Raw genomic sequence first — 55,249 nt, 5'->3', positions numbered from 1 at the left:
CCGGGTGGTCGGGTAGGGGTGAGGCACGGAGCCGGGGGTAAGCGCCGCGGGACCGGTCGGCGGCCCCGCGATTCCCTGTCCGTAACGTTCTTTGGCATCCGCAAACATCCGTACATGTCATCGCATATCGGCAGCACAGCATGGCGTCCGGGTGCGAGCGCTGTCGGTGCTCGCAGGTAGATTCGAAGTGGGTACCCCGGCCGACGGGGGGACGGGCGATGTGCCGGCAGTGCCGGTACGCACTCGCCATACCGACGACCAGCAGGAGTGATTCGTGTGGATCGTGTCGCGCTGCGCGGCCTGAAGGCCCGCGGGCACCACGGGGTTTTCCCCCGGGAACGCGAGGAGGGCCAGACCTTCATCGTGGACCTGGTGCTGAGCCTGGACACCCGGCCCGCCGCGGCCACCGATGACCTCGCGAAGACCGTGCACTACGGCGTGGTGGCGGAGGAGGTCGTCGACGTCGTCCAGGGCGAACCCGTCGATCTGATCGAGACCCTCGCCGAGCGGATCGCCCAGGTGTGTCTGAAGCACGAAGCGGTGCGGGAGGTGGAGGTCGTGGTGCACAAGCCCGACGCCCCCATCACCGTGCCTTTTGACGATGTGACGATCACTATTACGCGGAGCCGTGTATGAGCAGCAGCGACCCGACCGTGCAGCCGGTGCCCGCCTCCGTGGTGGAGCAGGTGGACGCCGCCGACGTGACCTTGAGCAACCCCAAGCGGGCCGTGATCTCGCTGGGCAGCAACCTCGGCAACCGCCTGGAGACCCTCCAGGGCGCGATCGACGCGCTGGAGGACACGCCCGGTCTGCGGGTCAAAGCGGTCTCCCCGGTCTACGAGACGGAGCCGTGGGGCGTCGAGCCGGGCACCCAGCCCGCGTATTTCAACGCCGTCGTCCTGGTGAAGACCACCCTCCCGCCGGGCTCCCTGCTGGAGCGCGGGCACGCGATCGAGGAAGCCTTCGAGCGGGTGCGGGACGAGCGCTGGGGCCCCCGGACCCTCGATGTCGACATCGTCAGCTATCAGGACGTCCTCTCCGACGACCCCGTCCTCACGCTGCCGCACCCGCGCGTCCACGAGCGCGCCTTCGTGCTGGCGCCGTGGCACGACGTGGACCCGGAGGCCGTGGTCCCGGGGCACGGCGCGGTCGTCGAGCTGCTGGCCCAGGTCGGGCTCGAGGGGGTCGCCCCCCGGGTCGACCTGGAACTCCGGCTGCCCGAGTAGGCGGTCGGCCGGGAAACGTACGAGATGAGGAGCGAGGGCGCGGAGCGGTCCGCTCCGCGATCTGCTCACGGAGGAGCTGACCGGTGAAGCAACTGCGGGTCAGAGTGCTGGCCGGGCTGTTCGTCGTGGCCGGGGTGGTGTCCTGGGCGGGCGCCCGGCTGTGGGACGCCTTCGGCACACTGCCGAGCGTGCCCGTGGCCGCCCCCATCGTGCTGGCGGTCATCGCCGTCGTGCTGGCCGCGACGGCGTTCTCGCTGCGCGGCCGGCTGCGGGCGCAGCGCGAGCGGCGCCCCGGCGCGAAGGGCGTCGACCCCCTGGTGGCCGCCCGCGCGGTGGTCTTCGGCCAGGCGAGCGCGCTGGTGGCGGCGCTGGTCGGGGGCATGTACGGCGGTGTGGGCGCGTTCCTGCTGCTGGCCGGGCTGGAGAACAACCCGGCCCGCCGGGACCAGACGATCTACGCCGGAGCGTCGGTGCTCGCCGCCGTCTGCGTCATAGTGGCGGCGTTCTTCCTGGAGCGGGTCTGCAAGCTGCCGGAGGACGACGACGAGGAGGGCGGCAAGGGCGCGGCACGCGCCTGAGCCGTCCGTATGCCCGCGCCGTTCGCGTCGGCGGAGTGCGCGCAGGGGTGCCCGGGTCCGCCCGGAGCACCCCTTTCAGCTGTCCGGAGGGCGTGCCCGGACCCGTCCTCTCCTGCTGTCCGGGGGCGTGCCGGTTCCGGCCCGGCCACGTCTCTTCCCGCTGTCCGGAGGGTGTGCCCGGATCCGTTACGGCCACGTCCTTCCGGTTGTCCGAAGAGCGTGCCGGGTCCGGCAGGACCGCCTTCCGGCTGCCCGAGCGGACGGCTACGCGTCGGCGACGGTCTCCACCGACACGTCCGCGCGTGCCGCGCCCGTCGCGTCCGCCGCCGTGGACCGCCGCAGGGCCTCGTGCAGGCGGGCCGGCGTCAGGACGCCCACGAAGCGGTCCGCCTGCTCGCCGTCGAGGACGGCGATCCAGCCCGCGTCGTGCTGGAGCATCGTGCTGAACGCCTGCTTGAGCGACGCCCCCACCGGCAGCCAGGCGTCCATGCGCCGGGAGTGGCCGCGGACCTTGCCGCCGTCGGCCGCGCCGCCCAGCGCCTCCGCCGAGACCCAGCCGTGCAGCCCGTCCGCGCGATCCAGGACCACCGCCCAGCGCGCCCCCTCGGCCGCCAGCCGGGCCGCGGCCTCGCCCACCGGGTCGTCGAGGTGGACGACCGGCGGCTGTTCGAGGTCGCCGGGCTCGATGGGGGTGACGGACAGCCGCTTCAGGCCCCGGTCGGCGCCGACGAAGTCGGCCACGTACGGCGTGGCGGGCGCGCCGAGCACGGCCGCCGGCGGGTCGAACTGTTCGATGCGCCCGTTGCCGTAGACCGCGATGCGGTCGCCGAGCCGGACGGCCTCCTCCATGTCGTGGGTGACGAAGAGGACCGTCTTGCGCACCTGCGACTGGAGCCGCAGGAACTCGCTCTGCAGGTGCTCGCGGACCACCGGGTCGACCGCGCCGAACGGCTCGTCCATCAGCAGCACGGGCGGGTCGGCGGCCAGGGCGCGGGCCACGCCGACGCGCTGGCGCTGCCCGCCGGAGAGCTGCTCGGGATAGCGGTCGCCGTAGACGGACGGGTCGAGCCCGACCAGGTCGAGCAGCTCGGCGGCGCGGGCGCGGGCCTTCTTGCGCTGCCAGCCGAGCAGGTGCGGGACCGTCGCGGTGTTGTCGAGCACGGTCTTGTGCGGGAAGAGGCCGACCTGCTGGATGACGTAGCCGATCCGGCGGCGCAGTTCGACGGGGTCGGCCTTGGCGATGTCCTCCCCGTCGAGGAGGATCCGGCCGCCGGTCGGCTCGATCAGCCGGTTGACCATCTTCATCGTGGTGGTCTTGCCGCAGCCGGACGGTCCGACGAGCGTGACCAGCTCGCCCTCCGCCACCTCGAAGGACAGGTCGTCCACGGCGGTGGTGCCATCGGCGTAGCGCTTGGTGACATGCTCGAAGCGGATCATGGTTCCCCATTCTGGCCGTACTCGCTCCCGACATTGTTGCCGTTGTGTGGCGCCGGACTCGAATGTCAGTGCCCGGGGTTAGGGTCGCCAGTAACCGACGGTCAAGGCCCAGGGGGAGGTGAGAGCGTATGGCGGGGCAGAACTGCCTGGTCTCCAACGACTGGATCTGCGGCGAGTATCTGCGGACCCGCGGCCACGAGCTGACGGATGCCACGCTCCAGCACATCGGGATCACACTGGCTTCGGTCGCCATCGGCGTGCTCGTCGCCTTTCCGCTGGCGTTGCTGGCCCGCAGATGGCGGGCGGCGGCGGGCCCGGTGCTCGGCCTGACCACCGTGCTCTACACGGTGCCCTCGCTGGCCATGTTCTCGCTGCTGGTGCCCGTCTTCGGGCTGTCGGTGTCGGTCGTGGTCACCGGGCTGGTGCTCTATTCGCTGACGGTGCTCGTGCGGAACATCCTGACGGGGCTCGCCTCGGTGCCCGAGGAGGCCCGCGAGGCGGCGCGCGGCATGGGCTACGGCCCGCTGCGCCTGCTCTTCGCGGTGGAGCTCCCGCTGGCGCTGCCCGCCCTGATGGCGGGCCTGCGGATCGCCACGGTCTCCACCGTCTCGCTCACCACGGTCGGCGCCATCATCGGCTACGGCGGCCTGGGCAACCTCATCTATGAGGGCATGCACAGCTACTTCAAGGCACAGGTGCTCACCGCCTCGGTGCTGTGCGTGGCGCTCGCGATCGTGGCGGACGTCCTGCTGCTGCTCGTGCAGCGGCTGCTGACGCCGTGGACGCGGGCAGGCGGGAAGACGAAGCGCCGTGGCAGGGGCGCGCGCGAGCGGCTGAGCGCCGAGGGGGCTGTGTGATGGGCGTCATCGACCGCACCTGGACGTGGCTGACGACCGGCTCGCACTGGTCCGGCACCGACGGCGTATGGCACCGGCTGGGCGAGCACCTGTTCCTGACGTTCGCCTGCCTGGCGATCTCGTGCGCCATCGCGCTGCCCGTCGCCGTGCTGCTCGGCCACGTGGGCCGCGGCGGCGCCCTCGCGGTGAACATCTCCAACGCGGGGCGCGCCGTGCCGACGTTCGCGGTGCTGGTGCTGTTGCTGCTCAGCCCGCTGGGTACGCATGGCTCATGGCCGACCGTCATCGCGCTGGTGCTGTTCGCGATCCCGCCGCTGCTCACCAACGCGTACGTCGGGATGCGCGAGGTCGACCGGGACGTGGTCGAGGCCGCGCGGGGCATGGGCATGACCGGCCGTCAGCTGATCGGCCGGGTGGAGCTGCCGCTGGCCTTCCCGCTGATAGCGACCGGAGTGCGGACCGCCGCGGTGCAGGTGGTGGCCACGACCACGCTCGCGGCGCTGCCGGGCGGCGGTGGCCTCGGCCGGATCATCACGGCGGGCTTCCGGCTCACCGACACCGCGCAAGTGGTGTCCGGGGCGGTGCTGGTGGCCGTGCTCGCGCTGCTGGTCGAGGGGGTGCTGGTGGTCCTGGAGCGGCTGCTGGACCCGGTGCGTCGGCGTGTGAAGCGCACGGCGGGCCGGGCGCCGGGCGGCGAGGGGCCGGCGGCGCCCGCCGACGCCGTCCCGGTGGGCGGCGCTGTGTGACATCCGAGCTCCGTCCGTCCACGCGCGGCCGCGGAGACTGACGACTGATCAAGGGGTGTCCGGGTGCACCGGGCCCCCGACCGAATGGATGGAGTTCCCCATGAGCAGGACCCCGCGTCGAGCGCGGACCACGCGCGCGCTGCTGGCGATGGCGGGCGTCGCCACCCTGACGGCGGGCCTCGCCGCGTGCGGTGGGGACAGCCTGGAGAAGTCCGGTGGCGGTGACGCGTCCGGGCGGCCCGGCGAGGGTTCGCTGGTCATCGGATCGGCGTCCTTCACCGAGTCCAAGGTGCTCGCCGAGATATACGCGGGCCTGCTGAAGGACGCCGGCTATTCGACGTCGATCAAGACCGTCGACGCCCGCGAGCTCTATGAACCGGAGCTGGAGAACGGCAAGATCGACATCGTCCCGGAGTATGCCGCGACGCTCGCCGAATTCCTCAACAAGAAGCAGAACGGCAAGGACGCTCCGACGGTCGCCTCGGCCGATGCCGGCACCACGGTGAAGGCGCTCCGTAAACTCGCCGAGCCGCGCGGCCTCAAGGTGCTGGACCCCGGCCGGGCCGTCGACCAGAACGCCTTCGCGGTGACCGCGGAGTTCGCCGCGAAACACCAGCTCAAGACGCTTTCCGACCTCGGCGCGGCAAAGGAGAAGGTCAAGCTCGCGGCGGGCGACGAATGCCCCCAGCGGCCCTTCTGCCAGCCCGGTCTGGAGAAGACGTACGGCATCGACGTCACCGGCATCGACCCGCTGGAGGTCGGCAGTACGCAGGCCAAGCAGGCGGTCAAGTCCGGCAAGGACCAGATGGTGCTGACCACCACCACGGACGCCACACTCGAACAGTTCGGTCTCGTTCTGCTGGAGGACGACAAGAAGCTCCAGAACTCCGACAACGTGTTGCCCGTCGTGAATGCGAAGAAGGCCGGTTCGCAGAAGATCGCCGACGCTCTCGGCAAGCTCAACAGGGTGCTGACCACGGCCGATCTCACCGAACTCAACAAGAAGGTCGACGCGCAGCGGCTCAAGCCCGCGGATGTGGCCGCGCGGTACCTCAAGGACAAGGGCTTGCTGACGAAGGAGAAGCAGTAGGAGAGAAGTAAGATCAAGGGAAGAGTTTGGTGGTGGAGTCACACTCCCGAGGCGACGCACGGTAAGTTTCAGGCCATGCCACGAGGACGCCATCGCCATTCACCGCCCCTGCACAGGCTTCTTCCCCCGTCGGCGGTCGCAGCGACATCGGTCGCCGCTGCCGCCGGTGCTTGGGTGGTAGGTGAAACGGTCGTCATCCGGGGCCTCGCCGCGGCCGCTGCCGCCGCCGCGGTGGTCGGTGCCGTGCTGATGCGCCGTTGGGACCACGCCGCCGGGAAGCGGGTCGCCCAGCTCAACGCCGCCCGGGTGCGCGATGAGTGGAAGACCGACGAGCGCATCGCCGAGCTGGAGACGGAGCTGGAGGAAGCCCGCGCCGGCCGCGCCAGGGCGGAGACCAAGCTGCGCGGCAAACGCGCCGAGCTCGCCCGTCTCCGCAGTGAACACGCCGACCTGCTGCGCCGCTACGCCGCGGCCGAGACCGGGCGCGCCAGCGCGCTGGAGGGCCGCCGCCAGGCCCAGGGCACCGCGCCCCGCGGCGCGAAGGCGCTGGAGTCCGCCGCGGCTTCGGCCGGTGCCGACGGGGCCGCCGTCGCCGCGTCCGCGTACCGCAAGGCCGCCGAGGCCCTGCGCGACCTGGAGCGGAACGCGGCGATCCAGCGGGACGCGGAAGCCGCCACGGAGCCCGGCCAGGACGCGAACCCGGCGCTGACGGACGTCGTACCTCCGAGCGGGCTGCCGGCCACCGGCGAGACCCTGAGCGCCGCGGACGCGGCGAGGGCCGCCAAGCGGCGTACGGGCGTGAAGGCCGCCGAGGAGACGGAGACCACCGCTCCCCAGGACCTCCAGGCCGCGAAGGCTCCCGAGGACCTGAAGGCCGCAGGGGCTCCCGAGGCTCCGGAGGCTCTGGCGGTCCCGAAGGCCGCGGAGGAAGCCGGGGACCGCGCCGTCGACGAGACCGGTGAGGCCCCCGTCGCGAAGAGCACGCCGCCCGCGCCCCGGCCCGCCTCCGCCGTCGTGCCGCAGCAGCACCCAGCCCGGCGCCCCGCGTCGCGCACACAGGGCGGCTTCGACTTCTTCGGCACCCAGCGGACGCCCTCCGCCGCGCGGCCCGTCGAGGAGACGGACCTCGCGGACGTCGTCGGCGAGGAGGTGCTCGCCGAGGCCGAAGCCGCGGAGCAGCAGGGCGACGACTCCCAAGGAGACGTCATCGACCTGACCGCGCACGACGAGACCGAGCAGATAGATGTCGTGGAGCTGCGCAGCGCCATCTCTTGACGGTCGTTGCGAAAACGCGTGACCTCCGGTGGCAGGTCCACCGGGGGTCACGCGTTTTCGCGTTCCTACTTGTCGATGTCGCCGACGACGAAGAACAGCGAACCGAGAATCGCCACCATGTCGGCCACCAGCGTGCCCGGCAGCAGCTCGGTCAGCGCCTGGATGTTGTTGAACGACGCCGACCGCAGCTTGAGCCGGTACGGCGTCTTCTCGCCCTTGGACACCAGGTAGTAGCCGTTGAGGCCGAGCGGGTTCTCCGTCCAGGCGTACGTCGCGCCCTCCGGTGCCTTGAGGACCTTCGGCAGCCGCTGGTTGATCGGGCCGGGCGCCAGCCGCGCGATCCGGTCCAGGCATGCCTCCGCCAGCTCGAGCGAGTTGTGCGTCTGCTCCAGCAGGCACTCGAAGCGGGCCAGGCAGTCGCCGTCCTCGCGCGTGACCACCTTCAGGGTGTCCCGCAGCTCGCCGTAGGCGAGATACGGCTCGTCGCGGCGCAGGTCGAAGTCCACACCGGAGGCGCGGGCGATCGGCCCGCTGACGCCGTACGCGTGCACGGCCTCGCGGGAGAGCACGCCGACGCCGCGTGTGCGGCCGCGGAAGATCTCGTTGCCGAGCACGAGCCGGTCGTAGACGTCCATCCGCGAGCGGACGTCTGCCACCGCGTGCCGGGCGCGGGCGAGCCAGCCCGCGGGCAGGTCCTCCTTGAGGCCGCCGACGCGGTTGAACATGTAGTGCATCCGGCCGCCGGAGACCTCCTCCATCACCGTCTGGAGCTGCTCGCGCTCGTGGAAGGCGTGGAAGACGGGCGTGATCCCGCCCAGTTCGAGGGGGTACGAGCCGAGGAACATCAGGTGGTTGAGCACCCGGTTCAGCTCGGCGAGCAGCGTGCGCGTCCACACGGCGCGCTCGGGGACCTCCATACCCAGCATCCGCTCCACCGCGAGCACGACCCCGAGCTCGTTGGAGAAGGCCGACAGCCAGTCGTGGCGGTTGGCGAGCATGATGATCTGCCGGTAGTCGCGCGCCTCGAACAGCTTCTCCGCGCCCCGGTGCATATAGCCGACGACCGGCTCGGCGTGCTGGATCCGCTCCCCGTCCAGGACGAGCCGCAGCCGCAGCACACCATGGGTGGACGGGTGCTGCGGCCCGATGTTGAGCACCATGTCGGTGCTTTCCGCCGCGCCGCCGATGCCGACAGTCGTCTCAGTGGTAGGGGCCATGGGAGTAGTTTGTCAGCCTTCCCCGTCCGGGTGGCCTCCGGCGGCCGCCGGCAGCCCCGCGCAGGCGTCGCCGACCGGCTGCGTCAGCCAGCCGAAGCCGCCCAGCCCCGCCGGTGCCAGCAGCTCGGCCGCCTCGCCGGCCGCGCCGAGCGCCCGCACATAACCGGCGGGGTCGGACGACGCGAGCGACAGCGGGGGACGGCCGCCGTCGACGCCGAGGGCGCGCAGGGCCTCGCGCTGGGTCAGCAGCGCACTGCCCGGACCCGCGCACGCGTCCAGCGCGACGTGCGCGGTGATGTCGCACGAGCCGTCCGGCACCGGCCGCACCTCACGCCCCTCCCGGAAGCCGGCCAGCGTCCCGAACGGCGGCCGGGCGGCGCGCCGGTGCGCGTAGTCCACGGCGACCGCCAGCCCGGAGCGCAGGCCGGCCACCGCTCGCGCCCAGGCGGCGTCGCGCGGCAGGCCGATCTCGGCCCGGCTGCCGGGCGGCGCGCCGTCGAGCGGCCACCAGCGGGCCAGCCAGTCGGCGTCGGCGCCGGTCACCGGCTCGCCGAGGAGTTCCTCGCCGTCCTTCTGGACGAGCACCTGGCGCGCGATGCCCTCCGCGTCCGTCTCGGCGACGTCGACCGGCACATTGTCGAGCCATTCGTTGGCGAAAAGCAGTCCGTCCACGCCTTCGGGGAGCTCACTCAGCCAGGTGATGCGCGCGTCGATCCCCGGGGGGCGCTCGGCGCGCTCCACGGCGTACGGACGCAGCCGCGCGCCCAGCTCGGGCGCGGTGTGCGCGAGCACCGCGGTGAGCAGTTCGCCCCGGCCCGCGCCGACGTCCGTGAACGCCAGCTCGGCCGGGTGCCCCAGCGCCTCGTCGACGCGCCGCAGCAGCTCCGCCACCGCCCCGGCGAAGAGCGGGGAGGCGTGCACCGAAGTACGGAAGTGCCCGGCGGGGCCCTCGGGGCGCAGGTAGAAGCCGTTCGGGCCGTAGAGGGCGGCCTCGGTGGCGGCCCGCCACGTTGTTGTTCCGCTTGCCATACGCACACGCTATGCGCCCTTGGGCAGCACACCGCCTCCACCTTGGGGAGTAGGCGGGGCGTCGCCGGATCGATCGTCCGGTTGACCCCGGCACGTACGCGACATGCCTACGCTGGGTGACGTGCAGCGCCTCTACGACTTTCTCCGCAGGCACCCGACGGGTGTGGACAGCTTCTGGGCCGTCCTGCTGCTCGGCCTCAGCTTGATCACCATCGCCGAGGGGTCGACCGGGGCCGGCCACGCGTCGGGCCTCGTCAAGGGGGTCGTCGCGGTCGCGCTGTGCGCGGTGATCGCGCTGCGCAGGCGCTGGCCGGAGAAGATGCTGCTGCTGGCGACGGCGGTCGGGCTGGCCCAGCTCGTCTTCGACACCGGGCAGAACCTCGCCGACTTCGCGCTGCTCGTGATCATCTACACGGTGGCGTCCGGCAACACCCGCTGGGCGTCCCGCTACGCGCTGATCGGCGGCCTGATCGCGCCGACGCTCGCCAATCTGCGCTGGGCCGACCCCGACCAGACGATGACCACCAGCGTCATCGGGACGGTCTTCATCACCGTTCCGTTCGTCCTGGCCTGGGTGCTCGGTGATTCGATGCGCACCCGCCGGGCGTACTGGGCGCAGCTGGAGGAGCGGGCCACGCGGCTGGAGAAGGAGCGCGAGCAGCAGTCGCGGATGGCGGTGGTCGCGGAGCGGGCGCGGATCGCGCGGGAGCTGCACGACGTCGTCGCGCACAACGTCTCGGTGATGGTGGTTCAGGCCGACGGTGCCGCCTATGTCCTGGACGCCTCGCCCGAGCAGGCCAAGCAGGCCCTGGAGACCATCTCGGGCACCGGGCGCCAGGCGCTCGCCGAGATGCGCCGGCTGCTGGGTGTACTGCGCACGGAGGAGGGCAGCGGGGGCGGCGAGTACGTACCCCAGCCCGACGTGGAGCAGATCGGCGACCTCGTGGAGCAGGTGCGCGGCGCGGGGCTGCCGGTGGAGTTCCAGGTCGAGGGCGCGCCGCGGCCGCTGCCGAGCGGTGTGGAGCTGACCGCGTACCGCATCGTGCAGGAAGCCCTCACCAACACCCGCAAGCACGGCGGGCCGGACGCGGGCGCGAGCGTGCGCCTGACCTACTTCGACGACGGGCTCGGCCTGCTGGTCGAGGACGACGGCCGGGGCGCGCAGCAGGAGCTCTATGAGGCGGGGGGTGCCGACGGCATGGGGCACGGGCTGATCGGCATGCGCGAGCGGGTCGGGATGGTCGGCGGCACCCTGGACGCCGGGCCGCGGCCGGGCGGCGGCTTCCGGATCAGCGTGCTGCTGCCGATCAAGCCCGGCGGCCGCTGATCCGCCGGGTGCCGTTCGTGGGGCGTGCCGTTCGCGGGACGCCCGGCGATCACATACTGATCAGGACTGATCGAAAACCGTCCACGCTGGCAGACTTGTTGAACACCGAGGAAAGGGACCACGCATGTCGATCCGCGTGATGCTCGTCGACGACCAGGTGCTCCTGCGCACCGGCTTCCGCATGGTGCTGGCGGCCCAGCCCGACATGGACGTCGTCGCCGAGGCCGGGGACGGCGCGGAGGCCCTGGAGGTGCTGGCCGGGACCGAGGTGGACGTCGTCCTGATGGACGTGCGCATGCCGCGCCTGGACGGCGTGGAGGCGACCCGCCGCATCTGCGCGCAGGAGAACCCGCCGAAGGTGCTCATCCTGACCACCTTCGACCTGGACGAATACGCCTTCTCCGCGCTGAAGGTCGGCGCGAGCGGCTTCATGCTCAAGGACGTGCCCCCGGCCGAACTGCTGGGCGCCATCCGGGCCGTGCACAGCGGTGACGCGGTGGTCGCGCCCAGTACGACCCGCAGACTGCTGGACCGTTTCACCCCCATGCTGCCCAGCGCGGGCAACGAACCCACGAGTGCCGAGCTGAGCAGGCTCACCGAGCGGGAGCGCGAGGTGATGCTGCTGGTGGCGCAGGGGCTGTCCAACGGCGAGATCGCGGGGCGGCTGCTGCTCTCCGAGGCCACCGTGAAGACCCACGTGGGCCGGATCCTCACCAAGCTGGGGCTGCGCGACCGGGTCCAGGTCGTGGTGCTCGCGTACGAGAGCGGGCTCGTGCGGGCGGGCGGGGGAGCGGCGCAGTAGGGCCGTGCGGTCACTCAGGCATGAGGCATTCGTGCCTGAGGTCACTCAGGCGCAGACGACGGCACGCACCGCCTGGCGGAAGTCGTCCGTGCCCGGATGCGTCGGCTGGGCGGGCCGGGCGAGATAGACCGTGGCCGCCGGGGCGTCGGTGACGGGGACGTAGCGCACCCCGGGGTGCGCGTGGCTCTCCCGCGTGCCCGCCGCCGCGAGGCCGACCGCCTGCCCCGCGGCGACGGCGGTCAGCCATTCGTCGACATTGCGCACCTCCGTCGTACGGCGCGGGCGCAGCGCGGCCGGCCAGAGCTCGGCGCCCGCGGTGCCGGTCTCCGGGCAGACCACGAGCGTGTCGACGCGGAGCTCGGCCAGGGTGACGGCGGCTTCGCCGGCGAGCGGGTGGTCGTCGGGCAGTGCGGCGACGCGCTTCTCCAGATAGAGCGCCTCGGCGTGGATGCGGGGGTCCGTGGGCAGGACCCGCAGGATCGCCACGTCGACCTCGCGGGTGGCGAGCCCGGCCGTGCGGTTGTCCATCCGGCGCAGCTCCAGCGGGATGTGCGGACGGTCCCGGCGCCAGGAACGCAGCAGCGGCACGGTGAGCTCACCGAGGACGGCGCAGTTGTACCCCAGCCGCAGGGGACGGGAGACGGCCGCCGCGTCGGCGAGCGCGGCGTCCATGTGGGCGAGGATCGCCCGGCCGTGCTCCAGCAGGGTCCGGCCGGACGGCGTGAGGGCCAGGTGGCGGGACGAGCGGTCCACGAGCCGGACCCCCACCCGCTGTTCGAGCTGGGCGAGCGTGCGGGACAGGGCGGGCTGGGTCAGGTGCAGACGCGCCGCCGCCGCGGTGACGGTGCCCTCGTCGGCGATGGCGACCAGGGCCTTGAGGTGACGCAGTTCCACATCCATGCGTGCGGAGCATAGTCGCTGCGCAGAAGGCATTTCCGGGCGAGGGAAGGGCTGATTAGCGTCGGAGCCGTTCCTGTTGCTTCTCGCGAATTCCTGGACGGTCAGCATGAAGATTCTCCTTGTCGGAGCCTCCGGCACCCTGGGCGGCGCGGTGCGCACGGCACTGGCCGGGCGCGGCCATGAGGTGATCACCGTCGGCCGCACGGGCGGCGACGTGGTCTGCGACATCACCGACCCCGAAGCTGTCGGCCGGCTCTACGAGCAGGTGGCGGGCGGGAGCGGGCTGGACGCGGTCGTGTGCGCGGCGGGCGACGCCGTCTTCAAGCCGCTGGGCGAGCTGACCGCCGACGACTTCGCCGCCTCCTTCCGGGGCAAGGCGCTGAGCCAGATCGAGCTCGTCCGGCAGGGCTCCCGGCATCTGTCCCCGACCGGGTCCTTCACCCTGATCAGCGGCGTCCTGACGCACGAGCCGATCCTCGCGGGGGCGGCAGCCTCCGCGGCGAACGGCGCGGTGGAGGCGTTCGTCCGCGCGGCCGCGATCGAGCTCCCGCCGCAGCGGATCAACGCTGTCAGCCCGACCGTGGTCACCGAGTCCCTCGACGCGTACGGAGCGTTCTTCCCCGGCATGGAGTCCGTACCGCTCAGCCGCGTCGCGAACGCGTACGTCCGCTCGGTCGAAGGCCGCCAGACGGGGCAGGTCTACGAGGTGGTCTAGGTACTCCGGCGGGATGGCGGCTTTCAGCGGGTGCGGGTTCGGGCGATCTCGCCAGAGGCCGTCCCGCCGTCACCGGAGCACCGTCTCCAGGAAGTCGCTCCCCAAGCGCGCCACCGTCGTCAGGTCCAGCTGGTGCAGGACGTACCTGCCGCGCCGCCGCGTGCTCAGCAGACCTGCCTTCTTCATCACGGCTATGTGCCGCGACACCTCGGGCGGCGTCAGGTCGTACGCGGCGGAAAGCTCGCCCGTGGTGTGGGGGCCGCGCGCGAGGGTGCGGCACAGCCGCATCCGTACGGGGTGGGCGAGGGCCTCCAGCCGCTGCTGCACCAGGTGCGGGGCCGTGGGCTGGGGAAGCTCGGTGGCGGTCACCGGGTACTGGATGACCGGCTGCCAGCCGGCCCGGTGGACGGCGAAGAGGTGCGGCCAGCCGAAGGCGGTCGGCAGGAACGTCACCCCCTGCCCGTACGCGGCGGTCGTCCGCCCGCTCGCCAGCTTGTCGACGACGATGCGCGACCCGTCCTCGCTGAGCGAGACGACGGGGGAGACCGCGGTGAGGGCTTCCCCGAGGCCCTTGCGCCGGAGGAGGTCCGCCTTGTGCCGGGCGTCGGTGGCGAGCTGCACCCGGACCCGCTGCCAGTTGTCACCGAAGAACGCCTGCTCGCAGTCCTCGAAGAGGCGCCGCAGCCAGGCGCGCAGCACACCGGGGGTCTCCAGCATCCGCTGCGCGAAGGCCGCCTGCCGCGGTCCGCGGGCCGCCGAGAGCTCAAGGACCCGTGCCCGCTGTCCGGAGTCCACCAGCGGTGAGGGCCAGCCCTTCTCGTAGCCGGAGGTGCAGGTGACCTCGAAGGCCGCGGAGGTGAACGTCTCGTCGTCCATCCGGTCGAGGTCGTCGAGCTCCTCGGCGAGCGTGGCCCGGGGGACGGCGGGGAGCAGGATGTCCGAACGCGTGGAACGCCACAGGAAGTCCGCCTCGGTCAGCCGGTCCGCGAGGTCGGGCTTGAGCGACGAGGCGGTCGTGGTGGCCCAGGCGTGCAGCCCCGGGTGGTGACCGGGCTCGGCCAGCGCGTGCAGCATCGCGCCCAGCTCGGCCAGGGGCGACGGGCAGAACTGGATGCGCTCGAGCGGCAGTCCGGTGATGTCGATGTCCACGCTCATGTGCTCATCGTGCCTTTCTTTTCCCAGGTCGGGCCGTCGATTGACGGTCCTCGTCAATCGACGCGCCAGTCGCTTCGCAACCGGCGCAGGGTGGGGTCATGAACGCCACTCAGCAGCACATGCTCGACCTCTACCGCACTGCTCAGCATCAGGAGCCCGCCCCGCCCACCCCGGGTGACGGCCAGCTCCAGGCCCTCCGTGAATTCCGCACCTGGAGGGACTTCCGGGCCGTCGTCGACGAGCGCGCCGCGGCCCGCCGCGCCCGCTGGAACTCCCTGCTCTCCTTCCTGCGCCTCTCCTCCTTCCGCGCCTCCCTCCGCCCGGGGTCGCGCACTCCCGCGCAGCCGGTCGCCCGCGTCACCGCCCGTCCCGCGGCGGAGGTCCGCACCGCCGAGCCCGCCTCACCCTGCGTCTCCGGTGCCTGCCGGAACCCGGGCCAGGAAGGCACCGACCGCCTCGACGACCGCCTCGGGCGTCCAGCTCAGTGCTGACGAGGCGACGGTGACCTCGGTGAACGACAGACCGGGCACGTCGGAGGGCGACCAGCCGTGGAACACGCTCGTGCCCGTCGCCTCCGCCATCGACACCCCGGCCTCGTCCAGCACCCCGGCCGGATACGGCAGCCACACCCGGAACTGGTGGGTGTGCGGCACCCGGGGACCGACCCGGAACCACGGCACCCCGGCCGCCCGGAACCCCTCCTCCAGCGCCGCCGCCACGACCGCGGCGTGTGCCACGTACGACGGGAGCCGGGGCAGCTCACGCTCCAGCCCGGTCAGCGCCGCGAGCGCGGCGGGCCACTGCTGGAAGATCTGGCCGCCGTACCGGTGCCGCCACGCCTTCGCCTCCTCCACCAACTCGGCCGGCCCCGCCAGCGCGGCTCCCGATATGCCGCCGAGTGATTTGTAGAAGGACACATAGACCGAGTCCGCCAGGGCCGCCACCTCGGCCAGGCCCACCCCGAAGTGGCTCGCGCACTCCCACAGCCGCGCGCCGTCGAAGTGGACCACCGCGTCCCGCTCGCGGGCCGCCTCCACCACGGCCGTGAGCTCCTCCCACGTCGGCAGGAGGAAGCCCGCCTCCCGCAGCGGCAGTTCGAGCACCAGCGCCCCGAAGGGTTCGTCGAGATCACGGACGTCCACGGCCGTCGGCGGCCGGGGGCCGTCCCCGAGACGCACCGCGCGCAGGCCGCTGACCTGTGCGTACGCCGCGCGCTCGGACGTCTCCAGGTGGGACATCGGGTGCAGCGCCACGACCGGGTTGCCGGTGCGCCCGGCCCAGCAGCGCAGGGCCACCTGCTGCGCCATCGTGCCGGTCGGGAAGAACGCGGCCGCTTCCGTCCCCAGCAGCTCCGCGACCCTGCGCTCCAGCTCGCCGACGATCCCGTCGCCGTACGTATCCACCGGCCCGTCCAGGCCACACCCGGCGGGGGCCTCCGCGGCCAGCGCCGCCAGCCGCTCGGCGACCGTCAGCAGCGGCGGGCCCGACGAGAGGACCCGCTCGGCTCCCCGCACGGCCGCGAACCTGCGCGCCCGGTCCACGGCCTCCCCGCGGGCTGGTCTCTCCTCAGGCTCTTCTCGCGTCGTCATCCTGATCCCCTCCTCGGTCCCGTCGCCGGTCATGAGCCCGAGCCCTGGCCTGTGCCATGAGCTGAGTGATCACCCGGGCCGTGTCCCCAGCCGTGCCTTGGGCCCTGACCCGAGCTGTGACCCGAGCCGTGCCCGGGCCATGACCCGGGCCGCAGCCCGAGCCCTGACCCGAGCCGTGGCCCAAGCCGTGCGGCGGGCCATGACCCGATGATGACCCACTTCCGGAGCACCGCCCGAGTTATCCACAGGCCGGTTGTCCACAGGGCTGGGGACGCTCGGAAAGGGGCCGCCCACACTCGCGTAGCATGACGAAGGAATCGTCCGGTACCCGCCCCTGGCCTGCGGCATGGGGGACCCCAGGACTGGAACGGAAGGCCATCGCCGCGTGAACGCACAATCCATCCCGCAGCACCCGAGCCCACAGGACCGGCCCGCCCGGCTCACCGTCGGCGTCGTCGGCGCGGGCCGTGTCGGCCCCTCGCTGGCCGCCGCACTGCGGCTCGCCGGGCACCGCCCGGTCGCCGCCTCCGGAGTCTCGGACGCCTCCGTGCGCCGAGCCGCCGAGCTGCTCCCCGGGGTGCCCCTCGTCCCGCCCACCGAGGTGCTCGCGCGGGCGGAGCTGGTGCTGGTCACCGTGCCCGACGACGCCCTCCCCGGGCTGATCGCCGGGCTCGCCGAGACCGGCGCCGTCCGCCCCGGCCAGCTCATCGTGCACACCTCGGGCCGCCATGGCACGGCCGTCCTCGACCCGGCGCGGCGGGCCGGGGCCCTGCCGCTCGCCCTGCACCCCGCCATGACCTTCACCGGCACCCAGGTGGACGTGGAGCGCCTCGCGGGCTGCTCCTTCGGCGTGACCGCGCCCGACGAGCTGCGGCTCGCCGCGGAGGCCCTGGTCATCGAGATGGGCGGTGAGCCCGAGTGGATAGCGGAGAGCGCCCGCCCCCTCTACCACGCGGCCCTCGCCATGGGCTCGAACCACCTGGTCACCCTGGTCGCCCAGGCCATGGACCTGCTGCGCACCGCGGGCGTCGCCGCCCCCGACCGCATGCTCGGCCCCTTGCTCGGCGCCGCGCTCGACAACGTCCTGCGCAGCGGCGACGCCGCCCTCACCGGCCCGGTGGCCCGCGGTGACGCGGGCACCGTCGCCGCCCACATCGCGGAGCTGCGCACCCACGCGCCCCAGGCCGTCGCCGGATATCTGGCCATGGCCCGCACCACCGCCGACCGCGCCCTCGCGCACGGCCTGCTCAAGCCGGAACTGGCGGAGGACCTGCTCGGCGTCCTCGCGGACGGAGGCAACGAATGACCACCCGGCTCACCCGCACGGCCAAGGAGCTGCACGGCCTGCCCCACGAGGGCCGACGGGCCGTCGTGATGACGATGGGCGCCCTCCACGAGGGCCACGCCACCCTGGTCCGCACCGCCCGTGAGCTCGTGGGGCCCGGCGGCCAGGTCGTCGTCACCGTCTTCGTCAACCCCCTCCAGTTCGGGGCGGGTGAAGATCTCGACCGTTATCCGCGCACCCTCGACGCCGACCTCGTCATCGCCGAGGAGGCCGGTGCCGACGCCGTCTTCGCCCCCGCCGTCGACGAGGTCTACCCCGGCGGCGAGCCCCAGGTGCGGATCACCGCCGGGCCCATGGGCGAGCGCCTCGAAGGTGCCTCCCGCCCCGGCCACTTCGACGGCATGCTCACCGTCGTCGCCAAGCTCCTCCACCTCACCCGGCCCGACGTCGCGCTCTACGGCCAGAAGGACGCCCAGCAGCTCGCGCTCATCCGCCGCATGGTCCGCGACCTCAACTTCCCCGTGGAGATCGTCGGCGTCCCCACCGTCCGCGAGGACGACAACCTCGCCCTCTCCAGCCGCAACCGCTATCTCTCCGCGGCCGACCGCGCCTCCGCCCTGGAGATCTCCCGCGCCCTGCTCACCGCCGGAGCGGCCGCGCCCCAGGGCCCCGACGCCGTCCGTGACGCGGCCCGCGCCGTCCTCGACGAAGCGGCCCGCGAACAGCCGCCGGTCGTCCTCGACTATCTGGCGCTCGTCGACCCCGCCGACTTCACCGAGGTCACCGACGGCCACAGCGGCGAGGCGGTCCTGGCCGTCGCCGCCAAGGTGGGCACCACCCGCCTCATCGACAACATCACCCTGACCTTCACGGGAACCGGAGCACAGCGATGACCGGCATACGGCTGCACGCACCCCGGCCCGGCTGGTCCGTCGACGCCGATGTGGTCGTCGTCGGATCCGGCGTCGCGGGGCTCACCGTCGCACTGCGCTGCGCCGCCGCCGGGGCCGATGTCACCGTCGTCACCAAGGCACGCCTCGACGACGGCTCCACCCGCTGGGCGCAGGGCGGCATCGCCGCCGCGCTCGGTGACGGCGACACCCCCGAGCAGCACCTCGACGACACCCTCGTCGCCGGCGCCGGACTGTGCTCCGAGGAGGCCGTCCGCGCGCTGGTCGGCGAGGGCCCCGACGCGGTGCGCCGCCTCATCGCCACCGGCGCCCTCTTCGACACCGACGGCACCACCGGCGAGATCCTGCTGACCCGTGAGGGCGGCCACCACCGCCGCCGCATCGCGCACGCCGGCGGTGACGCCACCGGCGCCGAGATCTCCCGCGCCCTGGTCGAGGCCGTCCGCGCCGCCGGTATCAAGACCGTGGAGAACGCCCTCGTCCTCGACCTCCTGAAGGACGCCGACGGCCGGGCCGCCGGGGTCACCCTGCACGTCATGGGCGAGGGCTGTCACGACGGCGTCGGCGCGGTGCGCGCCAAGGCGGTCGTGCTGGCCACCGGTGGCATGGGCCAGGTCTTCTCCGCGACCACCAACCCTGCCGTCTCCACCGGCGACGGCGTCGCCCTCGCCCTGCGCGCCGGGGCGGAGGTCTCCGACCTGGAGTTCGTCCAGTTCCACCCGACCGTCCTGTGGCTCGGCCCCGACGCGGAAGGGCAGCAGCCCCTGGTGTCCGAGGCGGTCCGCGGCGAGGGCGCGTATCTCGTCGACGCCGACGGTCACCGCTTCATGGTCGGCGCCCACGAACTGGCCGAGCTGGCCCCGCGCGACATCGTCGCCAAGGGCATCACGCGCCGCATGCAGGAGCTCGGCGCCGCGCACATGTACCTCGACGCCCGGCACTTCGGCGCCGAGATGTGGGCGCACCGCTTCCCCACCATCCTCGCCGCCTGCCGCGCCCACGGCATCGACCCGGTGACCGAGCCGATCCCGGTCGCGCCCGCCGCGCACTACGCCTCCGGCGGCGTCCGCACCGACCTGCGCGGCCGTACGACGGTGCCGGGGCTCTACGCCTGCGGCGAGGTCGCCTGCACGGGTGTCCACGGCGCCAACCGCCTCGCCTCCAACTCCCTTCTGGAGGGCCTGGTCTTCGCCGAGCGCATCGCCGCGGACATCACTTCGGACGCCACCGCCGCCCCCGGCGAGCCCACCGCCGCGGACCGGCCGGCCACGCCCCTGCTCGCCCCCGAGGCCCGCTTCGCGATCCAGCGCATCATGACCGCGGGCGCCGGAGTGCTGCGTTCCGCCGAGAGCCTGGAGCGCGCCGCGGCCGATCTGGACCGGCTGCTCGCCGAGGCCGTCACCGCGCTGGAGACGGACGGGAAGACCGCCGAGCCCGGCACCGAGAGCTGGGAGGCCACCAACCTCCTGCTCGTCGCCCGCGTCCTGGTCGCCGCCGCCCTGCGCCGCGAGGAGACCCGCGGCTGCCACTGGCGCGAGGATTTCCCCGACCGCGCCGACGCCACCTGGCGCCGCCACCTCCTGGTCACCATGCGCCCCGACCGTACGCTTGCGGTCTCCCGCACGGACTCCGCGGCCTTCCCCGCGGTGTCCACCGCAGCAGTCCCGCCCGCCACTCCCGCCGTTCCCAAGGAGACACCGTGAGCACCACCGACGACCTTCCCCTGCGCCAGATCGGCCTGTCCGAGGAGGAAGCCGTGGCCGGAGACTGCGGCGACGGCTGTGGCTGCGGCGAGACGTTCGAGGCGGACGCCATGGAGTGCGGCCTCGACCCCGCGCTCGCCGAGCTGCTCGCGGGCGCCGGCCTCGACCCGCTCCAGGTCGAGGACATCGCCCACCTCGCCATCGAGGAGGACCTCGACGGCGGCGAGGACATCACGACGGTCGCGACCATCCCCGAGGACGCCGTCGCCACCGGTGACTTCACCGCCCGCGAGGACGGCACCGTCGCCGGTCTGCGCATCGCCGAGGCGATCCTCTCGGTGGTCTGCGCCGACGAGTTCGAGGTCGAGCGGCACGTCGAGGACGGCGACCGGGTGTCGGCCGGCCAGAAGCTGCTGACCGTGCGCACCCGCACCCGCGACCTGCTCACCGCCGAGCGCAGCGCGCTCAACCTGCTCTGCCACCTGTCCGGCATCGCCACCGCCACCCGTGAGTGGGCCGACATCCTCAAGGGCACCAAGGCCGCCGTTCGCGACACCCGCAAGACCACGGTCGGCCTGCGCGCCCTGGAGAAGTACGCGGTGCGCTGCGGCGAGGGCGTCAACCACCGCATGTCGCTCTCCGACGCCGCGCTCATCAAGGACAACCACGTGGTCGCCGCAGGCGGCGTCGCCGCTGCCTTCCGCGCCGTCCGCGAGCGCTTCCCCGAGGCGCCGGTCGAGGTCGAGGTCGACCGGCTCGACCAGATCGCGCCGGTCCTCGCCGAGGGCGCCGACCTGATCCTGCTCGACAACTTCACCGTCGAGCAGACCCGCGAGGCGGTCGAACTCGTCGCGGGCCGCGCCATGCTGGAGTCCTCCGGCCGCCTCACCCACGTCAACGCCCGTGCCTACGCGGAGACCGGCGTCGACTACCTCGCGGTCGGCGCGCTCACCCATTCCTCCCCGATCCTCGACATCGGCCTGGACCTCCGGGAGGAGACCGCCTGATGCTGCTCACCATCGATGTCGGCAACACCCACACCGTCCTCGGCCTGTTCGACGGCGAGGACATCGTCGAGCACTGGCGGGTCTCGACCGACGCCCGCCGCACCGCCGACGAACTGGCCGTCCTGCTCCAGGGCCTGATGGGCATGCACCCGCTGCTGGGCGAGGAGCTGGGTGACGGCATCGACGGCATCGCGATCTGTTCCACGGTCCCCGCCGTCCTGCACGAGCTCCGCGAGGTCACCCGCCGCTATTACGGCGACGTGCCCGCCGTCCTCGTCGAGCCGGGCGTCAAGACCGGCGTGCCGATCCTGATGGACAACCCCAAGGAGGTCGGCGCCGACCGCATCGTCAACGCCGTGGCGGCCGTCGAGCTGTACGGCGGCCCGTGCATCGTCGTCGACTTCGGCACCGCGACCACCTTCGACGCGGTCAGCGCGCGCGGGGAGTACGCGGGCGGGGTGATCGCCCCCGGGATCGAGATCTCCGTGGAGGCGCTGGGCGTCAAGGGCGCCCAGCTCCGCAAGATCGAGCTGGCCCGCCCGCGCAGCGTCATCGGCAAGAACACGGTCGAGGCCATGCAGTCCGGCATCCTCTACGGCTTCGCGGGCCAGGTCGACGGCGTCGTCGCCCGGATGGCCCGGGAGCTGGCCGACGACCCGGAGGACGTCACCGTCATCGCCACCGGCGGCCTCTCGCCGCTGGTGCTCGGTGAGGCGACGGTCATCGACGAGCACGAGCCCTGGCTCACGCTCATCGGCCTGCGCCTGGTCTACGAACGCAATGTCGCCCGCGCGTAGCGCCCGGCCCGGTACGGTCAGGGCCGCGGCGCGTCCGTAGGGAATGCTTCCGCGGGCGCAACCGGGGGACCGCTCCAACTGTCCTGTCAGCTGCGGGACATCATCGTGCACAAGATGGGCGTGGAGCGTATGCGCAGGAAGCGGACAGTGGGACGGCTCGCGGCCGCCGTCGCGGTGGCGGCGGCCGGCCTGGGCCCGGCAGTCGTTCCGGCATGCGCCGAAGAACGGCCGCGCGCCGACTACCAAGCCGTCGCCCATCCCGTCGTGGGCCGCGTCGGCCAGACCGTCCAGGTCGAACTGGGCGTCAGGAACGGCGGGCCCGGCCCCGCCCCGGTCCAGGGCGGCCACGGCACGGGCACGTACGAGGTGATCCCGCCCGCCGGGACCACGATCACCGCGGCACGCCCGCCGCAGGGCGGTGGCAGGCAGCCGTGCGTGGCGAAGGCGGCGCCCGCCGGCCCGGCCGCGTACGTCTGCGCGATCGGCGAGGACTTCCCCGCCGGCGATCTGCGGACGCTGAGCTTCCAGGTGCGCATCGACAGGAAGGTCGCGGGCGCGGAGGGCCGCGTCCAGGTCCTCGACCGTGACGGGGAGCCGGTGCCCGACCCGGACCCGGCCAACGACTCGGCCCCGATCCTCGTCGAGATCCTGGACCCGGCCCCCGCCCCGGCCCGCCTGGAGGACCCGGGCACCAACGGCACCCTCCTCATCGCCACCACGTCGGGCACGGCCCTGTCGGCGGGAGCGATAGCGGTGGGCGTCTCCCGTCGGCGCCGGCGCTGAAACACCCTCAAGAATGCTTCCGGCCCGTCGGACGCCCGGAGCCCGGCATCGACTCATGCATAACGGCATAAAACGCCCATGCCACGCCCAAAGCGCACAGATCATACAATTTTGTCCGCTTAGCACTTAAAGTCAGCCCATGCCCACGCCCTATGGAACACGCGGCGGCATGGCGTTCAGCGCGGACGAACTGCGCGTGCTGCGCCGAGCCCTCGCCATCGCCCTCGACCCCCAGTCCGTGCACAGGAACCCCGGCCCCGAGCGTGACGACGAGGTGCGGGAGTGCCTCCGGCTCGCGGAGGCCGTGGACGAGGCGGCCCACGAAGGCGGCCGGCTGCGCGCCTTCCTCCTCGCCGACCTCATCCGCTACCGCGCCGCACTGCCCGGGACCGCCGCCGGATACACCGAACGGCTCCAGAACGCCCTCTCGGCGGGCTATCAGCCCGACGCCGAGGACCTCTCGGCGCTGCGCAAGCTCTGCGCGGGGCCGTCCGGGGGCGCCGAGGCCGACCGCCGCCGCGCGCTGCTGCACCGCTGCGAGCACCTCGCCGAGCTCGGCGTGCGGGCGAGGCTGGCCGGCCGCGCGGTCACCGGCGCGGTGCCCATGTCGCGGCCGGAGCCGCACCGCGCGCGCCTGCTCGCCCTCGCGGGCGGCCGGGCGGCGGGCGCGACGGCGATCGCGGCGGGGCCCGCCGCACCGGAGGCCCGGCCCGACCCGAAGCCCGCGCCGAAGCCGGAGCAGAAGCCCGTCCCCGCGGCGCCCGCGCCGAAGACCCCGAAGCCCGACCGCCCCATTCCCACCCCCGGCGAGGTCTTTCCCCCGCGCCGCAAGCCCGCCCCGCCGTCGGGGGCGGAGGTTTCCGACCCCCGGGCCCGGCCCGCCTGACGCGCGCGTAATCTGGACGGGTCGTTCAGCCAATCGCAGAATCCAGAACCAGAAGGAGCCGACGGCCATGGACTATGTCGCCGCGCTGGTCCCGCCCGTGGTGATGGCGGTCGCATTCATCGCGCTGATCGTGACGATCGTCAAGAGTCAGGGTGGCGAGAACAAGGCGAAGGAAGACGCCATCGTCGACGCCGCCATGGCCCGCACCGGGAGTGCCGAGCAGGCGTCCTAGAGCGGCACCCCGACGGCGCTCCCGACTTCCCCTGAGGAGCCGGTCTGCCGTTTGGGCGCATCTCGCCCACGAGGGCGTACGGTCCGAGACTGCATTTCTCGGTCGTACGCCCTTTTTCTTGCCCTGATAAACCGGCATTCTAGACATCTCCCACTATTATTCGCGTGTGGTTCGACGCCTGGGTGATCTGGAAGACGCCGTGATGACGCGCGTGTGGGACTGGAACCGACCGGTCACCGTTCGAGAAGTGCTGGAAGACCTTCAGCAGGAACGGTCGATCGCCTACACAACGGTCATGACCGTAATGGACAACCTGTATCAGAAGGGCTGGGTCCGGCGGGAAGCGGAAGGCCGCGCCTATCGATATGAGGCGGTCTCCAACCGGGCCGCCTACTCGGCCGCACTGATGAACGAAGCGTGGTCCGTCAGTGACAACCCGGCGGCCGCACTCGTCGCCTTCTTCGGGATGATGTCGGCCGAACAACGCGAAGCACTCCGCGACGCCATCCGCATCGTGCAACTCGACGGGCCCGCCGACGGCACGGGGGCTCCCGAGCGATAGCGTCCGGTCATGCCCGCACAATCAAAAGTCGTCACCGTCCGCCGCGCCCGGACCAGCGATGTTCCGGCGGTGCGCCGCCTCATCAACACGTACGTTCGTGAGCGGATCCTGCTCGACAAAGCCACGGTCACGCTTTACGAGGACATCCAGGAGTTCTGGGTGGCGGAGCGGGACGAGGACGGCGAGGTCGTCGGCTGCGGTGCGCTCCACGTGATGTGGGAAGACCTCGCGGAGGTGCGCACTCTCGCCGTGGACCCGGCCGTCAAGGGCGGTGGAGTGGGCCACGCGGTGCTGGGCAAGCTCCTCCAGACGGCCCGTTGGCTCGGCGTCCGGCGCATTTTCTGTCTCACCTTCGAAGTGGACTTCTTCGCGAAGCACGGCTTCGTGGAGATCGGTGAGACACCGGTCGACGGGGATGTCTACAGCGAGCTGCTGCGGTCCTATGACGAGGGCGTTGCCGAGTTCCTGGGTCTCGAACGGGTGAAGCCGAACACCCTTGGCAACAGCCGGATGCTTCTGCATCTGTGATCGCGGTCCCTATGTCCGGATCGCGCCCCTATCCCAGACCTCCGGAAGGCATCGTTCCCACGTGGAAGGCGGGCTGAACCTTCCCGGGGGGTTTGTGTTTTTCAGAGAAAGGCGGTTTGCTATTCCTCCGTAATCCCATTTTCCACTGAAAGGATTCCCCGTGGCACAGAAGGTTCAGGTCCTTCTTGTTGATGACCTCGACGGTGGCGAGGCGGACGAGACCGTGACGTTCGCGCTCGATGGCAAGTCCTACGAGATCGACCTCACCGCTGCCAACGCGGACAAGCTGCGCGGGGCGCTCGCGGACTACGTGAAGTCCGCCCGTCGCACCGGCGGCCGTTCCGCGGGTGCCCGTGGCAAGGCGCGCGCCGCCGTCACCGGTGGTGGCAGCCCCGACACCGCGAAGATCCGCGCCTGGGCCAAGAAGAACGGCTACAGCGTCAACGACCGCGGCCGTGTCCCCGCCGACATCCGTGAGGCGTACGAGAAGGCCAACGGCTGATCTCCCGTCGGACGCGTGCGCGCTTCCCCGGCGCGCAGCAACCGGGCCCGGTGGCACTCCGTCGCCGCCGCGCTCACGAGCCGTACGAGATCGGGGGCGCCCCCATCGCCCCCGAGGCCGGTCACCGGCAGTGTCGGCTCCACCTCGCTCCCCGGCTCGGGAGGCCGTACCCATACGGCCTTCCCCGCGCCGAGCGCCCCGACGTGCCCGCGGCCCTCGCCGGCGGGCACGGGCGCGACCATCCGGCCGCCCGACCCCAGCGCGGTCAGATCCAGGGCCACCCCGCCCCACTCCAGCCAGTCGAGCAGCCCCGGCAGCTCTTCCGCGCTGCCGGCGGCGATCAGGAACCGTAGCCTCCGCGCTCGCTCGTCGAGCGCGACGGGCCCGGTCCGGCCCACCCGGGCGAGCACCGCGCGGCCGGCGTCCTGCGGCAGGTCGAGGACGTCGAAGCGCACCCCGGTCAGCAGCTCCAGGGGCTCCGCACCGGTGGTGGGCCAGTTCAGCTCGTGCTCGTACCAGCGGCGTGCCTGGCACCATGGAGACGCGGGGCCGCGGTGACGCGGGAGGGCGACGCTCATACGCGGTGCAACTGAGAAGCACCCAAGAGGTTACGCAGGGTTGGTAGTTGGGAACGCTCCGTATAAGGGGCAAGGGGCGCACGGAGGCTCCGGAGGGCGCGAGGTTGTTCGCCCGTAGCTGAGGAGCGAGGGCCGCGCCGCATGGACCCGCGGTGCGTACGGGTAAGACATTCCCAGTGGGAAAGAGGCGGTACAGCAGCGGTCGGGGCCCGTCACCGGGGCGGTGAGGGCGAGCCGAGCGGGCGTGTCGGGCCGGGGGTGCGTTCGCCATGGGCGTAGTGGTGGTGAGCGTATATGCCTGGCCTGCGGGAACATCGTCTCCCACCATCGGGTTGGAGGAGTTGTCGGCTGTTCGGCAGCAGGTTTCCCCGCCGACGCGGGGGTGATCCGGACGGATGTCGGCAGTTGGAATGAGCTGTCCCGTCCCGCGGGACTAGCATGCGGAAGGACAGGGAGGGGACCGACCCCTAACTGCCTGACCGCTCTGAGGAGCGATTAACGATGTTCGAGAGGTTCACCGACCGCGCGCGGCGGGTTGTCGTCCTGGCTCAGGAAGAAGCCCGGATGCTCAACCACAACTACATCGGCACCGAGCACATCCTCCTGGGCCTGATCCACGAGGGTGAGGGTGTCGCCGCTAAGGCCCTGGAGAGCCTCGGGATTTCGCTCGAGGCGGTCCGCCAGCAGGTGGAGGAGATCATCGGGCAGGGCCAGCAGGCCCCGTCCGGGCACATCCCCTTCACTCCCCGTGCCAAGAAGGTCCTGGAGCTGTCGCTCCGCGAGGCCCTCCAGCTCGGCCACAACTACATCGGTACGGAGCACATCCTGCTCGGCCTGATCCGGGAGGGCGAGGGAGTCGCCGCCCAGGTCCTGGTCAAGCTGGGCGCCGACCTGAACCGGGTCCGGCAGCAGGTCATCCAGCTGCTCTCCGGCTACCAGGGCAAGGAGGCCGCCACCGCCGGCGGCCCGGCCGAGGGCACCCCCTCGACCTCGCTCGTCCTGGACCAGTTCGGCCGCAACCTGACGCAGGCGGCGCGCGAGTCCAAGCTCGACCCGGTCATCGGGCGCGAGAAGGAGATCGAGCGGGTCATGCAGGTGCTCTCCCGCCGCACGAAGAACAACCCGGTCCTCATCGGCGAGCCCGGCGTCGGCAAGACGGCGGTCGTCGAGGGCCTGGCCCAGGCCATCGTCAAGGGCGAGGTGCCCGAGACCCTCAAGGACAAGCACCTCTACACCCTCGACCTCGGCGCCCTGGTCGCCGGCTCCCGCTACCGCGGTGATTTCGAGGAGCGCCTGAAGAAGGTCCTCAAGGAGATCCGCACCCGCGGCGACATCATCCTGTTCATCGACGAGCTCCACACCCTCGTGGGTGCGGGCGCCGCCGAGGGCGCGATCGACGCCGCCAGCATCCTCAAGCCGATGCTGGCCCGCGGTGAGCTCCAGACCATCGGTGCCACCACGCTCGACGAGTACCGCAAGCACCTGGAGAAGGACGCGGCCCTCGAGCGCCGCTTCCAGCCCATCCAGGTCGCGGAGCCGTCGCTGCCGCACACCATCGAGATCCTCAAGGGCCTGCGCGACCGCTACGAGGCCCACCACCGGGTCTCCATCACGGACGAGGCGCTGGTCCAGGCCGCCACCCTGGCCGACCGCTACATCTCCGACCGCTTCCTGCCGGACAAGGCGATCGACCTGATCGACGAGGCCGGATCCCGGATGCGCATCCGCCGGATGACCGCGCCGCCGGACCTCCGCGAGTTCGACGAGAAGATCGCCGACGTGCGCCGGGACAAGGAGTCCGCGATCGACTCGCAGGACTTCGAGAAGGCCGCCTCCCTGCGCGACAAGGAGAAGCAGCTTCTCGCCGCGAAGACCAAGCGGGAGAAGGAGTGGAAGGCCGGCGACATGGACGTCGTCGCCGAGGTCGACGGCGACCTGATCGCCGAGGTCCTGGCCACGGCCACCGGCATCCCGGTCTTCAAGCTGACCGAGGAGGAGTCCTCCCGCCTGCTGCGCATGGAGGACGAGCTGCACAAGCGCGTCATCGGCCAGAAGGACGCCATCAAGGCGCTCTCCCAGGCCATCCGGCGCACGCGTGCGGGCCTCAAGGACCCGAAGCGCCCCGGCGGCTCGTTCATCTTCGCGGGCCCGTCCGGTGTCGGTAAGACGGAGCTGTCCAAGACGCTCGCCGAATTCCTCTTCGGCGACGAGGACGCGCTGATCTCCCTCGACATGTCGGAGTTCAGCGAGAAGCACACCGTTTCCCGGCTCTTCGGCTCCCCGCCCGGATACGTGGGTTACGAAGAGGGCGGTCAGCTCACCGAGAAGGTGCGCCGCAAGCCGTTCTCCGTGGTCCTCTTCGACGAGGTCGAGAAGGCCCACCCGGATATCTTCAACTCGCTGCTCCAGATCCTGGAGGACGGTCGCCTGACCGATTCCCAGGGCCGCGTGGTCGACTTCAAGAACACCGTCATCATCATGACGACCAACCTGGGTACCCGGGACATCTCCAAGGGCTTCAACCTGGGCTTCGCCGCCCAGGGCGACGTCAAGACCGGGTACGAGCGGATGAAGGCGAAGGTCAACGAAGAGCTCAAGCAGCACTTCCGGCCCGAGTTCCTCAACCGCGTCGACGACACGGTCGTCTTCCACCAGCTCACCGAGGAAGACATCATCCAGATCGTCGACCTCATGATCGCCAAGGTGGACGAGCGGCTGAAGGACCGCGACATGGGCATCGAGCTCAGCTCGGAGGCCAAGTCGCTGCTGGCGAAGAAGGGCTACGACCCGATCCTGGGCGCCCGCCCGCTGCGCCGCACGATCCAGCGCGAGATCGAGGACATCCTCTCGGAGAAGATCCTCTTCGGCGAGCTCCGCCCCGGCCACATCGTGGTCGTCGGCATCGAGGGCGAGGGTGAGGAGAAGAAGTTCACCTTCCGCGGCGAGGAGAAGTCGGCCCTGCCCGACACCCCGCCGATCGAGTCCGCCGCCGGTGGCGCGGGCCCGAACCTCTCCAAGGACGCATAAGACGCCCCGGTAACAGCCGAAAAGGCCGGCCCGGAACCGTACGGTTCCGGGCCGGCCTTTTCCGTTTCCTCCGGTGAAATCCGCGCCCGGGAATTGACGGTCAGGGCTCCGCGGGACCGAAGCGGGACACGCCTCCGGGGCGCTCGTTGCCCACCCGCAGGTTCCCGCCCGTGCGGGCGTCCTTCGGTGTGAGGGTGAACGAGACCCGGTGGGTGCGCGTCGAGCCGCGGGACGCCTCCGCGTCCGCGCTGACGACCCATGCCTTCACCCCACCCGAGCCCTTGAGATCCCTGCGGATCTCCACACTGAATTCCATGGCGATCGGGCCGACGTCGAAGACGATGTCCTGGCCCGTGCCGCGCGCCGCGGCCGTCGTGAGGCCGTCACGGACGGCCTGCACGGCGTCCGCCAGCTCGATGTCGTCGATCTCGGAGTGGTGCGAATCGCTGAGCATGGCGGCGCCCCCCGGCGTGTGCGGCCCGTTGTCTGCTGGCGTACGGGAGCGTACCGCCGGGGCGCGGACTTCGGTCCCGGAACGGCGGAGGTCGTAGGTCCCGGCCCGGTGACAAGCCGCACAGGGCGAATTCCGGCTACTACCCGCGTTAGCGGGCGGACAGCCGCCACAAAAGCGTGATTTTCCCCGGGAAGGCCCAGGGGTAGGGACCAAATGCCTTCGCCCCGGATACGAAATCCGCTAGTAGAAGGCGCCCTTGGCTGCCCGGCAATTGCGGGTTACCAAGGTATGGCGATCCCGGTCAGCGGCCGGGACTCATTCATGCCTGGAGGTATTTCTTGATGTCGAAGCACACCGCTTTCCGTATCGCGAGCACGTCCGCCCTGCGCTCCCGCGCCGCCGTGGTGGCGGCCGGGCTCGGCGCCTCGCTCGCCCTCGGAACCGGTGTGGCGCTCGCGGCGGACACCTCCACCACCCAGGAGCAGGTCCCGGCGTTCGCGTCCGTGGTGGCGCTGGGCGGCGCCCTGCACGCCCAGGCCGAGACCCAGCTGAAGGCCGTGGCCAAGGAGCAGGCCGCGCAGGCCAAGGCCAAGCAGGACGCCGAGAAGCGCGCCGAGGACGCCCGCAAGGCCGCCGAGGCGTCGCGCAAGCGCGCCGACGCCTGGGTCGCGCCCGTGGACGGCTACCAGATCGGCCAGCCCTTCGGGATCTCCGGCAACATGTGGGCCAACAAGCACAGCGGCCAGGACCTCGTCGTGAACAGCGGCACGTCCGTGAAGGCCGTGCACGGCGGCACGGTCGTGAAGGCGGGCCCCAACGGCGGCGGCGACGGCCCGGCGTACGGCAACGCCATCGTGATCAAGCACGACGACAACACCTACTCGCAGTACGCCCACCTGTCGCAGGTCAAGGTGCACGTCGGGCAGGCCGTCACGACCGGCCAGGAGATCGGCCTCTCCGGCTCCACCGGCAACTCCTCCGGTCCCCACCTGCACTTCGAGATCCGCACGACCCCGGACTACGGCACCGCCGTCGAGCCCCGCGCCTTCCTGAGCGCCCACGGCGAGAACCTCTGACGAAACCGCAGGTCAGAGGGCGCGCGGGGGTCGTTGTCAGACCCCCGTGCCAGCATTTTCCCATGCAGCCGACGCAACTGAACGCGGCTCCTGACCAGGCGCACCGACTGGCGCAGACACGCCGGTTGCGCCTCGCCAAGGACGTCATGGACCGCGACTGGGCCGAGCCGCTCGACCTGGACGCGGTGGCCGCCCACGCCGGATATTCGAGGTTCCATTTCGTCCGTGCCTTCAAGGCGGTGTACGGACGCACGCCCGGCCGGTATCTGAGCCGACGGCGCATAGAGCGTGCGCAGGAGCTGCTGCGCACAGCGAATCTGTCGGTCACCGAGATCTGCACCCTGGTCGGGTTCAGCAGCCTCGGCACCTTCTGCGCGAGCTTCAAGAGGCAGACGGGACTGACGCCCAGCGCCTACCGCGCCCGCCACGCGGCCCAGGGCGCCGGGCACATACCGGGGTGTTACGCCCTGCTCTGGAGCGGCGGATTCCCCACGCTCGAAGCGGCCCGCGAGGACCGCAATTCTGGAGAAGCCGGCTGAACCCGGGCGGGCCTACGGTGGTCACGAAGCAGCCGAAACCCCGGGAGCACGCCATGATCAAGGGCATCGCCATCACCACCGTCTGGGTCCTCGACCAGGACCGGGCGAAGGAGTTCTACACCGAGAAGCTCGGCCTCGAGGTCCGCACCGACATGACCATGGGCGCCGGGCAGGGCATGCGCTGGCTGACGGTCGGCGCGAAGTCCCAGCCGGACGTCGAGCTCACCCTGATGGTGCCCGGCACGCCCGGCCTCGACCCCGAGTCCGCCGAGGCCATGAAGAAGCTGGTCGCGAAGGGGGCGCTCGGCGCGGGGGTGCTGAGCACCGACGACATACACCGCGACTACGAAACGCTCAAGGCCAAGGGCGTGGAGTTCCTCCAGGAGCCGCAGGAGCGGCCGTACGGCACGGAGGCGATCTTCCGGGACGACTCGGGCAACTGGTTCTCGCTCACGCAGCGCCGCGACCAGCTGGACCTGGACAAGGACTGGGGATGAGCGCGTGGAGCCGATGCCGTGACCGCGCCCGGCGGTTCCTCACGGCCCTCACCTGTCGCCCGTTACCGCGCCGGGCCGGATGTGCGGCCCATGCCTCAGCCCCGGATCTGCCGACCTGGGCCCCCTCAGCCCGGGATCTGTCAGCCCCGGATCTGCCAGCCCGGGACCCCTCAGTCCGGGACCTGGATGATCGGGAAGCTGCCCGTGTTCGTCGGAGCGGATTCGGGCAGCCAGAGCACGGCGATCGCTCCGTGGCCCTCTCCCGACTCGGGGTCCGCGTTGCGGAAGGTGAGCCGCGCCCCGAGGACCCGCGCCTGGCCCGCCGCGATGGTCAGGCCCAGGCCGTGGCCCTTGCCCGCCCGGTCCGAGCTGCCCGTGCGGAAGCGGCTCGGGCCCTCCTTCAGCAGCTCCTCCGGGAAGCCCGGCCCGTGGTCGCGCACGCGCAGCACGCGCCCCTCCACGGTCACCTCGAACGGCCCCTTGCCGTGCTTGGCGGCGTTGGCGAGCAGATTGCCGAGGATGCGCTCCAGGCGGCGCGGGTCGGTGGAGACATAGGCGTCGCGCACGACCTTGACCTGGGCCTGCGGCTCCGCGATCCGGACCCTGCGCAGGACGAACTCGCCGAGCCGGATGTCCTGCATCTCGGCCCGCTCCGCGAAGCCGTCCAGCCGGGCGACCTCGAGGACGTCCTCGACCAGCGTGCGCATGGCCTGGGCCCGGTCGCGGACGAGCTCGGTGGGGCGGCCGGGCGGCAGCAGCTCGGCGGCGGTGAGCAGGCCGGTGACGGGGGTGCGCAGCTCATGGGCGATGTCGGCGGTGACCCGCCGCTCGGCCTCCAGCCGCTGCTGGAGCGCCTCAGCCATGCCGTCGACCGCCCGTGCCAGATCGTCGGTCTCGTCCCGCACCCGCCCCCCGATGGCCTCGCGTACGCGCACCTCGGCGTCGCCGTCGGCGAGCTTGCGGGCGGCGGTGGCGGCCTTGCGCAGCCGCCGGGAGAGCTGGCCCCCGATGAGGATGCCCAGGGCACAGCCGCCGAGCACTACCGCGACCGAGCCGATGATCAGCGCCCGGTCGAGGGCGTCGAGGATGGAGAAGCGGTCCTGGAAGCGGGTGTGAATCGAGAGGATCTTGCCGTTCCGCAGCGGGGTCGAGGCCCAGACCTCGGGGGTGCCCTTGCCGTCGGAGTCCTGGAGATAGGTGGCGCGCAGGCCCACGGCGGCGGCGTCCTTGAGCTGCTTGGGCAGCGCCGGGTCGTCCAGCTTCGCGTGCAGCATCAGCCGGTGGGTGCTCTCGTAGTAGCCCTGAGCGATCTGCACCCGGGAGTCCATCACGTCACGGGCGTTGTCGAGCATGGACAGCCGCGCGGCGTTGTGCACGACCAGGCTCAGCGCGACGGCCACCAGCGCGCTGACGCCGGCGATCGCGAGGCTGACCTTCCAGCGCAGGCCGGAGCGGAGGTTGAGCTTCACCACGGGAGGCCCCGGTGGTTCACCATCGGGTGGTCAGCCTCTGAGCTTGTAGCCGAAGCCACGGACCGTCTCGATGCGGTCCTGGCCGATCTTGCCCCGGAGCCGCTGCACATGGACGTCGACGACGCGGGTGTCGCCGCCCCAGCCGTAGTCCCAGACCCGCTCCAGCAGCCGGTCGCGGGAGAGCACCGTGCCCGGCGCCGCGGAGAATTCCAGCAGCAGCCGCATCTCCGTCGGGGTCAGGGCCACCGGCTCGCCGGCCTTGTGCACCTCCATGCCCTCCGTGTCGACCTCCAGGTCACCGAAGCGCAGCACACCGCCCTCGATCGGCTCCGGCTCGTCGGCGGCGGAGCCCGCCCCGCCGGCGTGCCCGAAGCGCCGCAGCACGGCCCGTATCCGGGCGACGAGCACGGCACCGTCGAAGGGCTTGGTCACATAGTCGTCGGCCCCGGCCTCCAGGCCGAGCACGACGTCGATGGAGTCCGCGCGCGCCGACAGCATGATCACGGGGACGGTCGACTCGTCACGGATCCGGCGGCAGAGGCTCACCCCGTCCAGACCCGGCACCATGACATCGAGCAGGGCGATGTCGGGCCTGCGGGCGCGGAAGCGCTCCAGTCCCAGCAGCCCGTCGGGCACCGCCGTCACCTCGAAGCCGTCGCGCTCCAGCGCCAGCTGGGTCGCCTCGCGGATGACGTCGTCGTCCTCGACGAAGAGCACATGCGTATCGGCCACGCTGCTCTCAGCCCTCCGTTCCCACGCTCGGGAGTTCACCCTTGTCGTTGTTGCCGACCTTGCTGAAGTCGGTGTGCGTGCGACTGGCCTCGCGGAACTCGTCCCCCGACCAGTGGTACGTCATGACGTCCTCGCCCGACGCACAGCACGCCGCGTCACCGGGGCCGTAGACCTGCTTGGTGATCCGCAGGTCGCGGCGGTCTATCTCGGCGTAGACGGGCGGCTGCTCGGCCGCGAACACATTCTCGTACGAGTCGCCCTTGGCACGGTACACATATGAGGCGACCCCCAGGGAATCCCCGCAGGTCAGGATGTTGACGACCACGTCGTTGCGGGAGCCCTCGGTCACCTGCCCGTAGATCACGTCGACGGGGTACTGGTTCTTCTCGCACGGCTTGAGGTTCTTCTTGACCTGATCGCTGACCTTGGGGTCGGACTTGATCAGCTTGACGGCGTCGATCTTCCCCTGGGTGGGGGCCGCCGAAGCCGCGGGCACGCGGGTGGGCTTCGCCGCGGACTGGGTCTGCGCGGTGCCCTCCTTCCGCACGCCCTCACTGCCCGCCTCGCATCCGGCAAGCAGAAGACCGGCGGCCGCGGCCAGTGCTGCGACCGTGCCGCCGGTGATCAGTGCCGGCTTGGTGGGAGCCGCCTTTTTCAGGCTGCGCACCGTTCCTGCCCCCGCTCGTTGCGCTCAAGGGCGTGGAAGTCCAGGTCGCGGCTCTCCAGTTCCTGACGCAGCCGGGCCAGCGCCCGGTGCAGCGTGCTCTTGACCGTGCCGGTCGACATGCCGAGCGCCTCCGCGGTCTCCTCGGTGCTCATCTGCTCCCAGTGGCGCAGCACGACCACGCTGCGCTGCTTGGGTGCCAGGACTCCGAGGATGTCCATCAGCAGCGCACGGTCGGCGTGCTGCTCCGTGCCGTCCTCGACGCAGGCGTCGGGGAGCTGCTCGGTGGGCACCTCGTCGAGCTTGCGGGCGCGCCACCACTCCGTACGAGTGTTGATCATGACACGGCGGAGGTAGGCGTCGGCCAGCGACTTGTCCGCTATGCCTTCCCAGCGGCCGTAGGTGCGCACCAGGGCGGTCTGGAGGAGGTCCTGCGCGTCGATGGGGTCCGGAACGAGGCGGCGGGCGCTGCGCAGGAGGGCGTCCTGACGGTTGCGCACGTACTCTTCGAAGTCCAGAACCTTGCCGCTGCTGGCCATCTTGCAGCCTCCATTCCGCTTGCATTCCCCGCGTCACGCTGGCGGTCCCCCAGCACGAGTAGGACGCTACGGACGAGCTGTTGCGGCGCGATGTGCAGCAGCACTGCGGCTGGTGCACAGCTGTCCATAGGTTGTGTAACAGCGCCGAGGGAAAGCCGAAGAAATGGGGCGCAAAGGGGGCTGTCGGCCTTTGCTTTGTTGCCGTGACCTGGGCGCGGACCGCCGGATCGGTCGCCGCCGCGGGCGCGGGGGAACCGCGCCCGGCACGGCTAGGTGAGCGGCAGCCGGTAGTGGCCGTCGGGCAGGGGTTCGACCAGGCCGTCCGCGACCAGCCCGTCGAGGGCGCGTGCCCGCTGCACCGGCTCGTCCCAGACCGCGTCCAGCGCCCGCTGCGGCACCGGCTCCAGGGCCTCGCGGAGCACGGCCAGGAGCTTGCCCCGGACCTGGCGGTCCGTACCGGCGTAGGTCTGGCCGCGGCGCGGCGGGCCGTCGTGCGCCGGGGAACCGGCCGCCCGCCAGGCGCACCGCGCGGCGATCGGGCAACGGGCGCAGTCGGGGGTGCGCGCCGTGCAGACGAGCGCCCCAAGCTCCATCGTCGCCGCCGCCCAGCGGGCGGCCACCGGCTCCTCGGCGGGCAGCAGCTCGCGCGCCAGCTTCCGCTCGGCGGCGGTGGTCGCGTTCGGCGGGTACTGCGCACCGCTCACGGCGCGCGCGAAGACCCGGCGGACGTTGGTGTCCAGGACCGCGTGCCGCTGCCCGAACGCGAACGAGGCGACCGCCGCGGCGGTGTACTCGCCGACACCGGGCAGCGCCAGCAACTCGGCGTGGTCGCTCGGCACCTCGCCGCCGTGCAGCTCCGTGATCGCCGTCGCCGCCGCGTGCAGCCGCAGCGCGCGCCGGGGATAGCCGAGCCGGCCCCAGGCCCGTACGGCCTCGCCGGGCGGCTCCGCCGCGAGGGCGGCGGGGCGCGGCCAGCGGGCGAGCCACTGCTCGTACACCGGCAGCACCCGGCTGACCGGCGTCTGCTGGAGCATGAACTCGCTGACCATCACCCCCCACGGCCCCGCCTCGGGGCGGCGCCAGGGCAGGTCACGGGCGTGCGTGTCGAACCAGGCGAGCACGGGGCCGTGCAGAGCGGCATCCGTCCCGGGCACGCCTGCGGAGGGTGGCGAGATAGTCATCACCACGATCCTGACACGTGCCGGGAGGGCTCCGTCGCCGGGCGGAGCCATATATGTGACTTTCGGCAGGGGCGCAGGGCCCGGTCGTCCCGGTACGTTCGAGCGGTGAGCCGCAGACCCGCCCTGACCACGGTGCTTCCGGACACCCTGCTCTGGGTGGCGCTGGCCGCTCCCGCCTTCGCCGCGACCGGTCTCGGGCTGAACACACCGCGGCCCTGGTGGCAGTCGGTGTGCGCCGCCGTCCTGCTCGCCGTCGCCGTCGTGGCCTCGCGTACGCGGCCGGTGCTCGGGCTGCTGCTCGTCGCGGGCATGGGCCTGGCCACCTCGCCCTCGCTCTTCACGCTCTCGTACGGGCCCGCGCTCGCCGTCCTCGCCTATCTGCTCGGCCGCCGCTCGGCACGGGCCCGGCCCGCGCTGTACGCCTTCGCGGCGATCGCCGCGGCGGGCACGCTGCTCGTCGTGGGGCGCGGCTTCGACCCCGTCGTGGAATGGCTGGTTCTGATCGGCACGCTGCTCTTCGGGGCGGTCTTCCCGTGGCTGGTCGGCCGCTACCGCAGGCAGGACCGCGAGCTGGTGGCCGCCGGGTGGAGCCGTGCCGCGCAGCTGGAACGCGAGCAGGTGATCGTCGCCGACCGCGCCCGGCTGCGCGAGCGCGCCCGCATCGCCCAGGACATGCACGACTCCCTGGGCCACGAACTGAGCCTGATCGCGCTGCGGGCGGGCGCCCTCCAGGTGGCGCCCGGCCTCGACGCGGAACAGCGCGCGGCCGCCGCGGACCTGCGCGGGGCGGCGGCGGCCGCCACCGACCGGCTCCGCGACATCATCGGCATCCTCCGCGACCCCACGACGACCCAGGCGGCCCCCGTGCCCCCGCTGACCCCGGCGGACGAGACCATTCCGGCCCTGGTGCGGCGGGCGGCCGCCTCGGGCATGACCGTGAGCCTGCGCTGCGACGGGCCCGCCGCCGCAGCACCGCCCATGGTCGAGCGCGCCGCCCACCGCGTCGTCCAGGAAGCCCTGACGAACGCGGCCAAGCACGCGCCCGGCGCCGAGGTCACCGTGACCGTCGAGCACGCCGCGGACGCCACCGCCGTGACCGTCGTCAACGGCCCCGCACCCGCCACGTCCCTCGCCCAGCCCGGTGGCGGCGGCACCGGGCTGCTCGGCCTGCGCGAGCGCGCCGCCCTGGCCGGCGGGAACCTCTCCGCCGGGCCGTACGACGGCGGCTTCCGCGTCCGTGCCCACCTGCCCCACACACCTCCCGCGCCCGCCGCGGAACAGGAACCGCCGCGCACCGGTGAGTCCGGCGGGTCTCAGGCGCTCACCGCCGCCTCGGCGGCCGGGGACCTCGACGCGTTCGCCCGCGCCCGGCGCGTGTCCCGGCGGCGCGTCGTCGTGCCGTTCGCCGTCGTCGGCGGATGCGCCGCCGTCTTCGTCGCGGCCGCCTTCGGGTGGTACGCCTACATCAAGGCGCACTCCGTGCTGAAGCCCGCCGACTACGCGGAGCTGCGCGTCGGCTCGCCGTACGCCGCGGTCGAGCCCCTGCTGCCGGACCGCCGCGTGGCCGAACCACCGGTCCGGCGGGCCGTGGCGGCACCGCCCGCCGGGGCGCAGTGCCGCTACTACCGGGCCAGCGGCGAGCTCTTCGTCAGCGTCGACCACTTCCGGCTCTGCTTCCGCGACGGCCTGCTGGTCGCGAAGAGCCACATCCCCCGCGTCGGCACGACCGAAGTCGTCGAACAGGAGGAAAAGGAGTGGGTGCGGTGACAGGAGAGGCCATCAGGGTGCTGCTCGCGGACGACGAGGCGATGATCCGCGCGGGCGTCCGGGCCATCCTCGGCGCCGACCCCGGCATCGAGGTGGTCGCCGAGGCCGCGGACGGCCGGGAGGCCGTGGAAGCGGCACAGGCGCACCGCCCGGACGTCGCGCTGCTGGACATCCGGATGCCGCGGCTGGACGGCCTCGCCGCGTGCGAGGAGATCCGCCGCACCACACCCGGCACGGCCGTCGCCATGCTCACCACCTTCTCCGAGGACGCCTACATCTCCCGCGCCCTCGGCGGTGGCGCCACCGGCTTCCTCCTCAAGTCCGGCGACCCGTACGAGCTGATGGCCGGCGTGCGCGCGGTGGCCGATGGCGGTGCCTACCTCTCGCCCAAGGTCGCCCGGCACGTCATCGCCGAGCTGGGGGGCGAGCGGCTGACGCGCGGCGCCGCCGCCCGCGCCCGTACCGCCGGGCTCACCACCCGCGAGCGCGAGGTGCTGGCCCTGCTGGGGGAGGGGCTCTCCAACGCCGGCATCGCCCGCCGGCTGCACCTCGTGGAGGGCACCGTCAAGGGCTATGTGAGCGCGGTCCTGGACCGGCTGGAGGTCGGCAACCGAGTGCAGGCCGCGATCATCGCGTACGAGGCCGGACTGGTCACCGGCGACTGACCGGGGTGGAATGGGGATCATGAGCGAGACCGGGCAGCGGCCCCCGAACGAGATCCGGGCGGCCCTCGACGCCCACACCACCATGACCCTCGCCTACGCCGACGAGGACGGCCCCCAGGCGTGCGCCGTCCTCTACGCGCGGGCGGAGACCGCCGACGGCGGCCCCGCCCTCCTCTTCGTCACCTCGGTCACCACCCGCCACGGCCGTGCCCTCCTCGACGGGGGGCCCGTCGCCTTCACCGCGCAGCGCGACGGCCAGGCGTGGACCGCCCTGACGGGCATTCAAGGGCGGGGCACCTGCCGCCGCCTGGAGGGCGCGGACCGCGAGGCGGGGTGGCGGACGTACGGCACGCGCTATCCGTACGTGGACCGGAACGAGAAGCTCCGACAGGCGATGGAACGCACCGATCTGTGGGAGCTGCGCCCCGGCTGGCTGCGGCTTGTCGACAACGGCCAGGGCTTCGGTCACAAGACGGAGTGGACTCACCACCCCAACGTGTGAACTCCCGTCATGCCTTGACGAGTACGCTCCACCGGCCACCGCGCCACCGCTCCACCAGCCTGGTGGCCGAGCGGACGAACAGCCGGGCGGTCAGCAGCGCGACGACGGCACCGAGCACCAGGCCCGCGGCCACGTCGTGCGGGTAGTGCACGCCGAGGAAGACCCGGGAGAAGGCCACCAGCAGCGCCATGGGCACCACCAGCCACGCCGCCACGGGGCGCGCCAGGATGATGCCGGTCGCCATGACGGCGGCCAGCGTCGCGTGGTTGCTGGGGAAGGAGTAGTCGTTCGCCGCCGGGCACGCGGCGATCGAGGTGACCGCGTGCGCCACCGCCCGGCACGGCCGCGCCTCGTCGACCAGGCTCTTTACGACCTCGCTGATCGCGTACGCCACGGCCGTGCCGACCGGCACCAGGAGGGTGAGGGCCACCTCGCGCGCGCCGCGCCGCCGGGCCAGCCACCAGATCACGACGGCCACCGCCGCCAGCAGCAACAGTCCGGCCTGGGTGCCGACTTCCGCGAGGCTGTGCACCCAGCCCGGGGTGGAGTGCGCGTAATCGGTGATGTCACGGTAGAGATCGTCGTCCATGATCCCTGGAGCGTACGGAATGTCACCACCGCGGCACATCGGGCGATCGGCATGCGGCGAGCCTGACTTTCGTCAGGTACCGACAACGGAATGCCGTCGTCCTGCGGGCTGATGATGCGAAAAGTAGGCACCCGCCCGGCGGGTATTGGCTGGTGCCCTGCCCGATCTCTCGTAGAGTCTTCGCGTGGGATCTCTGCGCAATCCGATCGGGCCGCTTCCCTCCTCCATCTATTGGCGGCGGAGGGCAGTTGCGCTTGGCCTGCTCGGCCTTCTCGTACTGCTGGGATTGTGGATCGTCAGCCTCGGAGGTGACGGCGGCGGCTCCGGCAAGGACCAGGGCAAGGGCCCGTCGGACGGGAAGGGCCCGGGGGAGACGACCATCACGCCCGGCCCCGTCCCCTCGGGCACCTTCAACAGCCAACGGCCGGGCGGCCGTGGCGACTCGGGCACGAGCGGAAGCGGCGGCGTCGCGAACGACCACGGTGACGTCGGTGGCTCAGGGGGCTCCGGTGGTTCCGGTGGTGGCGCGGGCGGTTCCGGATCCGGGGGCTCCGGGGGTGGCAGCGGAGCGCTGGGCACCGGCGACGGCAAGGTCGTTCCCGCCGGTTCCTCGCTGCCCGACTGCGCGTCAGGCTCCGTGAGCCTGACGGTGCGCAGCGTCAAGGACTCCTACGGCCCGGACGAGAAGCCGAAGTTCGAGATCGTCGTGAAGAACTCCGGCGGCTCGGCGTGCAAGGTCGACTTCGGGTCCACGGCGGCCGTCCTGAAGATCACCGCCGCCGGTGGCGACGACCACGTCTGGTCCTCCGACGACTGCCCCCGGGGCAAGGGCGCCGTCCTGATCGAGCTGCCCGGCTCGGGTGAGACGAAGCGGACGCTGGAGTGGGACCGCAAGAAGAGCGCCCCGCGGTGTGTGACGCCGTCCGGCGCTTCGTCGGCGGGCCCGGGTACGTACCGGGTGGAGGTCAAGGTGGCCGGGGTCACCGAGAAGTTCGAGTTCACCCTCGACAAGGGCTGACATGTGAAGAAGCGCTGTGCGGGCCGGAACAGCCGGCCCGCACAGTGCTTCTTCACGCACACAGCGGCAGCGCCGCGTCAGACGTAGCGCTCCAGGATCGACGACTCCGCCAGGCGCGAAAGGCCCTCGCGCACGGAACGCGCACGCGCCTCGCCGACGCCGTCGACGGTCTGGAGATCGTCGACGCTGGCGGCGAGCAGCTTCTGGAGGCCGCCGAAGTGGTCGACCAGCCGCTCGATGATCGCCCCCGGCAGCCGCGGCACCTTCGCCAGCAGGCGGTAGCCGCGCGGCGAGACCGCGGAGTCCAGCGTCTCGGGCGATCCGCTGTAGCCCAGCGCGCGGGCCACGATGGGCAGTTCGAGCAGCTCGGCGTGGGTGAGGGAGTCCAGCTCGGCGAGCGCCTCGGGCACCGTGCGCGTGCGCTTGGCGGTCGGCTCGGGGACGTAGTCCCGCACGACCAGGTCGCGCTCCGGCTCGACGCCGGCGATCAACTCGTCCAGCTGGAGCGAGAGAAGACGGCCGTCGGTGCCCAGCTCGACCACATACTCCGCGATCTCCGTGGCGATCCGGCGGACCATCTCCAGCCGCTGGGACACCGCCGTGACGTCCCGGACGGTCACCAGATCCTCGATCTCCAGCGCGGAGAGCGTGCCCGCGACCTCGTCCAGCCGGAGCTTGTAGCGCTCCAGGGTGGCGAGCGCCTGATTGGCGCGGGAGAGGATCGCGCCCGACTCCTCCAGCACGCGCCGCTCACCGCCCACGTACAGCGCGATCAGCCGCATCGACTGACTGACCGAGACCACGGGGAATCCGCACTGGATCGAGACGCGCTGCGCGGTGCGGTGCCGGGTGCCGGTCTCCTCGGTGGGGATGGAGGCGTCCGGCAGGAGCTGGACGCCCGCCCGCACGATCTTGGTGATGTCCTTGTCGAGGATCAGCGCGCCGTCCAGCTTGCACAGCTCACGCAGCCGGGTGGCCGTGAACTCCACGTCGAGGACGAAACCGCCCGTACACATCGACTCGACGGTCTTGTCCATGCCCAGGACGATCAGACCGCCGGTGTTGCCGCGAAGAATGCGCTCGAGTCCGTCGCGCAAGGCCGTGCCGGGCGCGACGGCGCTCAGCGAGGCGCGCATCAGACCGTCGGCACCGGAGGAACCCCCGGCCTTGCCGGGGCCCGATGCCCGGTCGTTGGCTGCCACTGCACTCCTCCGGTCGCAAGGTCAACGGTGCCGCAGGCCGCCCTGCCGTCCGTACGTACGGGCGAGACCAGGGGAAAGTCTACTGGCGTATTCCGGCGCCCAGCCTATTAAAGGGGCCTCTCCTCAGGTTCGGACAGGGCTCTGCTCCGACGGGGCGTCCGCCCCGGCTTTGCGCCGGTTCTCCCGGGGTACCCGCTTGGGCAGCACTCGAAGCGCCTCGCCTATGTCCGCGACCTCCAGGACCCGCATCCCGCTGGGCACCTTCCCGGGGTCGCCCGGCACCAGCGCGTGCGTGAACCCCAGCCGGGCAGCCTCCGCCAGCCGCCGCTGCACACCCGTGACCCGACGGACCTCGCCCGCCAGCCCCACCTCGCCGATGGCCACCAGGTTCTTCGGCAGCGGGGTGTCGCTCGCGGCGCTCGCGAGCGCGAGCGCGACGGCGAGGTCGGCGGCCGGCTCGGAGAGCTTCACCCCGCCCACCGTGGCGCTGTAGATGTCCCGCTTGCCGAGCGCGCTGATGCGCCCGCGCTGCTCCAGCACGGCCAGCATCATCGACACCCGCGATGTCTCCAGGCCGGACGTGGTGCGGCGGGGCGAGGGGATCTGCGATTCGACCGTCAGCGCCTGGACCTCGGCGACCAGCGGACGCCTGCCCTCCAGCGTCACCGTCAGACAGGTGCCCGGCACGGGCTCGTCGCGCCGGGTCAGGAACAGCCCGCTGGGGTCGGCGAGCCCCGTGATGCCCTCGTCGTGCAGCTCGAAACAGCCGACCTCGTCCGTCGCGCCATAGCGGTTCTTCACGCCGCGCACCAGGCGCAGCCGGGCGTGCCGGTCGCCCTCGAAGCTCAGCACCACGTCCACCAGGTGCTCCAGCAGGCGGGGCCCCGCGATCGCGCCGTCCTTGGTGACATGGCCGACCAGCAGCGTCGACATCCCGCGCTCCTTCGACGCCCGGATCAGCGCGCCCGCGACCTCGCGCACCTGCGCCATGCCGCCCGGCGCCCCGTCGATCTCCGGCGAGGCCACCGTCTGCACGGAGTCCATGATCAGGAGGGACGGTTTGACGGTGTCGAGATGCCCGAGGACGGCCGACAGATCCGTCTCGGCGGCCAGATAGAGGTGGTCCGAGAGCGCGCCGATCCGGTCGGCCCGCAGCCGGACCTGGCTCGCGGACTCCTCACCCGTCACATAGAGCGTGCGGTGCTCCTCCGAAGCGGCCTTGGCCGCGACGTCCAGCAGCAGGGTCGACTTGCCGACACCGGGCTCGCCCGCGAGCAGCACGACGGCGCCGGGCACGAGCCCGCCACCGAGGACCCGGTCCAGCTCGTCGACTCCCGTGCTCCGTGCCGTCGCCTGCCGGCCGTCCACCTGCGCGATCGGCAACGCGGCGGAGGTCACCCGGCCCGGCGCGGTCGTCCGCACGGCGGGCGCGCCGAACTCCTCCACGGTGCCCCATGCCTGGCACTCGGGGCAGCGCCCCAGCCATTTGGCTGTGGTCCAGCCGCATTCTGTGCATCGGTAGGAGGGGCGGTCCTTGGGGGAACGTGCGGTGCGGGCGGCCATGGTGGTCACCGTATCCGGGGGGACTGACAGTTGGGTGGGTGCGGGGTGTTCGTGGGTGGGGTTCGCCGTTGTCGGGTGCGGGTCCGTTGTGCTTTCGGTGGGGTGCCGGGTGCGGGTGTGTTGTGGTTGCGGTTCGGGTGGCCTCAAGCGCCGGCCGGGCTGGTTTGTGGTGGGTGCCGGGGGTGGGTCTTCCGGGCTGGGGACCTGGAACGCGGTGCGGTGCGGGTCACGCGGATCGAGTGCCCTGAAATCGCACCGCGTTCCAGAACTCCACCCTCCAGCCCCACCCCCTCCCGCCGGAGGGCGAGTGCGGGACGTGTCCGCTTCAGGGTTCGCATTCAGCCCGTTGGGGGCACCTCCCAGCGTTAGCTGGGGGAGTTTGAGGACGCGGCCGAAGGGCGCTCTCCGCCGCAGGCGGCAACGGACCCGCAGGTCGGGGTCTGGGGCGGCAGCCCCAGTTCCGGGTCGCGCAACCTAGCGGGGGTCTGGGGGCTTGCCCCCCACGCGGCGGAGCCGCACATCGGATGCAGCCGGGAAGGGGCGGGGCTGGGGGCGCGAGCCCCCGTGCGGGAGCGCGTGCCCCGGGGGGCAAGCCCGCCGCAGGCGGTATCGCCCCCTCGCCCCCCGACGGAGCCTCACCGTTAGAGGGAGAAGCTCACCCGAATGGGTTAATCCTGCGTCCGCAGCAAGAACGAGGGACCGCCACGCGCCTACCGTCGCCGGGATGATGACCAGGAGGCCCGAGCCCCCCACGCACGCCACCGGCGCGCACCGCGCAGGCCGCGAGGCGCCGCGCGCGGCCCGTACGGAGCAGGAGACGCTTGCGCAGCGGCCGCCTCTTCAGTGCGACCCCCACCTCGACGGCCTGTTCACCTACTGCCTGTCCGTGCTGTGCGAGCACGACAGCGCGACCGCCGCGCTCGGCGAGGTCCTCGCGATCGCCGAGCGGCGCGCCGACCGGGCGCCCGCCGGTGACGACGTGCGCCGCTCCTGGCTCTACGCCCTCGCCCGCTGGGCCTGTCTGCGGCGGCTCGCGGAGCCTGGCGGCAAGCCGGGGGAGCGCGAGGGCGCGGCCGTCGACGAGCACCGCCGTACGGAGCTCGCCCAGCTCGCCTGGCCCGAGGCCGCCGGGACCACCGCCGAGCAGCGCGAAGCGCTCGAACTGGCCGTACGCCACGGCCTCTCCGCGCACGAGGTCGCGGCCGTGCTCCGGATGGAGAGCGATGCCGCCCGCACCCTGCTGTCCAGCGCCGCCTGCGAGGTCGAGCGCACCCGGACCGCGCTGGCCGTCGTGGAGTCGGGCCGCTGCCCGGTGGTGGCACGGTTCGCGGGCGACACCCGGGTGCTGCTGGGCACCGCGCTCCGCCGCGAACTGGTCCGGCACGTCGACGACTGCGCGGACTGCCGCCGTACTGCCGAGCGGGCCACCGCGGGCGAACCCTGGCCCGGCACCTCCGCCTCGTCGGCCGCGCTGCCCGTCATCGAGGCCCCGCGGGCCGCGGTGCACGCGGCCATGCTGGCCGCCGTGAGCGCGCGTACGCAGCGGGGGTCCGCCGCGCCCCCGAACCCCCGCTTCGACCGCCGGGGCTTCCCCGTGGACCCCAAGGACCGCGTCGCGCGCCGGGGCCGCCTCCGCAGCCGGGCGATCACGACCACGGTCGTCGCCACCGTCGTCGCCGCGCCCGTGCTCGCCCTGTGGGCCGCCTACCGCGGTGCCCCGTCGACGGGGGAGGCCCAGAACCCCGCCTCCGTCACCGCCGAGGAGGCCGGCGGCCCGGCCGTCTACCCGCCGGGGGAGGCGGAACCCGCCGACAAGCGGATCGGCTCGCGCACCGCGACCGGAAGCCCGGTGCCCGGTGTGTCGGTCTCGGTGATCGGGCCGGACGGCAGACCCGTGCCCGTACCCGAGGAACAGCCCGGCGGCGTGCCGCCCTCACCCACCGGCAGCGCGGTTCCCCTGCCCGGCCCCCCGCCGTCGCCCGCGCCGGGCCCCGGGCGGCTCACGATCACCGCGCAGCCGAGCGGCAAGGCCACGCTCATCACCCTCACCGCGAGCGGCGGGGAAGCGGTGCCCTGGTCGATGACCACCAGCGCGCCGTGGCTGCGGCTCAGCCGGACCGGCGGGGTGCTGTGGCCCGGGCAGTCCATCACCGTCGTCGTCGACGTCGACACGACGGACGAGCCGGCCGGGCCGTGGAGTGCGCGGGTCGCTGTGGCGCCGGGTGGTACGACGGTGACGATCGAGGGGCGGGGCCCGGTGCCGATACCGACGCCTCGGCTTTCGCCGTCGCCTCAGCCTTCCGGCTCGCCGCCGGTGGGGTGACCGGGGGGTGCGCGGTCTGTCGGGTGCGGATCGCTCACGCCTGCGGCGGGCTTTTCCCCTACCCGCCCCTTCCCGGCTGCGTCTGATGTGCGGCTCCGCCGCGTGGGGGGAGCTGCCCCTGACCCCCGCAACACGCTTCGCGCGTTGTCCTCAAACGCCGGACAGGCTGAATGCGAACCCTGAAGCGGACACGTCCCGCACGTGCCCTCCGGTGGGAGGGGGTGGGGCTGGAGGGTGGGGTTCTGGAACGCGGTGCGAATTCGGGGCACTCAATACGCGAAACGGCACCCGCACCGCGTTCCAGGTCCCCAGCCCGGAAGACCCACCCCCGGCACCCACCACCAACCCAGCCCGGCCGGCGATTGAGGCCACCCGTAACCGCAAGGCGCAACGGACCCGCGGACGAAAAACCAGCCGTCACCCATCCGCCGGATGCGGAGCCAACGGCAGCAGCGCCCCCATCCGCTCCTCACAAAGCTCCACCAGCCGCCCGTACGCCTCCTTACCCATGAGCTCCGTGAGCTCAGGCGCGTACGTCACATACACAGGCTCACCCGCACCATGCGCGGACGTCGCCGACGTGCACCACCAGTGGAGGTCATGGCCGCCGGGGCCCCAGCCGCGGCGGTCGTACTCGCCGATGGAGACCTGGAGGACGCGCGTGTCGTCGGGGCGGTCGATCCAGTCGTACGTGCGGCGGACGGGGAGCTGCCAGCAGACGTCCGGCTTGGTCTCCAGCGGTTCGCGGCCCTCCTTGAGGGCCAGGATGTGCAGGGAGCAGCCGGCGCCGCCCGCGAAGCCGGGGCGGTTCTGGAAGATGCAGGAGCCGTCCCAGCGGCGGGTCTGGCGGTCGCCGTCGTCATCGACCTGGGTCCAGCCGGTCGACGTGCCGACGTCGTGGAACTGCCAGATGTCCGGAGTCAGCCGCGCCACGTGTCCGGCGACGCGCTGCTCGTCCTCCTCGTCCGAGAAGTGCGCGCCCAGCGTGCAGCAGCCGTCGTCGGCGCGGCCGGCCTGGATGCCCTGGCAGCCGCTGCCGAAGATGCAGCTCCACCGGGAGGTGAGCCAGGTCAGGTCGCAGCGGAAGACCTGTTCGTCGTCGGCCGGATCGGGGAATTCGACCCAGGCGCGGGCAAAGTCGAGCCCGACCTCGTCGGAGACCTTCGCGGGGACCTTCGAGGAGGCCGTCGCAGAAGCCTTCGCGGAGATCTTGGACCGCTTCTTCCCGGTCTTGTCGAGGGATTTGTCAGGCTTGGCCTTCTTCGTCTTTGCCACCCCTCAAGACTATGCGCCCCGGCCGGTCGCAGTAGCGTTCAGGCCATGAGACTCGGTGTCCTCGATGTGGGTTCGAATACGGTCCATCTGCTGGTGGTGGACGCGCATCCGGGCGCCCGCCCCCTGCCCGCCCACTCCCACAAGGCCGAACTGCGCCTCGCGGAGCTCCTCGACGACAAAGGGGCGATCAGCGAGGCGGGGATCGACCGGCTCGTATCGGTCATTCAGGAGGCGCAGGAGGCCGCCGAGGACAAGGGCGTGGAGGAGGTCCTGCCGTTCGCGACCTCCGCGGTGCGCGAGGCGGCCAACGCCGACACCGTGCTCGCGCGCGTCCAGAAGGAGACCGGGATCACCCTGCCGGTCCTCACCGGCGACGAGGAGGCGCGGCTGACGTTCCTGGCCGCCCGCCGGTGGTTCGGCTGGTCGGCCGGAAAGCTCTTGGTCCTCGACATCGGGGGCGGCTCCCTGGAGATCGCCTTCGGCATGGACGAGGAGCCCGACGTGGCCGTCTCGCTGCCGCTGGGCGCGGGCCGGCTGACCACGGCCTGGCTGCCGGGCGACCCGCCCGACGCCACGGACGTACGGGCCCTGCGGCGGCACGTACGCGCGCAGATCGCCCGCATCGTCGGGGACTTCGCCCGGCACGGCACTCCGGACCACGTCGTCGCCACCTCCAAGACGTTCAAGCAGCTCGCCCGGATCGCCGGAGCGGCCCGCTCCACCGACGGCCTCTACGTCCAGCGCGCGCTCACCCGGCGCTCCCTGGAGGAGTGGGTGCCCAAGCTCGCCGCCATGACCTCGGCGGAGCGCGCCCGGCTGCCCGGCGTCTCGGAGGGCCGCGCGCCCCAGCTGGTCGCGGGCGCGCTCGTCGCGGAGGCGGCCATGGACCTCCTCGGCGTCGAGGAGCTGGAGATCTGCCCCTGGGCGCTGCGGGAGGGTGTCATCCTCCGGCGGCTCGATCACCTGCCCACTTCCTGACGCGGCTGCCGCGAAGGCGTACCGCCGGTGCGCCGCACGGCCACCTCCATGCCCGCGGTCCGGGACACGGTCGTACGCTGTCCCTCGTGACAGAGCCTGTGGTGCGCATCCCGGATGCGAAGGTCGCGCTGTCCACGGCCTCGGTCTACCCGGAGTCGACGGCGACGGCCTTCGAGATCGCCGCGCGCCTGGGCTACGACGGCGTCGAGGTCATGGTGTGGACCGACCCGGTCAGCCAGGACATCGAGGCGCTCCGCCGCCTGTCCGACTACCACCAGGTGCCCATCCTGGCCGTCCACGCGCCCTGCCTGCTGATCACGCAGCGCGTCTGGTCGACCGACCCCTGGGTCAAGCTCCAGCGGGCCCGCACGGCCGCCGAGAAGCTGGGTGCCACGACCGTCGTCGTCCACCCGCCGTTCCGCTGGCAGCGCGGCTACGCACGGGACTTCGTGCAGGGGATCTGGCGGATGGCCGACGAGACGGACGTCCGCTTCGCCGTCGAGAACATGTACCCCTGGCGCTACCGCGACCGCGAGATGCTCGCCTACGCCCCGGACTGGGACGTCACCAAGGACGACTACCGCCACTTCACCGTCGACCTCTCGCACACCGCCACCGCCCGGACGGACGCCATCCAGATGATCGACAGGATGGGCGACCGGCTGGCGCACATCCACCTCGCCGACGGCAACGGCTCCGCCAAGGACGAGCACCTCGTGCCGGGCCGCGGCAAGCAGCCCTGTGCCGAGCTGCTGGAACGCCTCGCCACCACCGGCTTCGCCGGCCACGTGGTGATCGAGGTCAACACCCGGCGCGCCATGTCCGCCGCCGAGCGCGAGGCCGACCTCGCCGAGGCCCTGGCCTTCACCCGGCTGCACCTCGCCTCCCCGACGGGCGCGGCCCGTCCGTGAGCGCCCCCCGTACGGGTGACCGAGCCCCCAGGAAACGCGGCAGGCCCGCCCGTACGGACCTCGGCGGCGGGCCCGGCGCGCGTGAGCGCATCCTCGCGGCGGCGCGCGCCGAGTTCGCCGAACGCGGCTACGACAAGGCGTCCATCCGGGCCATAGCCAGGGGCGCGGACGTGGACCCCGCCCTCGTCCACCACTACTTCGGGCCCAAGGAACAGATCTTCGCCGCCGCCATCGAGGTGGCCTTCGCGCCCGCCCTCCAGATGCCCCATGTCGTCCTCGAAGGCGGTCCGGACACCGTCGGCGAACGCATGGCGCGCTTCTTCCTCGGCCTGTGGGAGGACCCCGTCACCCGCGAGCCGCTGCTCGCGATCGTCCGGTCCGCCGTCGCCAACGAGACCGCGGCCGCGGTCTTCCGCGACCTCGTCTCCACCCGGCTGATGACCCGCATCGCCGACGAACTGGACGTCGAGAAGCCCCGGCTGCGCGCCGAGCTCGCCGCCGCCCACCTCGTCGGTGTCGCGATGCTGCGCCATGTGATCAAGGTCGAGCCGCTGGCGTCGGCGGACATGGAGGATGTCATCGCCCAGGTCGCACCGGCCATACAGCGCCACCTCACGGAAGCCCCGTAGCCCGGCGCGAGACGCCCGTCTCACATGCCGGAGACCCTGTCCGGATCTTGGATCACCGGCGTAGGCTCGTAGGACGCGACACCGCGCAGCGCGAAGCCGCCGCCACCAGGCCGCCGCCACCGCGCGCCGACGCCTTTCGAGGAGTGGAGCAGGATGCCCGAGCTGAGGTCCCGCACCGTCACCCACGGCCGCAACATGGCGGGAGCGCGCGCCCTGATGCGCGCCTCGGGCGTAGCGAGCGGGGACATCGGCAAGCCGATCATCGCGGTGGCCAACTCCTTCACCGAATTCGTCCCCGGCCACACCCACCTCGCCCCGGTCGGCCGGATCGTCTCCGACGCGATCCTGGCGGCGGGCGCGGTGCCCCGCGAGTTCAACACCATCGCCGTCGACGACGGCATCGCGATGGGCCACGCCGGGATGCTCTACTCCCTGCCCTCGCGCGACCTGATCGCCGACTCCGTCGAGTACATGGTCGAGGCGCACTGCGCCGACGCGCTGATCTGCATCTCCAACTGCGACAAGATCACGCCGGGCATGCTGATGGCCGCGCTGCGCCTCAACATCCCCGTCGTCTTCGTCTCCGGCGGCCCGATGGAGGCCGGCCAGGCCACCCTCGTCGACGGCACGGTCCGCAAGCTGGACCTGATCAACGCCATCGTGGACGCGGTCGACGAGAACGTCTCGGACGAGGACGTCCTCCGCATCGAGGAGAACGCCTGCCCGACCTGCGGCTCCTGCTCCGGCATGTTCACCGCGAACTCCATGAACTGCCTCACCGAGGCCATCGGCCTCTCCCTCCCGGGCAACGGCTCCGTCCTCGCCACCCACACCGCTCGCAAGGCGCTGTACGAGAACGCGGCCCGCACGGTCGTCGAGATCACCAAGCGCTACTACGAACAGGACGACGACTCCGTCCTGCCGCGCAACATCGCCACCCGCGCCGCCTTCGACAACGCCATGGCCCTCGACATCGCCATGGGCGGCTCGACCAACACGATCCTCCACCTGCTCGCCGCCGCCCAGGAGGCCGGGCTGGACTACGACCTCAAGGACATCGACGCCGTCTCGCGCCGCGTGCCCTGCCTGGCCAAGGTCGCGCCCAACGTCGCCCCCGGCGGCACGTACTACATGGAGGACGTGCACCGCGCCGGCGGCATCCCCGCGATCCTCGGCGAGCTCTACCGCGCGGGTCTGCTCAATGAGGACGTGCACACCGTCCACTCGCCCGGCATCAAGGACTGGCTGGGCACCTGGGACGTCCGCGGCGGCTCCCCGTCCGCCGAGGCCGTCGAACTCTGGCACGCCGCCCCCGGCTGCGTCCGCTCCGCCACCGCCTTCTCGCAGTCCGAGCGCTGGGATTCCCTCGACACGGACGCTGCCGGCGGCTGTATCCGCGACGCCGCGCACGCCTACTCCAAGGACGGCGGACTGGCCGTCCTCAAGGGCAACCTCGCCGTCGACGGCTGTGTCGTGAAAACAGCGGGCGTCGACGAATCGATCTGGACGTTCGAAGGACCGGCCGTCGTCTGCGAATCGCAGGAAGAGGCCGTCGACAAGATCCTCCGCAAGGAGATCAAGGAAGGCGACGTCGTCGTCATCCGCTACGAGGGCCCCAAGGGCGGCCCCGGCATGCAGGAGATGCTCTACCCCACGTCCTTCCTGAAGGGCCGCGGCCTCGGCAAGTCCTGCGCCCTGGTCACCGACGGCCGCTTCTCCGGCGGCACGTCCGGCCTCTCCATCGGCCACGTCTCCCCCGAGGCCGCCTCCGGCGGCACGATCGCCCTCGTCGAGGACGGCGACCGCATCCGCATCGACATCCCCGCCCGCTCCATCGAACTCCTCGTCCCCGAAGAGGAACTGACCACCCGCCGCGCCGCTCTCGACGGCCGCTACGCCCCGAAGTCCCGCGAACGCAAGGTCTCCGCGGCGCTTCGGGCGTATGCGGCGATGGCTACGAGTGCGGATCGGGGGGCGGTGCGGGACGTTAGCCACTTGGGCTGAGCGGTTTTTGCCTGCGGGTGCGTTGCTGGTTGCGGTTCGGGTGGCCTCAAGCGCCGGCCGGGCTGGGTTGTGGGGTTCGCTGTTGTCTGGTGCGGGTCTGTTGCCGCCTGCGGCGGGGGCGCCCTTCGGGCGCGGCCTCAAGCGCCGGCCGGGCTTGGGTGGTGGTGGGTGCCGGGGGTGGGTCTTCCGGGCTGGGGACCTGGAACGCGGTGCGGTTGCCCTTTTGCGTTCTGAGTGCCGTGATGTCGCACCGCGTTCCAGAACCCCACCCTCCAGCCCCACCCCCTCCCACCGGAGAGCACGTGCGGGACGTGTCCGCTTCAGGGTTCGCCTTCAGCCCGTTGGGGGCACCTCCCAGCGGTAGCTGGGGGAGTTTGAGGACAACGCGCGAAGTGTGTTGCGGGGTCTGGGGGCTTGCCCCCCACGCGGCTGAGCCGCACATCAGACGCAGCCGGGAAGGGGCGGGGCTGGGGAGCAAGCCCGCCGCAGGCGCGGCCTACCGCCATCCCCCAGGATCGTGATCACTGACCGCGAACACCGTCCCGTCCGGCGCCGCCCCAAAAACCTTCCCATCCGCCGCCACCGGCGCGGGCAGCAGATCCAGGTACCCCCGCCCCGCCCGAGTCAGCCGAGGCGACGTCTGACCGAGCAGAGCACCCCGCGTCGTGTCGACGGCCAGCAACCGCCCGTCCGCGGCGGAGAAGTACAGCCGGTCGTCCGCCAGGACGAGAGCCGACGCGTTGGCCACGGACGTGTCCAGCCGCCACCGCTGCCCTCCGCCCGTTCCCGCGGGATCGACGCCCACGGCCGTCAGACCACCGTCCGAGGACAGCAGATAGACCGCGTCACCCCGGGCCGCCGCACTCGTGACGCTCAACGGCGTGCTCAGGGGAACCCGGTGCTCGCTCTGTTCGGCGGGGGAGTAGCGGACGACGGCGGAGACACGGTCGCGGGAGTCGACGGCCGTCAGATACAGCGCGCCACGCGGACCCACGCCCACCGGCGTCAGATCGCCGTCCAGCGTGCGCTGCCACAGCGTCGTGCCGCGCAACGGGTCGAGCGCGAGCAGCTGCGTACGGTGCTGCCCCGGACCGGCCGGGGAAACGGCGTAGACGGGCGCACCGAGGTCGCGCCCGCCGACGACCTGGGGATCGGCGTAGGAACCGGCGTCGGAGTCCACGAAGGAGGAGAACACCGGCTTCGCGTACCCCGGCAGCTTGTGACTCCAGCGCTCCCTGCCCGAGGCACCGTCGACGGCCGTCACCGTCCCGTCGGCCGCGACCAGCAGCAGCGTGTCCCCCGCGTGATAGACCCGCCCGTTGTAGACCGACACGTCCCGCATCCAGCGCTGCTCGCCCTTCACCGGGTCGAGCGCGAAGAGCCGGTCGCCGTCCGGCGTTATGACGTGCACCAGGCCGCCTGAGACCACCGGCGCGGGCGGAGCCCCCGGTTCGGTCTCCGCGGGGCGGGAGGTGTCGACGGGCCGCCGCCAGACGACCTCGCCGCTCGCGGGGTCGATACGGGCCGCCTGCACGCCCGGTGCGGAGCAGTAGAGCGCGGCCTCCCCGTACGTACAGAACCCGGCCCGCACCCTGCCGTCACCCGCCGCGTCCGGAGGTACGGACGCCTCCCACGGCTGCCAGTCCGCGCCTGCCGCCGCGGACCGTGACCGCGACGGCCGGTGCGACATGTCGGCCTGGTCCAGCGCCCAGAAGCCGCCCGCCCCCAGCGCCGTCGCCACTACCGCGGCGGCGACGGCCCACAGTGCGCGCCGGGTCCACCGGGCACGGGAGCCGGCCGGCTCCGGCGTGCCGGGCTCCGGCGCCTCGGGCTGCGGGGGCACGCGTACGTGCGTGGGGACGGCGTCACGCGCCGCGCTGTGTTCCGGCGGGGCGGGGAAGCTCACCGGTGCCGACCCGGACACCCGCGGCAGCCGGGCCATGATCGCGTCCGGGGTCGGCCGCTCGGCGGGCTCCTTCGCCAGACAGGCCCGGATCAGCGGAACGAGATCGTCCGGGACCCCGGCGAGATCCGGTTCGTTGTGCACCACCTGATAGGCGACGATGTACGGGCTGTCCGATTCGAACGGCCCCCGCCCCGTCGCCGCGTGCACCAACAGCGAGGCCAGCGCGAACACATCCGCCGCGGGCCCCACTTCCCGGGGCCGCTGGAACTGCTCGGGAGCCATGAAAGGCGGCGTCCCGATCAATTTCCCGGTCTCGGTCCGCAGCTCACTGTCGCGAGGGCGGGAAATACCGAAGTCGATGACCTTGGGACCGTCCTCGGCGAGCAGCACATTGCTCGGCTTGAGATCGCGGTGCACCACCTGGGCGCGATGAATGTCGCGCAGGGCCTCCGCGAGTCCCGCGGCCAGCCGCCGCACCTCGTCGGGCGGCAGCGGCCCGTTCCGCTTCACCCGCTCGGAGAGCGTGGGGCCGGGGATGTAGAGGGTGGCCATCCAGGGGCGCTCGCCGTCGGGGTCGGCGTCCACGACCGGAGCGGTGAAGGCTCCGCTCACCCGCCGCGCGGCCGCGACCTCCTGCCGGAAACGGGCCCTGAACTCCGGGTCCACCGCATACTCGGCGTGCACCACCTTGACCGCGAGACGCAGCCCGGACGGTGAGCGGGCCAGGTGGACGACCCCCATGCCGCCGGACCCGAGACGCCCCTCCAGCCGGTACCGACCGGCATACCCCGGATCCTCCGCTTCCGGGCCCGTCCCGGTCGTGCGCAGCGGCGGCATTCCCCCACCCCCGTGTGTATTCGGCCGCGTACGGCGGCTTCCGGAGCCTAATCGATGGCACCCGGGAACCCCGGGAGGCATGGCCGTGCCTTGCTAGCCTGCGCATGTCATCGAGCAATGCCTCATTACTGCGCGGGGGAGGGCCACATGGCCGTCGGCGAGATCAGCGAGAGCAACGACAGCGGCACGCGTGACGAGAGTGCCGGCCTGGCCGTATCGGTGCGGTCCGCGAGCGCTGTCTACTACCCGATCGCCCCGGGCACCCAGGTCAATGTCCGCCGCGGCCCGAACACCGGCAGCCAGATCGTCCGCGTCCTCCCCGAGGACTCCGAGGTCCAGATCCGCTGCCAGACCCGTGGCGAGACGGTCACCGGCCCGTATGGCACCTCCGACATCTGGGACAGCATCGCGCCGGGCCAGTACGTGTCGGACGCCTATGTGAAGACGGGCAGCAGCGACTTCGTCGCGATCCGCTGCTCCTGAGCCACGACGTCGGCCGCCGGGCCGGTGGCGATAATCGGCGTATGAGCGACGAGCGCGAGCCCACCGGCCCCCGGCCCGAACCGATCCGGTTCTTCGGTACGACATGGGTCGACCACGGCGGCGGCTACGCGCTGCGCCGGGTCGGCGCCGGAATCGGCGCGCTCGTCACGGCGGCAGTCGGCGCCCTGGTGCTGCGCTTCGGCTACGAGGGCCTGACGATCGCCAAGGTCGGCAACCTCGTGAACATGCTTGTGGTCGTCGCCTTCGCCGTCTGCAACGCGCTCGCCTTCCGCCGCACCTGGGAAGGGTTCAGCCGGCGGCCGGACCCCGCGGCGGACGCGAGCGCGGAGCGATCGATGCAGAGCATGCTGCTGATCGGCTTCATCGGCTCCCTGCTCGCCTACGCGCTCCGCACCCTCACCGAGGCCCCGGGCGAGAAGCTGCGCCGCAAGGAGTACGAGGAGGCGCTGGCCCGCTACGAACGGCGCCGCGCGAAGTCCGGCAAGCGGGGCAAGCGCCGCTAGCCGGCAGCCGGGGCGGAGCACCGCCCGGACTGGTGTAGAGTTCTTCGAGTTGCCACGGCGTCCGCGAGGACGGCGAGGCGGCCACTCACGCCGTACTGGCGGCAATCTCTACTGCATGTTCCCTGAACGGGATGGATTTCGGCGTGCCGAATTCCGGACCGGGCGCCGATTAGGA

The 55,249-nt window shown here is 72.2% G+C and carries 55 protein-coding genes; 37 read left to right on the top strand and 18 right to left on the bottom strand.

From position 1 onward, the window contains the following. The first annotated feature begins 276 nt into the window (after nt 1–276). The 3 genes from folB (at nt 277) to ACH427_RS25990 (ending at nt 1,804) form a co-directional block, all read left to right on the top strand. Nucleotides 277–636, top strand: a complete 360-nt coding sequence (gene folB / locus ACH427_RS26000; protein ID WP_301893438.1) for a dihydroneopterin aldolase — start codon at nt 277–279, stop codon at nt 634–636. Further along, nucleotides 633–1,226 (top strand): 2-amino-4-hydroxy-6-hydroxymethyldihydropteridine diphosphokinase, encoded by a 594-nt coding sequence (gene folK / locus ACH427_RS25995; protein ID WP_398873064.1) that lies wholly within the window; start codon nt 633–635, stop codon nt 1,224–1,226. The genes folB and folK overlap by 4 nt, the downstream gene beginning before the upstream one ends. A gap of 83 nt (nt 1,227–1,309) precedes the next feature. After that, nucleotides 1,310–1,804: a DUF3180 domain-containing protein gene (locus ACH427_RS25990; RefSeq protein WP_398873062.1), complete on the top strand. Its 495-nt coding sequence runs from the start codon at nt 1,310–1,312 to the stop codon at nt 1,802–1,804. A 264-nt stretch (nt 1,805–2,068) separates the two neighbouring features. Here ACH427_RS25990 and ACH427_RS25985 read toward each other — a convergent pair whose 3' ends face one another. Then, nucleotides 2,069–3,241: an ABC transporter ATP-binding protein gene (locus ACH427_RS25985; RefSeq protein ID WP_398873060.1), complete on the bottom strand. Its 1,173-nt coding sequence runs from the start codon at nt 3,239–3,241 to the stop codon at nt 2,069–2,071. A 128-nt stretch (nt 3,242–3,369) separates the two neighbouring features. Between ACH427_RS25985 and ACH427_RS25980 the strand changes: the two genes are divergently transcribed. The 4 genes from ACH427_RS25980 (at nt 3,370) to ACH427_RS25965 (ending at nt 7,209) form a co-directional block, all read left to right on the top strand. Continuing rightward, a complete protein-coding gene (locus ACH427_RS25980) occupies nt 3,370–4,098 on the top strand; it encodes an ABC transporter permease (RefSeq protein ID WP_398873058.1) in 729 nt (242 codons plus the stop codon). Continuing rightward, nucleotides 4,098–4,844 carry an ABC transporter permease gene (locus ACH427_RS25975; protein WP_398873056.1) on the top strand — a complete coding sequence of 249 codons (747 nt, stop codon included), beginning with the start codon at nt 4,098–4,100 and terminating at the stop codon, nt 4,842–4,844. The genes ACH427_RS25980 and ACH427_RS25975 overlap by 1 nt, the downstream gene beginning before the upstream one ends. A 100-nt stretch (nt 4,845–4,944) precedes the next feature. Further along, nucleotides 4,945–5,934 (top strand): ABC transporter substrate-binding protein, encoded by a 990-nt coding sequence (locus ACH427_RS25970; RefSeq protein ID WP_398873054.1) that lies wholly within the window; start codon nt 4,945–4,947, stop codon nt 5,932–5,934. A 174-nt stretch (nt 5,935–6,108) separates the two neighbouring features. Continuing rightward, nucleotides 6,109–7,209 carry a hypothetical protein gene (locus ACH427_RS25965; protein ID WP_398873052.1) on the top strand — a complete coding sequence of 367 codons (1,101 nt, stop codon included), beginning with the start codon at nt 6,109–6,111 and terminating at the stop codon, nt 7,207–7,209. 65 nt (nt 7,210–7,274) lie between these two features. On the opposite strand, the gene ACH427_RS25960 is transcribed toward ACH427_RS25965, so the two are convergent. Together ACH427_RS25960 and ACH427_RS25955 are read right to left on the bottom strand one after the other, a co-directional pair. Continuing rightward, complete coding sequence (locus ACH427_RS25960) at nt 7,275–8,426, bottom strand: NADH-quinone oxidoreductase subunit D (RefSeq protein ID WP_398873050.1); 1,152 nt, start codon at nt 8,424–8,426, stop codon at nt 7,275–7,277. A 12-nt stretch (nt 8,427–8,438) separates the two neighbouring features. After that, complete coding sequence (locus ACH427_RS25955; protein ID WP_398873048.1) at nt 8,439–9,455, bottom strand: SAM-dependent methyltransferase; 1,017 nt, start codon at nt 9,453–9,455, stop codon at nt 8,439–8,441. A gap of 121 nt (nt 9,456–9,576) precedes the next feature. On the opposite strand from ACH427_RS25955, the gene ACH427_RS25950 reads away from it, so the two are divergent. Continuing rightward, complete coding sequence (locus ACH427_RS25950) at nt 9,577–10,782, top strand: sensor histidine kinase (RefSeq protein WP_398873195.1); 1,206 nt, start codon at nt 9,577–9,579, stop codon at nt 10,780–10,782. Between the two features lie 124 nt (nt 10,783–10,906). Continuing rightward, on the top strand, nt 10,907–11,584 hold the full coding sequence (locus tag ACH427_RS25945; protein ID WP_398873046.1) for a response regulator: 678 nt from the start codon (nt 10,907–10,909) through the stop codon (nt 11,582–11,584). Between the two features lie 45 nt (nt 11,585–11,629). On the opposite strand, the gene ACH427_RS25940 is transcribed toward ACH427_RS25945, so the two are convergent. Next, entirely contained in the window at nt 11,630–12,484 is an 855-nt protein-coding gene (locus ACH427_RS25940; RefSeq protein ID WP_398873044.1) for a LysR family transcriptional regulator, read from the bottom strand. A gap of 106 nt (nt 12,485–12,590) precedes the next feature. Here ACH427_RS25940 and ACH427_RS25935 point away from each other — a divergent pair, with 106 nt between their 5' ends. Beyond that, nucleotides 12,591–13,199, top strand: coding sequence for a short chain dehydrogenase (locus ACH427_RS25935; protein WP_398873042.1), 609 nt, complete (start codon nt 12,591–12,593; stop codon nt 13,197–13,199). Nucleotides 13,200–13,268: 69 nt separating this feature from the next. On the opposite strand, the gene ACH427_RS25930 is transcribed toward ACH427_RS25935, so the two are convergent. Then, entirely contained in the window at nt 13,269–14,354 is a 1,086-nt protein-coding gene (locus ACH427_RS25930) for a DUF5937 family protein (RefSeq protein WP_398873040.1), read from the bottom strand. 98 nt (nt 14,355–14,452) lie between these two features. On the opposite strand from ACH427_RS25930, the gene ACH427_RS25925 reads away from it, so the two are divergent. Next, nucleotides 14,453–14,845 (top strand): hypothetical protein, encoded by a 393-nt coding sequence (locus ACH427_RS25925; RefSeq protein WP_398873038.1) that lies wholly within the window; start codon nt 14,453–14,455, stop codon nt 14,843–14,845. Here ACH427_RS25925 and ACH427_RS25920 read toward each other — a convergent pair. Beyond that, complete coding sequence (locus tag ACH427_RS25920) at nt 14,756–15,943, bottom strand: threonine aldolase family protein (RefSeq protein WP_398873036.1); 1,188 nt, start codon at nt 15,941–15,943, stop codon at nt 14,756–14,758. The two genes, ACH427_RS25925 and ACH427_RS25920, sit on opposite strands and share 90 nt — an antisense overlap. A gap of 385 nt (nt 15,944–16,328) precedes the next feature. Here ACH427_RS25920 and ACH427_RS25915 point away from each other — a divergent pair, with 385 nt between their 5' ends. From ACH427_RS25915 to ACH427_RS25865, 11 genes are all read left to right on the top strand, one after another. Continuing rightward, nucleotides 16,329–17,249 carry a Rossmann-like and DUF2520 domain-containing protein gene (locus ACH427_RS25915; RefSeq protein WP_398873034.1) on the top strand — a complete coding sequence of 307 codons (921 nt, stop codon included), beginning with the start codon at nt 16,329–16,331 and terminating at the stop codon, nt 17,247–17,249. Then, nucleotides 17,246–18,121, top strand: coding sequence for a pantoate--beta-alanine ligase (gene panC / locus ACH427_RS25910; protein ID WP_398873032.1), 876 nt, complete (start codon nt 17,246–17,248; stop codon nt 18,119–18,121). Before ACH427_RS25915 ends, panC begins: the two co-directional genes overlap by 4 nt. After that, the gene (locus ACH427_RS25905; protein WP_398873030.1) at nt 18,118–19,842 is read left to right on the top strand and encodes an L-aspartate oxidase; all 1,725 of its coding nucleotides are present in this window, start codon (nt 18,118–18,120) and stop codon (nt 19,840–19,842) included. The genes panC and ACH427_RS25905 overlap by 4 nt, the downstream gene beginning before the upstream one ends. Continuing rightward, entirely contained in the window at nt 19,839–20,849 is a 1,011-nt protein-coding gene (gene nadC, locus ACH427_RS25900) for a carboxylating nicotinate-nucleotide diphosphorylase (RefSeq protein WP_398873028.1), read from the top strand. The genes ACH427_RS25905 and nadC overlap by 4 nt, the downstream gene beginning before the upstream one ends. Further along, complete coding sequence (locus ACH427_RS25895; RefSeq protein ID WP_398873026.1) at nt 20,849–21,646, top strand: type III pantothenate kinase; 798 nt, start codon at nt 20,849–20,851, stop codon at nt 21,644–21,646. The genes nadC and ACH427_RS25895 overlap by 1 nt, the downstream gene beginning before the upstream one ends. 114 nt (nt 21,647–21,760) lie before the next feature. Further along, nucleotides 21,761–22,429, top strand: coding sequence for a hypothetical protein (locus tag ACH427_RS25890; RefSeq protein ID WP_398873024.1), 669 nt, complete (start codon nt 21,761–21,763; stop codon nt 22,427–22,429). Between the two features lie 139 nt (nt 22,430–22,568). After that, the gene (locus ACH427_RS25885) at nt 22,569–23,315 is read left to right on the top strand and encodes a hypothetical protein (protein WP_398873022.1); all 747 of its coding nucleotides are present in this window, start codon (nt 22,569–22,571) and stop codon (nt 23,313–23,315) included. 67 nt (nt 23,316–23,382) lie between these two features. Further along, the gene (locus ACH427_RS25880) at nt 23,383–23,547 is read left to right on the top strand and encodes a hypothetical protein (protein ID WP_366006389.1); all 165 of its coding nucleotides are present in this window, start codon (nt 23,383–23,385) and stop codon (nt 23,545–23,547) included. A 166-nt stretch (nt 23,548–23,713) separates the two neighbouring features. Beyond that, nucleotides 23,714–24,109, top strand: a complete 396-nt coding sequence (locus ACH427_RS25875) for a BlaI/MecI/CopY family transcriptional regulator (RefSeq protein WP_398873020.1) — start codon at nt 23,714–23,716, stop codon at nt 24,107–24,109. Between the two features lie 9 nt (nt 24,110–24,118). Further along, entirely contained in the window at nt 24,119–24,637 is a 519-nt protein-coding gene (locus tag ACH427_RS25870; protein WP_361528670.1) for an amino-acid N-acetyltransferase, read from the top strand. Between the two features lie 160 nt (nt 24,638–24,797). Further along, on the top strand, nt 24,798–25,139 hold the full coding sequence (locus ACH427_RS25865; RefSeq protein ID WP_398873017.1) for an Lsr2 family protein: 342 nt from the start codon (nt 24,798–24,800) through the stop codon (nt 25,137–25,139). Here ACH427_RS25865 and ACH427_RS25860 read toward each other — a convergent pair. Next, a complete protein-coding gene (locus ACH427_RS25860; protein WP_398873015.1) occupies nt 25,070–25,717 on the bottom strand; it encodes an SCO3374 family protein in 648 nt (215 codons plus the stop codon). The two genes, ACH427_RS25865 and ACH427_RS25860, sit on opposite strands and share 70 nt — an antisense overlap. A gap of 501 nt (nt 25,718–26,218) precedes the next feature. Between ACH427_RS25860 and ACH427_RS25855 the strand changes: the two genes are divergently transcribed. Next, complete coding sequence (locus tag ACH427_RS25855; protein WP_398873013.1) at nt 26,219–28,744, top strand: ATP-dependent Clp protease ATP-binding subunit; 2,526 nt, start codon at nt 26,219–26,221, stop codon at nt 28,742–28,744. A gap of 100 nt (nt 28,745–28,844) precedes the next feature. Here ACH427_RS25855 and ACH427_RS25850 read toward each other — a convergent pair whose 3' ends face one another. Then, on the bottom strand, nt 28,845–29,198 hold the full coding sequence (locus ACH427_RS25850; protein ID WP_398873011.1) for a trypco2 family protein: 354 nt from the start codon (nt 29,196–29,198) through the stop codon (nt 28,845–28,847). Between the two features lie 341 nt (nt 29,199–29,539). Between ACH427_RS25850 and ACH427_RS25845 the strand changes: the two genes are divergently transcribed. The 3 genes from ACH427_RS25845 (at nt 29,540) to ACH427_RS25835 (ending at nt 31,310) form a co-directional block, all read left to right on the top strand. After that, nucleotides 29,540–30,274, top strand: coding sequence for a M23 family metallopeptidase (locus ACH427_RS25845; RefSeq protein ID WP_398873009.1), 735 nt, complete (start codon nt 29,540–29,542; stop codon nt 30,272–30,274). Between the two features lie 62 nt (nt 30,275–30,336). Then, entirely contained in the window at nt 30,337–30,813 is a 477-nt protein-coding gene (locus tag ACH427_RS25840; protein WP_398873007.1) for a helix-turn-helix transcriptional regulator, read from the top strand. A 53-nt stretch (nt 30,814–30,866) separates the two neighbouring features. Next, entirely contained in the window at nt 30,867–31,310 is a 444-nt protein-coding gene (locus ACH427_RS25835; RefSeq protein WP_398873005.1) for a VOC family protein, read from the top strand. 170 nt (nt 31,311–31,480) lie between these two features. Here ACH427_RS25835 and cseC read toward each other — a convergent pair whose 3' ends face one another. The 5 genes from cseC to ACH427_RS25810 all read right to left on the bottom strand — a co-directional run bounded on the left by cseC (nt 31,481) and on the right by ACH427_RS25810 (nt 35,898). Then, nucleotides 31,481–32,782, bottom strand: coding sequence for a two-component system sensor histidine kinase CseC (gene cseC, locus ACH427_RS25830; RefSeq protein WP_398873003.1), 1,302 nt, complete (start codon nt 32,780–32,782; stop codon nt 31,481–31,483). A gap of 30 nt (nt 32,783–32,812) precedes the next feature. Beyond that, nucleotides 32,813–33,514, bottom strand: a complete 702-nt coding sequence (cseB, locus tag ACH427_RS25825) for a two-component system response regulator CseB (RefSeq protein ID WP_398873001.1) — start codon at nt 33,512–33,514, stop codon at nt 32,813–32,815. Nucleotides 33,515–33,521: 7 nt separating this feature from the next. After that, complete coding sequence (locus tag ACH427_RS25820) at nt 33,522–34,181, bottom strand: hypothetical protein (RefSeq protein WP_398872999.1); 660 nt, start codon at nt 34,179–34,181, stop codon at nt 33,522–33,524. Next, on the bottom strand, nt 34,169–34,717 hold the full coding sequence (locus ACH427_RS25815; RefSeq protein ID WP_121801639.1) for a SigE family RNA polymerase sigma factor: 549 nt from the start codon (nt 34,715–34,717) through the stop codon (nt 34,169–34,171). The genes ACH427_RS25820 and ACH427_RS25815 overlap by 13 nt, the downstream gene beginning before the upstream one ends. 269 nt (nt 34,718–34,986) lie before the next feature. After that, on the bottom strand, nt 34,987–35,898 hold the full coding sequence (locus ACH427_RS25810; protein ID WP_398872997.1) for an A/G-specific adenine glycosylase: 912 nt from the start codon (nt 35,896–35,898) through the stop codon (nt 34,987–34,989). A gap of 105 nt (nt 35,899–36,003) precedes the next feature. On the opposite strand from ACH427_RS25810, the gene ACH427_RS25805 reads away from it, so the two are divergent. The 3 genes from ACH427_RS25805 to ACH427_RS25795 are packed head-to-tail and all read left to right on the top strand — an operon-like array spanning nt 36,004 to nt 38,832. After that, the gene (locus ACH427_RS25805) at nt 36,004–37,665 is read left to right on the top strand and encodes a sensor histidine kinase (protein WP_398872995.1); all 1,662 of its coding nucleotides are present in this window, start codon (nt 36,004–36,006) and stop codon (nt 37,663–37,665) included. Nucleotides 37,666–37,706: 41 nt separating this feature from the next. Then, the gene (locus tag ACH427_RS25800; protein ID WP_398873193.1) at nt 37,707–38,330 is read left to right on the top strand and encodes a response regulator; all 624 of its coding nucleotides are present in this window, start codon (nt 37,707–37,709) and stop codon (nt 38,328–38,330) included. A 19-nt stretch (nt 38,331–38,349) separates the two neighbouring features. Further along, the gene (locus ACH427_RS25795; protein ID WP_398872993.1) at nt 38,350–38,832 is read left to right on the top strand and encodes a pyridoxamine 5'-phosphate oxidase family protein; all 483 of its coding nucleotides are present in this window, start codon (nt 38,350–38,352) and stop codon (nt 38,830–38,832) included. Nucleotides 38,833–38,839: 7 nt separating this feature from the next. Here the strand turns inward: ACH427_RS25795 and ACH427_RS25790 are convergent, their stop codons facing one another. Then, nucleotides 38,840–39,421, bottom strand: coding sequence for a phosphatase PAP2 family protein (locus tag ACH427_RS25790; protein ID WP_398872991.1), 582 nt, complete (start codon nt 39,419–39,421; stop codon nt 38,840–38,842). Nucleotides 39,422–39,605: 184 nt separating this feature from the next. On the opposite strand from ACH427_RS25790, the gene ACH427_RS25785 reads away from it, so the two are divergent. Beyond that, a complete protein-coding gene (locus tag ACH427_RS25785; RefSeq protein ID WP_398872989.1) occupies nt 39,606–40,439 on the top strand; it encodes a hypothetical protein in 834 nt (277 codons plus the stop codon). A gap of 77 nt (nt 40,440–40,516) precedes the next feature. Here the strand turns inward: ACH427_RS25785 and disA are convergent, their stop codons facing one another. Then, complete coding sequence (gene disA, locus ACH427_RS25780) at nt 40,517–41,641, bottom strand: DNA integrity scanning diadenylate cyclase DisA (protein WP_398872987.1); 1,125 nt, start codon at nt 41,639–41,641, stop codon at nt 40,517–40,519. Between the two features lie 123 nt (nt 41,642–41,764). Next, nucleotides 41,765–43,204 (bottom strand): DNA repair protein RadA, encoded by a 1,440-nt coding sequence (radA, locus tag ACH427_RS25775; protein ID WP_398872985.1) that lies wholly within the window; start codon nt 43,202–43,204, stop codon nt 41,765–41,767. A 724-nt stretch (nt 43,205–43,928) separates the two neighbouring features. Here radA and ACH427_RS25770 point away from each other — a divergent pair. After that, a complete protein-coding gene (locus ACH427_RS25770; RefSeq protein WP_398872983.1) occupies nt 43,929–45,527 on the top strand; it encodes a sigma-70 family RNA polymerase sigma factor in 1,599 nt (532 codons plus the stop codon). Between the two features lie 417 nt (nt 45,528–45,944). Here the strand turns inward: ACH427_RS25770 and ACH427_RS25765 are convergent, their stop codons facing one another. Continuing rightward, nucleotides 45,945–46,736, bottom strand: coding sequence for a hypothetical protein (locus ACH427_RS25765; RefSeq protein ID WP_398873191.1), 792 nt, complete (start codon nt 46,734–46,736; stop codon nt 45,945–45,947). Nucleotides 46,737–46,847: 111 nt separating this feature from the next. Between ACH427_RS25765 and ACH427_RS25760 the strand changes: the two genes are divergently transcribed. From ACH427_RS25760 to ilvD, 4 genes are all read left to right on the top strand, one after another. Beyond that, the gene (locus ACH427_RS25760; RefSeq protein WP_398872981.1) at nt 46,848–47,780 is read left to right on the top strand and encodes a Ppx/GppA family phosphatase; all 933 of its coding nucleotides are present in this window, start codon (nt 46,848–46,850) and stop codon (nt 47,778–47,780) included. A gap of 86 nt (nt 47,781–47,866) precedes the next feature. Then, on the top strand, nt 47,867–48,691 hold the full coding sequence (locus ACH427_RS25755) for a sugar phosphate isomerase/epimerase family protein (RefSeq protein ID WP_398872979.1): 825 nt from the start codon (nt 47,867–47,869) through the stop codon (nt 48,689–48,691). Beyond that, nucleotides 48,688–49,320: a TetR family transcriptional regulator gene (locus ACH427_RS25750; RefSeq protein ID WP_398872977.1), complete on the top strand. Its 633-nt coding sequence runs from the start codon at nt 48,688–48,690 to the stop codon at nt 49,318–49,320. Before ACH427_RS25755 ends, ACH427_RS25750 begins: the two co-directional genes overlap by 4 nt. Nucleotides 49,321–49,473: 153 nt before the next feature. Beyond that, a complete protein-coding gene (gene ilvD, locus ACH427_RS25745; protein WP_398872975.1) occupies nt 49,474–51,324 on the top strand; it encodes a dihydroxy-acid dehydratase in 1,851 nt (616 codons plus the stop codon). A gap of 496 nt (nt 51,325–51,820) precedes the next feature. Here ilvD and ACH427_RS25740 read toward each other — a convergent pair whose 3' ends face one another. Beyond that, a complete protein-coding gene (locus ACH427_RS25740) occupies nt 51,821–54,067 on the bottom strand; it encodes a PQQ-binding-like beta-propeller repeat protein (protein WP_398872973.1) in 2,247 nt (748 codons plus the stop codon). A 147-nt stretch (nt 54,068–54,214) separates the two neighbouring features. Here ACH427_RS25740 and ACH427_RS25735 point away from each other — a divergent pair, with 147 nt between their 5' ends. Beyond that, on the top strand, nt 54,215–54,550 hold the full coding sequence (locus ACH427_RS25735) for an SH3 domain-containing protein (protein ID WP_398872971.1): 336 nt from the start codon (nt 54,215–54,217) through the stop codon (nt 54,548–54,550). Nucleotides 54,551–54,591: 41 nt separating this feature from the next. After that, the gene (locus tag ACH427_RS25730) at nt 54,592–55,074 is read left to right on the top strand and encodes an EamA/RhaT family transporter (protein WP_398872969.1); all 483 of its coding nucleotides are present in this window, start codon (nt 54,592–54,594) and stop codon (nt 55,072–55,074) included. Nucleotides 55,075–55,249 lie beyond the last annotated feature (175 nt).

This window comes from Streptomyces sp. NPDC020379 (genome assembly GCF_044387105.1).
GTDB lineage: Bacteria > Actinomycetota > Actinomycetes > Streptomycetales > Streptomycetaceae > Streptomyces.
The sequence above is the reverse complement of the archived record's forward strand: the minus strand, read 5'-3'. Positions and strand labels throughout refer to the sequence as shown.

What these genes read in the sequence shown, in the direction of transcription:
- folK (WP_398873064.1), top strand. Translation starts at nt 633, where the DNA reads ATGAGCAGCAGCGACCCGACCGTGCAGCCGGTGCCCGCCTCCGTGGTG.
- ACH427_RS25985 (WP_398873060.1), bottom strand. Translation starts at nt 3,241, where the DNA reads ATGATCCGCTTCGAGCATGTCACCAAGCGCTACGCCGATGGCACCACC.
- ACH427_RS25980 (WP_398873058.1), top strand. Translation starts at nt 3,370, where the DNA reads ATGGCGGGGCAGAACTGCCTGGTCTCCAACGACTGGATCTGCGGCGAG.
- ACH427_RS25975 (WP_398873056.1), top strand. Translation starts at nt 4,098, where the DNA reads ATGGGCGTCATCGACCGCACCTGGACGTGGCTGACGACCGGCTCGCAC.
- ACH427_RS25970 (WP_398873054.1), top strand. Translation starts at nt 4,945, where the DNA reads ATGAGCAGGACCCCGCGTCGAGCGCGGACCACGCGCGCGCTGCTGGCG.
- ACH427_RS25960 (WP_398873050.1), bottom strand. Translation starts at nt 8,426, where the DNA reads ATGGCCCCTACCACTGAGACGACTGTCGGCATCGGCGGCGCGGCGGAA.
- ACH427_RS25955 (WP_398873048.1), bottom strand. Translation starts at nt 9,455, where the DNA reads ATGGCAAGCGGAACAACAACGTGGCGGGCCGCCACCGAGGCCGCCCTC.
- ACH427_RS25945 (WP_398873046.1), top strand. Translation starts at nt 10,907, where the DNA reads ATGTCGATCCGCGTGATGCTCGTCGACGACCAGGTGCTCCTGCGCACC.
- ACH427_RS25940 (WP_398873044.1), bottom strand. Translation starts at nt 12,484, where the DNA reads ATGGATGTGGAACTGCGTCACCTCAAGGCCCTGGTCGCCATCGCCGAC.
- ACH427_RS25935 (WP_398873042.1), top strand. Translation starts at nt 12,591, where the DNA reads ATGAAGATTCTCCTTGTCGGAGCCTCCGGCACCCTGGGCGGCGCGGTG.
- ACH427_RS25930 (WP_398873040.1), bottom strand. Translation starts at nt 14,354, where the DNA reads ATGAGCGTGGACATCGACATCACCGGACTGCCGCTCGAGCGCATCCAG.
- ACH427_RS25925 (WP_398873038.1), top strand. Translation starts at nt 14,453, where the DNA reads ATGAACGCCACTCAGCAGCACATGCTCGACCTCTACCGCACTGCTCAG.
- ACH427_RS25920 (WP_398873036.1), bottom strand. Translation starts at nt 15,943, where the DNA reads ATGACGACGCGAGAAGAGCCTGAGGAGAGACCAGCCCGCGGGGAGGCC.
- panC (WP_398873032.1), top strand. Translation starts at nt 17,246, where the DNA reads ATGACCACCCGGCTCACCCGCACGGCCAAGGAGCTGCACGGCCTGCCC.
- ACH427_RS25905 (WP_398873030.1), top strand. Translation starts at nt 18,118, where the DNA reads ATGACCGGCATACGGCTGCACGCACCCCGGCCCGGCTGGTCCGTCGAC.
- ACH427_RS25895 (WP_398873026.1), top strand. Translation starts at nt 20,849, where the DNA reads ATGCTGCTCACCATCGATGTCGGCAACACCCACACCGTCCTCGGCCTG.
- ACH427_RS25890 (WP_398873024.1), top strand. Translation starts at nt 21,761, where the DNA reads ATGGGCGTGGAGCGTATGCGCAGGAAGCGGACAGTGGGACGGCTCGCG.
- ACH427_RS25885 (WP_398873022.1), top strand. Translation starts at nt 22,569, where the DNA reads ATGCCCACGCCCTATGGAACACGCGGCGGCATGGCGTTCAGCGCGGAC.
- ACH427_RS25880 (WP_366006389.1), top strand. Translation starts at nt 23,383, where the DNA reads ATGGACTATGTCGCCGCGCTGGTCCCGCCCGTGGTGATGGCGGTCGCA.
- ACH427_RS25870 (WP_361528670.1), top strand. Translation starts at nt 24,119, where the DNA reads ATGCCCGCACAATCAAAAGTCGTCACCGTCCGCCGCGCCCGGACCAGC.
- ACH427_RS25860 (WP_398873015.1), bottom strand. Translation starts at nt 25,717, where the DNA reads ATGAGCGTCGCCCTCCCGCGTCACCGCGGCCCCGCGTCTCCATGGTGC.
- ACH427_RS25855 (WP_398873013.1), top strand. Translation starts at nt 26,219, where the DNA reads ATGTTCGAGAGGTTCACCGACCGCGCGCGGCGGGTTGTCGTCCTGGCT.
- ACH427_RS25850 (WP_398873011.1), bottom strand. Translation starts at nt 29,198, where the DNA reads ATGCTCAGCGATTCGCACCACTCCGAGATCGACGACATCGAGCTGGCG.
- ACH427_RS25845 (WP_398873009.1), top strand. Translation starts at nt 29,540, where the DNA reads ATGTCGAAGCACACCGCTTTCCGTATCGCGAGCACGTCCGCCCTGCGC.
- ACH427_RS25840 (WP_398873007.1), top strand. Translation starts at nt 30,337, where the DNA reads ATGCAGCCGACGCAACTGAACGCGGCTCCTGACCAGGCGCACCGACTG.
- ACH427_RS25835 (WP_398873005.1), top strand. Translation starts at nt 30,867, where the DNA reads ATGATCAAGGGCATCGCCATCACCACCGTCTGGGTCCTCGACCAGGAC.
- ACH427_RS25815 (WP_121801639.1), bottom strand. Translation starts at nt 34,717, where the DNA reads ATGGCCAGCAGCGGCAAGGTTCTGGACTTCGAAGAGTACGTGCGCAAC.
- ACH427_RS25810 (WP_398872997.1), bottom strand. Translation starts at nt 35,898, where the DNA reads ATGACTATCTCGCCACCCTCCGCAGGCGTGCCCGGGACGGATGCCGCT.
- ACH427_RS25800 (WP_398873193.1), top strand. Translation starts at nt 37,707, where the DNA reads ATGATCCGCGCGGGCGTCCGGGCCATCCTCGGCGCCGACCCCGGCATC.
- ACH427_RS25795 (WP_398872993.1), top strand. Translation starts at nt 38,350, where the DNA reads ATGAGCGAGACCGGGCAGCGGCCCCCGAACGAGATCCGGGCGGCCCTC.
- ACH427_RS25790 (WP_398872991.1), bottom strand. Translation starts at nt 39,421, where the DNA reads ATGGACGACGATCTCTACCGTGACATCACCGATTACGCGCACTCCACC.
- radA (WP_398872985.1), bottom strand. Translation starts at nt 43,204, where the DNA reads ATGGCCGCCCGCACCGCACGTTCCCCCAAGGACCGCCCCTCCTACCGA.
- ACH427_RS25770 (WP_398872983.1), top strand. Translation starts at nt 43,929, where the DNA reads ATGATGACCAGGAGGCCCGAGCCCCCCACGCACGCCACCGGCGCGCAC.
- ACH427_RS25760 (WP_398872981.1), top strand. Translation starts at nt 46,848, where the DNA reads ATGAGACTCGGTGTCCTCGATGTGGGTTCGAATACGGTCCATCTGCTG.
- ilvD (WP_398872975.1), top strand. Translation starts at nt 49,474, where the DNA reads ATGCCCGAGCTGAGGTCCCGCACCGTCACCCACGGCCGCAACATGGCG.
- ACH427_RS25740 (WP_398872973.1), bottom strand. Translation starts at nt 54,067, where the DNA reads ATGCCGCCGCTGCGCACGACCGGGACGGGCCCGGAAGCGGAGGATCCG.
- ACH427_RS25735 (WP_398872971.1), top strand. Translation starts at nt 54,215, where the DNA reads ATGGCCGTCGGCGAGATCAGCGAGAGCAACGACAGCGGCACGCGTGAC.
- ACH427_RS25730 (WP_398872969.1), top strand. Translation starts at nt 54,592, where the DNA reads ATGAGCGACGAGCGCGAGCCCACCGGCCCCCGGCCCGAACCGATCCGG.